The 57,671-nt window shown below is 59.0% G+C and carries 48 protein-coding genes, 1 tRNA gene and 1 pseudogene; 20 read left to right on the forward strand and 30 right to left on the reverse strand.

Features of this window, described 5'->3' with window-relative positions; translation table 11 throughout:
* The 4 genes and pseudogenes from Q1A51_RS00005 to Q1A51_RS00020 form a co-directional block, all read right to left on the reverse strand.
* Window positions 1-76 (reverse strand): annotated as a pseudogene (locus tag Q1A51_RS00005) (sulfopyruvate decarboxylase subunit alpha); the annotation flags it as partial.
* A 19-nt stretch (window positions 77-95) separates the two neighbouring features.
* Complete coding sequence (locus tag Q1A51_RS00010; RefSeq protein WP_299605485.1) at window positions 96-1,070, reverse strand: alcohol dehydrogenase catalytic domain-containing protein; 975 nt, start codon at window positions 1,068-1,070, stop codon at window positions 96-98.
* A gap of 58 nt (window positions 1,071-1,128) precedes the next feature.
* Window positions 1,129-2,436, reverse strand: coding sequence for a histidinol dehydrogenase (gene hisD, locus Q1A51_RS00015; RefSeq protein ID WP_299605487.1), 1,308 nt, complete (start codon window positions 2,434-2,436; stop codon window positions 1,129-1,131).
* A gap of 238 nt (window positions 2,437-2,674) precedes the next feature.
* Window positions 2,675-4,900 carry an NADP-dependent isocitrate dehydrogenase gene (locus Q1A51_RS00020; protein WP_299605489.1) on the reverse strand — a complete coding sequence of 742 codons (2,226 nt, stop codon included), beginning with the start codon at window positions 4,898-4,900 and terminating at the stop codon, window positions 2,675-2,677.
* Window positions 4,901-5,250: 350 nt separating this feature from the next.
* Between Q1A51_RS00020 and Q1A51_RS00025 the strand changes: the two genes are divergently transcribed.
* Both Q1A51_RS00025 and Q1A51_RS00030 read left to right on the forward strand, forming a co-directional pair.
* On the forward strand, window positions 5,251-5,634 hold the full coding sequence (locus Q1A51_RS00025; protein ID WP_299605491.1) for a hypothetical protein: 384 nt from the start codon (window positions 5,251-5,253) through the stop codon (window positions 5,632-5,634).
* A 110-nt stretch (window positions 5,635-5,744) separates the two neighbouring features.
* Window positions 5,745-6,182 (forward strand): ion channel, encoded by a 438-nt coding sequence (locus Q1A51_RS00030; protein ID WP_299196390.1) that lies wholly within the window; start codon window positions 5,745-5,747, stop codon window positions 6,180-6,182.
* Between the two features lie 62 nt (window positions 6,183-6,244).
* On the opposite strand, the gene Q1A51_RS00035 is transcribed toward Q1A51_RS00030, so the two are convergent.
* Genes Q1A51_RS00035 through Q1A51_RS00055 form a run of 5 tightly spaced genes read right to left on the reverse strand, consistent with a single transcriptional unit; the run spans window position 6,245 to window position 12,196 of the window.
* Entirely contained in the window at window positions 6,245-6,799 is a 555-nt protein-coding gene (locus Q1A51_RS00035) for a pyridoxamine 5'-phosphate oxidase family protein (RefSeq protein ID WP_299605494.1), read from the reverse strand.
* A complete protein-coding gene (locus Q1A51_RS00040; protein WP_299605496.1) occupies window positions 6,792-7,832 on the reverse strand; it encodes a lipocalin-like domain-containing protein in 1,041 nt (346 codons plus the stop codon). Before Q1A51_RS00040 ends, Q1A51_RS00035 begins: the two co-directional genes overlap by 8 nt.
* Entirely contained in the window at window positions 7,822-10,200 is a 2,379-nt protein-coding gene (locus Q1A51_RS00045) for an FtsX-like permease family protein (protein WP_299605499.1), read from the reverse strand. The genes Q1A51_RS00040 and Q1A51_RS00045 overlap by 11 nt, the downstream gene beginning before the upstream one ends.
* Entirely contained in the window at window positions 10,197-10,868 is a 672-nt protein-coding gene (locus tag Q1A51_RS00050; RefSeq protein WP_299605502.1) for an ABC transporter ATP-binding protein, read from the reverse strand. Before Q1A51_RS00050 ends, Q1A51_RS00045 begins: the two co-directional genes overlap by 4 nt.
* Window positions 10,865-12,196 carry an AarF/ABC1/UbiB kinase family protein gene (locus Q1A51_RS00055; RefSeq protein WP_299605504.1) on the reverse strand — a complete coding sequence of 444 codons (1,332 nt, stop codon included), beginning with the start codon at window positions 12,194-12,196 and terminating at the stop codon, window positions 10,865-10,867. The genes Q1A51_RS00050 and Q1A51_RS00055 overlap by 4 nt, the downstream gene beginning before the upstream one ends.
* 688 nt (window positions 12,197-12,884) lie before the next feature.
* On the opposite strand from Q1A51_RS00055, the gene Q1A51_RS00060 reads away from it, so the two are divergent.
* Entirely contained in the window at window positions 12,885-13,769 is an 885-nt protein-coding gene (locus tag Q1A51_RS00060) for a bifunctional 5,10-methylenetetrahydrofolate dehydrogenase/5,10-methenyltetrahydrofolate cyclohydrolase (RefSeq protein ID WP_299605506.1), read from the forward strand.
* 1 nt (window position 13,770) lies between these two features.
* Window positions 13,771-14,799 carry a helix-turn-helix domain-containing protein gene (locus tag Q1A51_RS00065; RefSeq protein ID WP_299605508.1) on the forward strand — a complete coding sequence of 343 codons (1,029 nt, stop codon included), beginning with the start codon at window positions 13,771-13,773 and terminating at the stop codon, window positions 14,797-14,799.
* Here Q1A51_RS00065 and Q1A51_RS00070 read toward each other — a convergent pair.
* Window positions 14,784-15,623: a DMT family transporter gene (locus tag Q1A51_RS00070; RefSeq protein WP_299605510.1), complete on the reverse strand. Its 840-nt coding sequence runs from the start codon at window positions 15,621-15,623 to the stop codon at window positions 14,784-14,786. The two genes, Q1A51_RS00065 and Q1A51_RS00070, sit on opposite strands and share 16 nt — an antisense overlap.
* A 137-nt stretch (window positions 15,624-15,760) precedes the next feature.
* On the opposite strand from Q1A51_RS00070, the gene Q1A51_RS00075 reads away from it, so the two are divergent.
* From Q1A51_RS00075 to Q1A51_RS00090, 4 genes are all read left to right on the forward strand, one after another.
* Entirely contained in the window at window positions 15,761-18,130 is a 2,370-nt protein-coding gene (locus Q1A51_RS00075) for an aminomethyltransferase family protein (RefSeq protein WP_299605512.1), read from the forward strand.
* Window positions 18,127-18,504: a hypothetical protein gene (locus Q1A51_RS00080; protein WP_299605514.1), complete on the forward strand. Its 378-nt coding sequence runs from the start codon at window positions 18,127-18,129 to the stop codon at window positions 18,502-18,504. Before Q1A51_RS00075 ends, Q1A51_RS00080 begins: the two co-directional genes overlap by 4 nt.
* Window positions 18,501-18,902 (forward strand): hypothetical protein, encoded by a 402-nt coding sequence (locus Q1A51_RS00085; protein ID WP_299605516.1) that lies wholly within the window; start codon window positions 18,501-18,503, stop codon window positions 18,900-18,902. Before Q1A51_RS00080 ends, Q1A51_RS00085 begins: the two co-directional genes overlap by 4 nt.
* 63 nt (window positions 18,903-18,965) lie before the next feature.
* Window positions 18,966-19,583, forward strand: a complete 618-nt coding sequence (locus Q1A51_RS00090) for a dimethylsulfonioproprionate lyase family protein (RefSeq protein WP_299605518.1) — start codon at window positions 18,966-18,968, stop codon at window positions 19,581-19,583.
* Here the strand turns inward: Q1A51_RS00090 and Q1A51_RS00095 are convergent.
* Window positions 19,580-20,914 carry an NAD(P)/FAD-dependent oxidoreductase gene (locus Q1A51_RS00095; protein ID WP_299605519.1) on the reverse strand — a complete coding sequence of 445 codons (1,335 nt, stop codon included), beginning with the start codon at window positions 20,912-20,914 and terminating at the stop codon, window positions 19,580-19,582. The genes Q1A51_RS00090 and Q1A51_RS00095 overlap by 4 nt on opposite strands.
* A gap of 160 nt (window positions 20,915-21,074) precedes the next feature.
* On the opposite strand from Q1A51_RS00095, the gene Q1A51_RS00100 reads away from it, so the two are divergent.
* Window positions 21,075-21,467 (forward strand): hypothetical protein, encoded by a 393-nt coding sequence (locus Q1A51_RS00100; RefSeq protein WP_299196358.1) that lies wholly within the window; start codon window positions 21,075-21,077, stop codon window positions 21,465-21,467.
* A 161-nt stretch (window positions 21,468-21,628) separates the two neighbouring features.
* Here Q1A51_RS00100 and glnT read toward each other — a convergent pair whose 3' ends face one another.
* The 4 genes from glnT to Q1A51_RS00120 all read right to left on the reverse strand — a co-directional run bounded on the left by glnT (window position 21,629) and on the right by Q1A51_RS00120 (window position 25,996).
* The gene (gene glnT, locus Q1A51_RS00105) at window positions 21,629-22,963 is read right to left on the reverse strand and encodes a type III glutamate--ammonia ligase (protein WP_299605521.1); all 1,335 of its coding nucleotides are present in this window, start codon (window positions 22,961-22,963) and stop codon (window positions 21,629-21,631) included.
* Window positions 22,964-23,034: 71 nt separating this feature from the next.
* On the reverse strand, window positions 23,035-24,378 hold the full coding sequence (locus Q1A51_RS00110; protein ID WP_299605523.1) for an FMN-binding glutamate synthase family protein: 1,344 nt from the start codon (window positions 24,376-24,378) through the stop codon (window positions 23,035-23,037).
* A gap of 10 nt (window positions 24,379-24,388) precedes the next feature.
* Window positions 24,389-25,066 (reverse strand): GXGXG domain-containing protein, encoded by a 678-nt coding sequence (locus Q1A51_RS00115; protein ID WP_299196352.1) that lies wholly within the window; start codon window positions 25,064-25,066, stop codon window positions 24,389-24,391.
* Window positions 25,067-25,996 (reverse strand): glutamine amidotransferase family protein, encoded by a 930-nt coding sequence (locus tag Q1A51_RS00120; RefSeq protein ID WP_299605525.1) that lies wholly within the window; start codon window positions 25,994-25,996, stop codon window positions 25,067-25,069. It abuts the gene before it with no gap.
* A 203-nt stretch (window positions 25,997-26,199) separates the two neighbouring features.
* Here Q1A51_RS00120 and Q1A51_RS00125 point away from each other — a divergent pair, with 203 nt between their 5' ends.
* The 6 genes from Q1A51_RS00125 (at window position 26,200) to Q1A51_RS00150 (ending at window position 31,803) form a co-directional block, all read left to right on the forward strand.
* Window positions 26,200-27,603: an ammonium transporter gene (locus Q1A51_RS00125; RefSeq protein WP_299605527.1), complete on the forward strand. Its 1,404-nt coding sequence runs from the start codon at window positions 26,200-26,202 to the stop codon at window positions 27,601-27,603.
* Between the two features lie 21 nt (window positions 27,604-27,624).
* Complete coding sequence (locus Q1A51_RS00130; RefSeq protein ID WP_299196343.1) at window positions 27,625-27,798, forward strand: hypothetical protein; 174 nt, start codon at window positions 27,625-27,627, stop codon at window positions 27,796-27,798.
* 156 nt (window positions 27,799-27,954) lie between these two features.
* Window positions 27,955-29,106 (forward strand): aminomethyltransferase family protein, encoded by a 1,152-nt coding sequence (locus tag Q1A51_RS00135; protein ID WP_299605529.1) that lies wholly within the window; start codon window positions 27,955-27,957, stop codon window positions 29,104-29,106.
* A 56-nt stretch (window positions 29,107-29,162) separates the two neighbouring features.
* On the forward strand, window positions 29,163-29,759 hold the full coding sequence (gene dmmA / locus Q1A51_RS00140; RefSeq protein WP_299605532.1) for a dimethylamine monooxygenase subunit DmmA: 597 nt from the start codon (window positions 29,163-29,165) through the stop codon (window positions 29,757-29,759).
* On the forward strand, window positions 29,756-30,739 hold the full coding sequence (locus Q1A51_RS00145; protein ID WP_299605535.1) for a PDR/VanB family oxidoreductase: 984 nt from the start codon (window positions 29,756-29,758) through the stop codon (window positions 30,737-30,739). Before dmmA ends, Q1A51_RS00145 begins: the two co-directional genes overlap by 4 nt.
* Window positions 30,736-31,803, forward strand: coding sequence for a DUF3445 domain-containing protein (locus tag Q1A51_RS00150; RefSeq protein WP_299605538.1), 1,068 nt, complete (start codon window positions 30,736-30,738; stop codon window positions 31,801-31,803). The genes Q1A51_RS00145 and Q1A51_RS00150 overlap by 4 nt, the downstream gene beginning before the upstream one ends.
* Before the next feature lie 3 nt (window positions 31,804-31,806).
* Here the strand turns inward: Q1A51_RS00150 and Q1A51_RS00155 are convergent, their stop codons facing one another.
* Window positions 31,807-32,436, reverse strand: coding sequence for a helix-turn-helix domain-containing protein (locus Q1A51_RS00155; RefSeq protein ID WP_299605541.1), 630 nt, complete (start codon window positions 32,434-32,436; stop codon window positions 31,807-31,809).
* 144 nt (window positions 32,437-32,580) lie between these two features.
* On the opposite strand from Q1A51_RS00155, the gene Q1A51_RS00160 reads away from it, so the two are divergent.
* A complete protein-coding gene (locus tag Q1A51_RS00160; protein WP_299605544.1) occupies window positions 32,581-33,561 on the forward strand; it encodes a GlxA family transcriptional regulator in 981 nt (326 codons plus the stop codon).
* Here the strand turns inward: Q1A51_RS00160 and Q1A51_RS00165 are convergent.
* Genes Q1A51_RS00165 through Q1A51_RS00180 form a run of 4 tightly spaced genes read right to left on the reverse strand, consistent with a single transcriptional unit; the run spans window position 33,558 to window position 38,595 of the window.
* Window positions 33,558-34,124: a sarcosine oxidase subunit gamma gene (locus tag Q1A51_RS00165; protein ID WP_299605547.1), complete on the reverse strand. Its 567-nt coding sequence runs from the start codon at window positions 34,122-34,124 to the stop codon at window positions 33,558-33,560. The two genes, Q1A51_RS00160 and Q1A51_RS00165, sit on opposite strands and share 4 nt — an antisense overlap.
* Window positions 34,117-37,062: a sarcosine oxidase subunit alpha family protein gene (locus tag Q1A51_RS00170; RefSeq protein WP_299605549.1), complete on the reverse strand. Its 2,946-nt coding sequence runs from the start codon at window positions 37,060-37,062 to the stop codon at window positions 34,117-34,119. Before Q1A51_RS00170 ends, Q1A51_RS00165 begins: the two co-directional genes overlap by 8 nt.
* Window positions 37,059-37,331 carry a sarcosine oxidase subunit delta gene (locus tag Q1A51_RS00175; RefSeq protein ID WP_299605551.1) on the reverse strand — a complete coding sequence of 91 codons (273 nt, stop codon included), beginning with the start codon at window positions 37,329-37,331 and terminating at the stop codon, window positions 37,059-37,061. Before Q1A51_RS00175 ends, Q1A51_RS00170 begins: the two co-directional genes overlap by 4 nt.
* Window positions 37,332-37,344: 13 nt before the next feature.
* Window positions 37,345-38,595 carry a sarcosine oxidase subunit beta family protein gene (locus tag Q1A51_RS00180; protein WP_299605554.1) on the reverse strand — a complete coding sequence of 417 codons (1,251 nt, stop codon included), beginning with the start codon at window positions 38,593-38,595 and terminating at the stop codon, window positions 37,345-37,347.
* A gap of 284 nt (window positions 38,596-38,879) precedes the next feature.
* On the opposite strand from Q1A51_RS00180, the gene Q1A51_RS00185 reads away from it, so the two are divergent.
* The 3 genes from Q1A51_RS00185 to Q1A51_RS00195 all read left to right on the forward strand — a co-directional run bounded on the left by Q1A51_RS00185 (window position 38,880) and on the right by Q1A51_RS00195 (window position 42,926).
* Window positions 38,880-39,821, forward strand: a complete 942-nt coding sequence (locus Q1A51_RS00185; RefSeq protein ID WP_299605557.1) for an ABC transporter substrate-binding protein — start codon at window positions 38,880-38,882, stop codon at window positions 39,819-39,821.
* A gap of 100 nt (window positions 39,822-39,921) precedes the next feature.
* Window positions 39,922-40,938: a glycine betaine/L-proline ABC transporter ATP-binding protein gene (locus Q1A51_RS00190; protein ID WP_299196318.1), complete on the forward strand. Its 1,017-nt coding sequence runs from the start codon at window positions 39,922-39,924 to the stop codon at window positions 40,936-40,938.
* Window positions 40,938-42,926: an ABC transporter permease subunit gene (locus Q1A51_RS00195; protein ID WP_299605560.1), complete on the forward strand. Its 1,989-nt coding sequence runs from the start codon at window positions 40,938-40,940 to the stop codon at window positions 42,924-42,926. Before Q1A51_RS00190 ends, Q1A51_RS00195 begins: the two co-directional genes overlap by 1 nt.
* Window positions 42,927-43,601: 675 nt before the next feature.
* Here Q1A51_RS00195 and Q1A51_RS00200 read toward each other — a convergent pair.
* The 10 genes from Q1A51_RS00200 to Q1A51_RS00245 all read right to left on the reverse strand — a co-directional run bounded on the left by Q1A51_RS00200 (window position 43,602) and on the right by Q1A51_RS00245 (window position 55,343).
* A tRNA-Ser gene (locus Q1A51_RS00200) sits at window positions 43,602-43,691 on the reverse strand.
* Between the two features lie 58 nt (window positions 43,692-43,749).
* The gene (locus Q1A51_RS00205; RefSeq protein ID WP_299605563.1) at window positions 43,750-44,469 is read right to left on the reverse strand and encodes an alanyl-tRNA editing protein; all 720 of its coding nucleotides are present in this window, start codon (window positions 44,467-44,469) and stop codon (window positions 43,750-43,752) included.
* Window positions 44,466-46,871 (reverse strand): DUF3772 domain-containing protein, encoded by a 2,406-nt coding sequence (locus Q1A51_RS00210; RefSeq protein ID WP_299605566.1) that lies wholly within the window; start codon window positions 46,869-46,871, stop codon window positions 44,466-44,468. The genes Q1A51_RS00205 and Q1A51_RS00210 overlap by 4 nt, the downstream gene beginning before the upstream one ends.
* The gene (locus Q1A51_RS00215; RefSeq protein WP_299605569.1) at window positions 46,871-47,905 is read right to left on the reverse strand and encodes a cysteine synthase A; all 1,035 of its coding nucleotides are present in this window, start codon (window positions 47,903-47,905) and stop codon (window positions 46,871-46,873) included. Before Q1A51_RS00215 ends, Q1A51_RS00210 begins: the two co-directional genes overlap by 1 nt.
* Window positions 47,906-47,973: 68 nt before the next feature.
* Window positions 47,974-49,083: an NUDIX domain-containing protein gene (locus Q1A51_RS00220; protein ID WP_299605572.1), complete on the reverse strand. Its 1,110-nt coding sequence runs from the start codon at window positions 49,081-49,083 to the stop codon at window positions 47,974-47,976.
* Window positions 49,084-49,087: 4 nt separating this feature from the next.
* On the reverse strand, window positions 49,088-49,528 hold the full coding sequence (locus Q1A51_RS00225; RefSeq protein WP_299605574.1) for a TrgA family protein: 441 nt from the start codon (window positions 49,526-49,528) through the stop codon (window positions 49,088-49,090).
* An 18-nt stretch (window positions 49,529-49,546) separates the two neighbouring features.
* Entirely contained in the window at window positions 49,547-50,755 is a 1,209-nt protein-coding gene (locus tag Q1A51_RS00230) for a cyclopropane-fatty-acyl-phospholipid synthase family protein (protein ID WP_299605577.1), read from the reverse strand.
* A 75-nt stretch (window positions 50,756-50,830) separates the two neighbouring features.
* Window positions 50,831-52,246, reverse strand: coding sequence for a deoxyribodipyrimidine photo-lyase (locus tag Q1A51_RS00235; protein WP_299605579.1), 1,416 nt, complete (start codon window positions 52,244-52,246; stop codon window positions 50,831-50,833).
* 77 nt (window positions 52,247-52,323) lie between these two features.
* Window positions 52,324-53,550 (reverse strand): aminotransferase class V-fold PLP-dependent enzyme, encoded by a 1,227-nt coding sequence (locus Q1A51_RS00240; RefSeq protein ID WP_299605581.1) that lies wholly within the window; start codon window positions 53,548-53,550, stop codon window positions 52,324-52,326.
* Window positions 53,551-53,651: 101 nt separating this feature from the next.
* Window positions 53,652-55,343: a BCCT family transporter gene (locus Q1A51_RS00245; protein WP_299196295.1), complete on the reverse strand. Its 1,692-nt coding sequence runs from the start codon at window positions 55,341-55,343 to the stop codon at window positions 53,652-53,654.
* Window positions 55,344-55,817: 474 nt separating this feature from the next.
* On the opposite strand from Q1A51_RS00245, the gene Q1A51_RS00250 reads away from it, so the two are divergent.
* Entirely contained in the window at window positions 55,818-57,656 is a 1,839-nt protein-coding gene (locus tag Q1A51_RS00250) for a BCCT family transporter (protein WP_299605584.1), read from the forward strand.
* Window positions 57,657-57,671 lie beyond the last annotated feature (15 nt).

The raw sequence follows: 57,671 nt of genomic DNA on the forward strand, positions 1-57,671 counted from the left end.
GTTTGCAGGGCACCGTCGTCACAAACGAAATGTCGTTCGCAACCAGATCATCGGTAATCTTCTTGTCTATGGTCATGAATATGCTGTCTCCGGCATCAGGGGTGGAGGATGATCTTGGGCGCAGCAACCGCTCCGCTGCGCAAGTCGGCGAAAGCGCGGGCCCCGTCCGACAAAGGACGTTCTTCGGCCCAGTCCAGCGGACCCAAGCGCCCATCGAAAATTGCACTGCATGTGTCGCGGAAATCCTGCGGCGTATAGGTGTACGTGCCGATGAATGTGATTTCCTGCAGTGTCATGCGCCGAATATCGAGACCGCCGGTGTCTTCGCCAAGCCCGATATGAACGATCACGCCGCCAGGTTCCGTGAGTGATGAGGCTGAAGCCCGTGTGGCGGCGTATCCGACGGCATCTACAGTCAATCCGTAGCTGCCTGTCCCCGCGGGGACACATGAAATGTCACATTTCTTGTCAAGAAAGCTGCGCCTTGCCTCATTCGGCTCGGCGATGGTGACATTGGACAGGCCTTGCGCTTTCAATGCCAAGGCTGCGGCAAGACCAATTGCGCCGCCGCCCAATACAAGCGCAGAGCGGCTGGCCGCTGGATCCAATGCTACCAACCCAAGACGAACGGCATGCCAGCTGACCGCAAGCGGTTCCGCCAAAGCAGTCTTGTCCAGAGACACGTCGTCTGGCACGTCAACCAGATTTGCGGGGCGCATCGCCACAAATTCAGCAAAGGCACCTTCGCGCGGCGGCATCGAGATGATCTTGCGGTCCGCGCAGAGATTGTCACGGCCAGAGGTACAAGCGGCACAGATCCCGCAGCCCACCAGCGGGTTGATCGTGACCCTTGTGCCGTCGCGGTCCCCACCTACGATCACACCAGCCGCCTCATGCCCAAGGATCAGTGGCGCGGGTCGTCGGTCATCATGTCCCAAGTAAGCATGCATGTCTGATCCACAGATGCCCGATGCCACCACGCGCACAAGTTCCTGCTCGGGGTCCGGCACTGCATCCGGCACATCGCGAAATGTCAGAGTTTCGACGCCATCATAAACAAGTGCTTTCATTTGCCGGCTCCTCTCCACCGCCACCGCATCAGCAACAGCCTTGCCAATGCCAACCGGCTCAGCCCTCGGCACTCAGATCAAAGTTCTCACCCGGGAAATACTTGGCCAGACGCACGTCCGCCGCGCGGGCGTGCCCCTCCATCCCCTCAAGGCGCGAGATACGAGCTGTCGCTTCTGCCACCGGTTTCGACCCTTCACGGGTCGCACGCTGCCATGTCACGATCTTCATGTATTTGTGTACGGACAGGCCGCCTGTGTAGTTTGCCGCCCCAGATGTCGGCAACACGTGGTTTGTACCAGATGCCTTGTCGCCATACGAAACGGTTGTCTCTTCCCCAAGGAACAGCGAACCGTAACATGTCAGCCGTTCCAACCACCAATCCAGGTCTTCCGCCTGGACCGTAAGGTGCTCTGGCGCGTAATCATCCGAACAGGCGGCCATCTCTTCACGGTCGGCACACAAGATGACCTCGGCATAGTCGCGCCAGGCCGCGGTCGCGTTCTCGCGATTTACGTCCGGCAGATCATCGATCAACTGGGGCACCATTTCCATCACACGCTCAGCCAAATCACGGTTATCCGTGACCAGCCAAACGGGTGAGTTATAGCCGTGCTCGGCCTGGCTCACGAGGTCGGTCGCAACGATATGCGCGTCGGCCTTTCCATCGGCTAGGATCAGGCTGTCAGTCGGGCCCGCAATCATATCAATGCCCACGCGACCAAAGAGAATACGCTTGGCTTCGGCCACAAACTGATTGCCGGGACCGACAAGAATGTTCGCCTTCGGCAAGCCAAACAGGCCAAATGTCATGGCCGCGACGCCCTGTACGCCGCCCATGGCCATGATCTTGTCCGCGCCGCAGATATGCGCGGCATAGACAATGGCCGGCGCGACACCGACACCCGGACGCGGCGGCGAACACGCGGTGATGTGTTTACAACCAGCAACCTTGGCCGTTGTGACCGTCATGATGGCGCTGGCAATATGACTGTATCGACCGCCCGGCACATAACAACCGGCCGCATCGACGGGGATCGCCTTCTGCCCGGCGATCAGGCCCGGCACAACCTCAAGCTCAACATTCGCTACCGTTGCTTTCTGTGTCTCTGCAAACCGGCGCACATTGTCATGGGCAAACCGAATATCCGCTTTCAGCTTGTCAGGTACTTGGGCGACAGCCGCTTCGATCTCGTCAGCAGTCAAAAGCACGTTGCCTTCATACTTGTCGAACTTGGCCGCATACTCCAATGCCTTGGCATCACCGCCAGTTTCGATATCGGCCAAAATATCGCTCACAATCTGGTTGACGTCAGACGCCCCTGATGTTGCGGTCAGCGTTGCTTTCTTGAGGTATTCACGTGCCATCGGATGCCTTGGTTCACTTTGCAGTCCGGCGCACGCTAGGGGGTTGTTGTCAGGCGACGCAAGGTCAGCTGAGACGGGAGACGTGACATTCACGAACAAGCCGCCCCACTTTTGACTATCCGAAAGATATGATAGCCAATTGTCTCAATTTTGGCGCTTCACGTTGGCATAGCATTCACAACCTGAATACTGCGAAGTGAGCGCGCCGCCGGGAAAAGCGCCCGGCGACGCGAGATTCCTAGCTGTCGATCAGGGCATTCAAGGTCCCGGATGGGCGCATAGTGCCCGCCACCTTGGCTTCGTCGGTGTTGTAGTAGCCACCCAAGTCGACCGCCGCACCGCGACCGGCCATGAGTTCCGCTGAAATCGTGTCCACATTGCGACCAAGCGATGCGGCAAGATCGGCAAAAGATGCGGCCAGATCCGCGTCATCGCTTTGTGCCGCCAACGCTTCGGCCCAGTAGAGCGCAAAAAAGAAGTGGCTGTCACGGTTGTCCGGCTGACCGACCTTGCGGCCCGGGGATTTGCCCTCGCCCAAAAGCTTGATGATCGCAGCATCCGCGGCATCACCCATGACGGACGCCTTCGTATTGCCGTGTGCATCACCAAAGAAGCGCAGGCTTTCTGCAATGGCGCAGAACTCACCCAAGCTGTCCCAGCGCAGGTGGTTTTCCTCGACCAGCTGTTGCACGTGCTTCGGGGCGGACCCACCTGCCCCGGTTTCGAACATGCCGCCACCGTTCATCAGCTTTACGACCGACAGCATTTTGGCTGATGTTCCCACCTCAAGTATCGGGAACAGATCGGTCAGATAGTCACGCAACACATTGCCTGTAATGGCGATGCAATTGTCACCCGCAGTGATGACCTTGAGCGCGTGGCGCGTGGCGGCCGCTGGGTCCATGATCTGGAACGCATCTAACTTGCCCTTTTCGGCCAGGATCGGTGTGATCATCTTGATCAGTTCAGCGTCATGGCCGCGCGTGGAATCCAACCAGAAGACCGAGGCATAACCCGTTGTGGCTTCTCGTGAAATCGCCAGATCAACCCAGTTCACAACCGCTTCTTTTCGGGTCGACGCCATCCGCCATATGTCGCCAGCTTCCACGTCATGGCTGGTCAGCACGTCACCGTTGCCCGCGATCACCTTGACCGTGCCATTTGCAGGCATTTCGAAAGTGGTCGGGTGCGAGCCGTACTCCTCGGCCTTCTTGGCCATCAGGCCGATGTTCTGCACGGTCCCGGCCGTTGTTGGATCAAGCGCGCCATTGGCTTTGAAGAAATCAACCGTCTCGGCATAGACCGGCGCGTAAGAGCTGTCGGGGATAACACAGTTCGTGTCGCCCTCTTTCCCATCCGGGCCCCAGCCCTTGCCGCCAGCGCGCAGCACGGCCGGCATTGAAGCGTCGATGATCACGTCGGATGGGACATGCAGGTTGGTGATGCCCTTGTCAGAGTTCACCATGTACATTGGTGGGCGATCCGCCATGACCGCGTCAATCTCGGCCTTGATTTCAGCGCCGTTGGACATGCCCGCAATCACGTCCAGCATGGTGCCAAGACCGGAGTTAGGGTTCACACCGGCGGCTGCGAAATCGTCAGCGTATTTGTCAAAGACAGGCTTGAGGTAGGCGCGAACCGCGTGACCAAAGATGATCGGGTCCGACACCTTCATCATTGTTGCCTTCATGTGCAACGAGAACAGGGTACCGTCAGCTTTGGTGTCATCAATCGCTTTGCCAAGGAATGCCATCAACGCGTCGCGCGACATGTAAGTCGCATCGACGATTGTACCGGCATCCATGCTCAGGCCGTCCTTGAGCACCGTTACCGTGCCGTCCGCCGCAGTATGTTCGATTTTCAGCGCACCAGCCTGCGCATCGGTCAAGGTCACGGATTTCTCATTCGAGCGGAAATCGCCAGCGCCCATGGTCGATACCTTGGTCTTGCTGTCGGCGCTCCACGCGCCCATCGAATGCGGATTGTCCTTGGCATAGGCTTTGACAGCGGCAGGCGCACGGCGGTCCGAGTTGCCTTCGCGCAGCACCGGGTTCACGGCTGAGCCCTTGATCGCGTCGTAGCGAGCACGGATATCATTCTCTTCATCCGTGGACGGCGCTTCCGGATAGTCGGGGATGTCGAAGCCCTGACCTTGCAGTTCCTTGATCGCCGCTTGCAACTGCGGCACCGAGGCCGAAATATTTGGCAGTTTGATCACGTTTGCGTCCGGCGTGGTCACCAACTGACCGAGGGCCGCCAGATCATCACTTTGCGCCTGCGCGTCCGTCAGACGTTCGGGAAATGTTGCCAGGATACGGCCCGCGACAGAGATATCACGCGTTGACACGTCGATGCCTGCGGCAGACACGAATTTACGCACGATGGGCAGCAGCGATGCGGCCGCCAATTGTGGAGCTTCATCCGTGACGGTGTAAATGATGTCGGGAGCGGCGTCTTGGGACATAATGCAGTCTTTCGCTTGTTTCTCACACGAGGGGCGCATGGCATGACGTTCTGCACACCATTGTATGCCGTGCAGATAACGGGTCAGCGGCAAAGGCTCAATGCCAGTCACGCAAGCGCGACAATTGTATCCGTTTTCCCGCCTTTTCAGCACCGAGGATGCCATGGAAACTACCTCGAGCGCATCAGAAAAGCGCGAGACATTCGGTCTGTTGGATAGAAACTGAAATCATCTGCCGCGGAGTCGTTCCGGCCGCGAAAGACCCGACCGCTCGAGATTGAAAGAATCCGCCACAATTCTTTATATTATGCACAGTTGACGCGCAGCTTTTTGACCGCAATGCTCAATACATGAGCAGAATAAAAACGATGTGCGCAGCGTTCGTCGTTATGGCAACCGGGATCACACAGGCCGCAGCCAACAACGACATCGCCTTTTCCTTCGCCGAATGCGCTGGCCGTTTCTCGGCTGAAATGGAGCATGCATGGCTTCTGAATGATCCTGTGGCGCAAGTGTACGAGCAAGACCGGGCTTCTTTTGTCAGTTTGACCGACGCATCACTGGCCCCCGGACAGGGCCGAGCAATCCTCGGTCACAGGGTAGAAGTCAAACTTGCCCACGCAGCGCTCTTGCAGCAAGCCAGCTTTGGAACACGCGCCGACCGCGCCAAGACCGCGCGCCATGTCGCCAACACTCATCTGGCAACATGTCGAACCCTGCTGCTTGGCAGCTGACCTAGGCATATAGCTGCGGCGTGGAAAGCCACCTGTTTACAGGGTCTTGAGCCTTCGGATATCGCGTTGCACAGTACAGGATCAAACTGTGACCTTCCGAAAGGCCGCCAATGACTGCTGCGTCCCAAATCCTGCTTGGCAGCGCGCTTTTGACGATTTGCGCCCTGATCCATGTCGGAGCCGTTGCGATGCTTGTCCCGTTTCTGGCGCGTGCCGCCGATCGTTTGGAAGAAACCGGATCACGCTTGCGGACACTGATCATAACTGGGCTCAACGTGCTCATTCTGCTGGTCGCGCATACAGTTCAGGTCTGGGCATGGGCATTAGCGTTCTTCGCCATGCGGGCATTTGATGATTTTCCGACCAGTTTCTACTTCGCGACCGCGACATATACGACATTGGGATACGGTGATCTGCTATTGGGTTCGGGTTTGCGCATCTTCGGGACATTCGCTGCCATTACCGGCCTTTTGACTTTTGGCATCAGCACTGCGTTGCTGATGGGGGTTATCGTCAGGCTATTGCCGTCCCTGGACGACGACGAGTAGACAACTCACCGGTCTCGCGACTTTTGGTCGGGACGCTTCGCGCAGGCAGGCGACGGTTCGCCTTATGGTGCCAACCAAGAGCCCCGCCAACCATCTTCCCGGACATATGCGGCGCGGCGGTGTTTCTCGCCCAGATGCACGAGATCAATATGGTCAATCGTGCATCGCAATACGGCAAAACGCTCACGGACCGGCGGCTTGTCATAGGCAAACACATCCTCGATCGGTGTGCCGGGATCGGGTGCCGTCCCATAGGACACCCGCGATGCAACGGGAACCCTGTCCCATTCCCGCTCGACAAAGGCTCCCGTCAGGATTTCAACGGTCGTGGTCAAACGAATTTGCAGGCGCGATCGGGGCAGCCACATGTGAAGAGCTGCCTTTGGACATTGGCGCAACGCCTCTATCTTGGCCGTCACGATATCGGTGTGTATCTCGACCACCGCGTCAGGTTCGTTGGCACGGCGTAACGCGACCGTGCGTGCCTCGGGCACGCCGGACGGCGACACGGTGGCAAAGGTCGGATACCGTGCCGGTGATCTGCCATCAGCAACGCCCCGACGCATGTGCCGCCATGCCGTGCCAAGGAAAGCGGTCAAATCGCCCGGGTCACTCATATCCCGTCATCTCCAGATATCCGACGCCATCGTGGCTGCCAGTGATATGCACGGGCCCTTCCCAATATGGAATGGCCAAGGGCATCCATGCCTCAGTATTCAATGCCTCTACAGAAACATCGACGCCCCTGTCGGGCAGGCGGACACGCCACGTCGTCGGCACGTTACGTTCGGCAACAGCACTTTGCGTGACAGGCTCAGCCGTAAATGCACCATCCGGGTACGCGGTCGTACCACCATCCGGATCGATCCATGTGGATGCGCTGTAAAACGTCCCATCGCGTTGGCGCAGTTGAAAGCCCATCAACTTCTCACCGCTCTCAAAAGACAAGGAAAACCAGTCCCACCCCGATTGCGTTTCTGACAAAGGTTGCGACGACCATTCCCGATCGAGCCATGCGCTGCCTGTAACTTGAACAGGTCCCCCCGGCAGAACCAGGATGCCAGTAATGCTATAGAACGGCTGCGAATAGTAGTAACTGGCCTGTCCATCGGCCGATTTTACCGAATACCCGTCTTGCCCTTGAAAAACCAACGGCCCGTCGGCCTGCAACGCCATGTCGTAGCCAAAGTCAGGACCTTGAGCGCTAAGCGAAAGCGTATCCAGATCTGGGCCTTCCATAGTCCATTCATCAATCCACGCGCGAAATGGATCAGCCTGCACACCAGCCTGCCCGATCCCGCCGCGTGCAAAGCGTTCCGTTGCGAAATGCGCGTCGGGTGTTGTGACGGCAGCGTGGGCAAACCACACCTGTGGCGATCTCCAACCCTCGCTCTCACCTGGTGCAAGAGCCGACCGGAACAATGTCCATTGAAGCCCGTATGGTGTGCCATCCGCAGCCTTCAGGTTGGCCGTCAGATACCACCATTCAATCCTGTAATCCGGATGCGGGCCGTGATCGGCGGGAAAGTCAAACTGCCGACCTGGCTGTGGCACGGCGAAACCATCGGCATCGGATCCCAACCCCGCAAAACCCTGCGCCAGCGCCGCAATTGGCCAGAGCAAACAGAAAATCACTGCTCTAACGTTCATTGGCAAACACCTTGAGCAACGTATTTGGCGGTGTTCGCGCCAGCCGCAATGCGGGCCACGCAGCCGCCGCTAGAGCTGCGAGTATGGCGTAGAGACCCAGACGCGCATAATCACCGGGGAACAGGAACATAGGCAAGCGCCATCCAAACGCTTCGACATTAATGACTGCCAGCAATACCCATGCCAGCCCAAGGCCGACAGGCAACGCGAAGAGACATACCAGCCCAGCACAGACAACGGCGCGCATCAATTCAAGTTGTCCAATCTTGCGCCGTGTCAGTCCAAGCGCCCAGACAGGGGCCAATTGCGGGATCCGTAGATCGGCCAATGTCAGCAAACTCATCAGCATGGCAAAGCCAGCGACCGCCAGGGTCAGTACATTCAACGCTGCCGTCACTGTAAAGGTGCGGTCGAAGACCTGCAGTGAAAAGGCCTTGATCGCCGACTGATCCGTAACTGCGTTGTCGGCAATGCCCAAGTCGTCCATTAGAACACCCCGGAGCTGCTGCGGGTCTTGCGTGCGCAAGCCAAATTGGCGGGGTGTAATGTCCGGATGTAGATGGCGGAACAGGGTTTCAGCTACGACAACCTGCCCTTTCGGATTGCCATAATCGGCCACCACCGCGGCAATGGGCAATGACTGTCCCGGCGCAATGTCGATCTGATCCCCGACCCATAGATCCGCACGCCGCGCAAGCTGCTCGTTGGCGACTGCCGCCTCCCCGGCCTCAACCTGATCCCAGGCGTCTGGTAGGGCATCCAGAAACACCCAATTGTCCCGGTATGTTGGGCCAACACGCACACCAAAAAGGCGGGCTGGAAGCCGCTCGACCTGTGCATCCACTGCAAGTAGTGGAAGGACCGTGACCCCCTGCCCGGCCATCGCCGTCTCGATCGTTGCGGCTTGCGCTGCATCCGTGGCTTCAACATACAATTCCGATGCGAGCCTCTGATCAAGAAAGTCCACAAATGTCTGCCTGAAGCTGGACACCATGGTTGCCACGCCAATATTGGCCGACAGCGCAAGCAAGAGCGCCATCAAGGCAAGACTAAGACCCGGCAATTGCTGCCGCGTGTCCGCCCAAAACCAGCGATTTGCCGGGGTTCTCGCAAGGTTTTCCGCGTACCTGAGCAACGGATGGACAACCACCGGCAAAGCCAACGCTGCGCCAATCAGGAAAAACCCCAAGAGCGCAAATCCGGCCAACAAGCCCGACCCGCCCCAGAGAAGCCCAGCCGCACAAAGCAGCAAGGCAGCTGCAACAGCTGCTTGTACACGCTGCATACGTCCAGAAGTCATGGCCCATGCGCGGGGTCGCGCGCTCGCCAGCAGGGGCATGCGCGCGATTTGCCACAGCCGCCCACCAGCGGCAGCAAAAGCCCCAAGCACCGCAATGGCAAGACCCGAAGCCCACCAAGACGCACGGAATTGAAGCGTTCCAGCGACCTCAGTGCCATACAACCCCCGCAAGGTCACAGCCACGTCTGGCAGCAAGATGGCCGCGATCACATAGCCCAGAACAATACCCAAACCTGCGCCAACAAGTGCCAGCAACAGAAGCTCGATCAGCATCAAACTGACGAGGCGTCGCAAAGGCACACCCAGCGCACGCAAGGTGCGCACCAGCCCCCGGCGCTGCTCAAAGGCAAGGCCGATCGTACTGTACACGATGAAGAGGCCCACGGCGAAGCTGAGCAAACCAAAAGCGGTCAGGTTCAGGTGAAAGCTGTCAGTCAGCTCTCCCATATCAGCGGTTTGGTTCGCTCCTTGCAGGCGCAGCCCCGGTGCGACGTCATCAAGGTCGGGCCTTGCCATCGATTGCACAGGTTGCAGCAGAAGGCGCGACAGATCATCACGACCAAGCAATCGTTGAACGACACCGATGTCACCCACCGCGATGCCAGGCGCGATGGCGGGATCAATGACTAACTCGATTTCAGTCTGCAGTCGTGCCGCAGTGGTTGCATTTGCATAGATTTGCCCGGGATCCAGAAAGGCCGTCAGATCACTGGTCTGGGCCACCTGCCCGACGCCAAAACCCGCAGGCGAAGAAAGAGGGTCAAAACCAAGCAGGCGAACGCCTTCGAACCGTCCGTCAAGCACGGGCGAAACCAGCCATCCTGCTCGGCGCAGTTCCACGAAGTCCTGCTGCCCAATACTGTCACCCGTTTTTGGCACGACCTGATCGAACTGACCCTCACCCAGCGTTGCAGCGGCAGCATCATAGCTGGCGCGTGCCTCTGCATTGATGGCCTGCACGCCAGACCAAAGCGCCGTTGCCAACGCAAGGCCCGCCAAAAAGGCAAACAGCTGCATAGGGTTTCGCCGCCAGTGCGACAGCAATGCAGCCATGCAGGCGCGTGTCATGCGAGATGTCCCTGGCTTAGATGCAAGCGTCGATCCATCCGTGCCGCAATGGCCGGTGAATGGGTGACCAAAAGCAGCGCCGCCCCTGTATCCTCAACAAGATGAAGCAATTGGTCCAAGACTTCGGCCGCCGTGCCCTCGTCCAGGTTTCCTGTGGGTTCGTCAGCCAGCAGCACTTTGGGCCGAGCCGCGATCGCGCGCGCGATCGCCACGCGTTGCTGTTGACCTCCGGACAAGGCTTCGGGGTATTTTCGCATTTGATCTTTCAGGCCCAATCGCTGTGAAAGACGCTGGATCAGATCATTGTCTACCCGTCCGGACAGCCGCGCCTGGAACGTGATGTTGTCACCTACCGTCAATGACGGGATCAGATTGAACTGCTGAAATACGACGGCCACGTCTTTGCATCGAACCTCTGCGCGCGCACTGTCCGACATTGCCCCCAGATCATGGCCCGCGACACGCACAACGCCCTCATCTGCCGTTTCAAGCCCACCGGCAATGTGCAAAAGCGTGCTCTTACCGCTGCCAGATTCTCCGGTCAGGGCCAATGTCTCCCCCGCTTCCAGCGTCAGGTCGACACCGCGCAGAACCGGTACAGGTGCTCCACCATTGGCGAATGACTTCTTAACACCGCTAAACTGTAAAACCGGAGGCAAAGCCGTCATGTGTGATCCATGTGCTTAGCCATCAGATCAGCGACCGGGACGCGCGCACGCAACCGATTGGCCAACAAGAACATGCCCGCAACCTTGCGCTGAATATACAGCAAGTCCATTGGAACCGGCGGCGGTACAAAGCCGTCAATCGCCAGTGCCTCCCCTGCCTGTTGCAAACGCTGGGACAGTCCAGACGCGGCAATGTCCAAGAAAGGAGATGCACGTATCTCGTCGAAAACAATCATGATCATATCAAGGATGCATGCGCGAAACGGCTCATCCACCGTTTCAGGCACCAGTTCCATCGCCGCAACAATCTGTGCCACCTCGCCACGTGCCCCCGCACTCCCGGCCCGCATGAGCGCACGCATCTGTTCTGACAGCCTTGGCGGCACATTGCGAGTTGCACCGAAATCCAAAAGCACAATGCTCCCAGTGTCAGGGTCGTGGCGATAATTGGCAAAGTTCGGATCGGATTGCATGGCGCCAAACACAAACAGCTCGCGCAACATCAAATCACACAGGACATACATGACATGATCGCGCTGTTCCTGCGGCAGGTCGGCGACACTCTCGATCCCGTCTGACGGCACAAAGGTCATGACGAGGACCTTGCCCGTGGAAAGCGGGGCGTGCAGTTCTGGCAGAGTTAGGCTCGGGTCGTCCTTCAGCAACGCAGCAAAGCGTTCAAGATGTGCGGCTTCCGCGTGGTAGTCCGCCTCTTCCTTCAACTGCGAACGCGCCTCGTCCAAGTAAGGGTCGATAGCAAAGCCGTCGGGTAACAAGCCAGACAATCGGATCAATCGGCCGATATTTGCAACATCACTGTCTATGCTTCGCGCGATGCTGGGATACTGAACTTTGATGGCAAGATCGGTTCCATCCGGCAATTGTGCCCTATGAACCTGGCCAATCGATGCAGCAGCAATGGGCCGAACATCAAAACGTGCAAACCGCTTGCGCCAGCCTGCGCCCCATTCCGCGTCCAGCACATCGCGCAACTGCTGCGGCGGCATGAAATCCGCATCTGCGCGCAACCGGGCCATGATATCGGCCAGCTCAGGCGGCAGCACATCGCCGGTATCCATCGACATCAACTGCCCGACCTTCATCGCAGCGCCGCGCATACGTGCCAGCTCGTCCGCGATGCGGCGCATGTTTGTGGGTGTCAGCAGCAAATCGCGCGCAACAGGGCGACGGCCCTGCCCCAGTTGCAGCGCGCCACCGAAGGCCATGCGCCCGGCCACACCTGCAGCAAGCGATCCCATCCGCCCAAAACGCGAGATGCGCCCCGCAGGCACCGCCAGCGGGCGCGACAGGTGTGAGTGATCGGTCATGTGCTTTATAGTCCTTGCCTTCAAACCAACCTAAGTGACCCAGGAATGAAATCAATCGAACCACACACGATCCTTACTCAAGCAGAATATTGCGTTCGGCGACGACAGCGACACCTCGGCCAAAGCAACGCACATAGAAAGCTTGAGAGGAGTGGCGGACAGGAGGTCCGTCGGACTATTCTTTTATCACATTAACAATGTGTATTAATTTTAGAGAAGTGAAAATTTATGTCCTAAAATTTACCGCATGTTGTTGAATTCTCTTTCTCCTTCGAAACCGGATACCAACGGTTCGCTGTCTTACCGCAACAGCGCTTCAGCAGTTTTGAAACAACAAACCCAGCCTAGTGAATAGCGCCAAAAGTAGGATTTGTTCCGGCCCAAAGCCGACCTTGCCTGTGTTCAATCGCGCTGCGCCGCAGCGCCCCGACAACGGGCTTTGAATCAATACGCACTTTAGTCGAACAATGTGACGCGTACTGGGGCGTCAAAGTCCGATACCGCAGGAGGCTCAGATGCAAGGAACTCTAAGGTCACCATTCAAGAAGTGTAACCAGTGGCGGCGGGATGGCCAGCGTCTAGGGTTTTACTCAACAGCCACCCACACCAACAGTAAAAAAAGTTGCACTAAGGGAAATAATCTGGAACGGTCGAACGTGTTAGCACAGCAAATGTCACCGGAGCCCCAGTGAAAGACAGCGCCCAGACCCATCATCACATCGACGGCCGCTCTGTCGCTGCCCGGATCCTGAACGCCTGCCGTACTTTCATCGAAGAGAACGGCCCCATTGGGCGGCTTGTCTCGGTCTCGATCGGTGACGTGCCGGAAATCGCGGTCTACGTGCGCAATCAGGAACGCGGCGCCGCCCGCGCCAACCTGCCCTTTGAAACCCAATTCTGGCACGGCGACATCACTCAGGACGAGGCCAAGGCGAAAATCCAGCGCATGAATGATGACGCCGAGGTGCTGGGGATCATTCTTCAGCGGCCTGTGCCTGATCACATCAACCTGCGCTCGCTGCAATCGGCGATCCACCCGCTTAAGGATGTCGAGGGGATGAACCCCGCGTCCATCGGCAACATCGTCTATTCCGACGTGGCACTTGCCCCCTGCACGGCAGCGGCCAGCGTCGAGTTGATCAAGGAAACGGGCCTTGACCTCAAAGGGCTGGAAGTGGTGATGATCGGCCACTCCGAAATTGTTGGCAAACCTGCTGCCATGATGCTGATGGCCGAAGGGGCCACCGTCACCGTCTGCCACCACCTGACCCGGTCGGTTGCCATGCACTCGCGCCGAGCCGACGTGGTGGTCGTGGCGGTCGGCATTCCGCACTTTCTGGGTCCCGACATGATCAAGCCGGGTGCTGCGGTGATCGACATCGGGATCAACCAGATCGACGGGCCAGACGGCACACCCAAAATCGTGGGCGACGTCGACACGGACGCGGTCGGAGACATCGCAGGCTGGATCACCCCGGTACCGGGGGGCGTTGGGCCGGTCACGGTGGCAATTCTGATGCGCAACGCAACCGTGGCGCACCAGCGTCAGGTCGCAGCAGGATGGATGGATTGAGATGGGCAAACCCGACAACCGCTTCGACGTCGCCGCCGCGATAGACATCCAGGTGCGATCGCGGGTGATCGAAATCCACGTGGCCAAGGGGTTCAGTGGGCTGGAACTGACATCAATCACCCACGTGCTGGCCACTGCCAACACGCTTTTGGAACGCGATCTGTTCTCCTGGCGCTACAGCACCGACACACCCGGCATCATCGCGGGTGATCAGGGCGCCCTTGTGCGGGCCGAACCGGCCATTGGCGACCACCGGCTTGCCGACATGATGGTTGTGGTCGGCGGCAAGGGGGCCGCAGCAGGCAAATGGCTGGCGCGGGCACGCGCGATGCAGCGCAAGGCGCGCACCGTGGTGGTGCTGTCCGACGCCGCCACGGCCTATATTCAGGCGACCAAGGCCCCCAGTGGGCGCGTTACCACCCACTGGCGCGACATCACGAACCTTGTCGAAACGGGCTACCATCCCAAGCTCACCACGCATCTCAGTGAAAACTCCGATGGCATCATCACCGCCGCAGGTGCAGGGGCGACGCTTGAGTTGATGGTGGGCCTGGTGGCGCCCTACCTGACCAGCCCGCAGGTGGCCGAGCTTGGCAATCACCTGCTGCTGCAAACCCTCCGCAAAAGCGACGCGGAGCAACCCAAGGGCATGGCGGACAACGAAGGCATGTTTGACGCCCGCCTGACCAAGGTCATCCGCCTGATGGAAGACACGGTGAACGACCCCCTGTCCATGGATGAAATCACGGCGCGGGTTGGTGTCTCGACCCGGCATCTGGAGCGGGTGTTCCGCACCACGTTTAACGACACGCCCGCGCGTTTCTATAAACGCCTGCGGGTGAAACGTGCGCGCACCATGATCGAAGAGTCCCTGCTGCCCATGATAGACATCGCTATTGCCTGCGGTTTTGCCTCCTGCACAACCATGGCCAAGGCGGTCAAAGGGGAATACGGTGTGACGCCGTCCAAAATGCGGTCACGCAAAAGCATCCAGCTTTTGACCTATGAGGGTCGTCAGACCGCCAGATAGCCAATCCCCATGAATACAACCGCGATCCCGAGCCATTGGATACGGGCCACCGCCTCGCGCAGGAATACGGCAGCCAGAATGATGGTCAGCACGCCAAAGGTTGACGCCGCCACAGATGCAAAGGCGGGATAGGCAAAACTGCCCGCCAGCATCACAGCACCAATGGCCGTAGCGTCCAGCACGCCCATGATCGCCAGCACCGACAACGCCGACTTGGCCGGTATGACCGGTTGCCGCAGGATCAGCGCAGCCACTCCAACAACGCAGACCGCAGCCACGCGCGCGACCGCGATGGCTGTCATCTCCGACCCGCCGTCGACGGACAGTTGTCCAACGGCAAAGGACACTGCGAACCCGATGGCCGCCAACGCAGACCACAGGATGGCTGCAGGCTGCGCACCAGCACCTGTATCATCCTTTGACGTGGCGGCAACGAACCCGCAGCCTGTGACCACAATCAGCACCGCAACCCATTGAAAGGCCGTCACGGTCTGTCCATTCATCACGGCCCAGCCCACAGACAGGATGGGAAAGCTCGCGACAATCGGAGCCACGACCCGCACCGGCCCAATCGCCAGCGCCTTATAGAATGCGGCCCCCGTGAGGCCAAAGATCACACCTGACAGAACAGCATAGACGGCAGCATCCGTTGCAAGCCCGCCTGCGCCAAGCGCGCCTGCCAATATGGTTGTGGCGATACATCCGCTCACCAGCACCGGAAACAGGGACTGGAAAACACCCACCCGCTGCGAGATGTAGCGCACAAGCGTATCGTGCACGCCCCAGCAAAACGCCGCGATCAGGCCGAGCGTCAACGCACCCATTGGCGGCCCATCAAACCCTGATATATTTTTCTCACCTAGCACTGCCCCATTGCTTGCGGCATGGCAGCCGCTTCGTTATTCTCACAGTTAAACATTTATTCCGCTAGTGCAAAAATCAGGCGGTATGGGAGGCGACGATGCTTGACGATCCTTATCCCAAGGTGAAGCCCGGTCCGCCGCGTCCCAGCCAGATCATTCAGCCTGCCCAGTTCTCTCTGCCGCCCGGCACCGAACGCTATGTCGTGCAGGGCGGTGGGGCCATACTGATCCCGGTCGAAGCTGGCGATCAGGTGACCATCATCAACGACGAAGGTGGTCAGGTCTGCGAAGTGGTCTGCGCTGATGATCAAGGGCGTGTCGCCGACAGCCTGCTGGATCGCCCTGCGGACGCGCCTGCCAATGGTCTGCGGGCTTTGCTGACGGGCAGTGACCAATCCCTGCGCGGCTTGCGGATGGGCGTTGATGCGCGCCGCATCGACCTTGCCGCAGCGCGCGCAGTTCGGTTGTTTGACACGGGCACCCGCGCCAAGGCCGAAGAAGACATGCGCGTCACCCGCGACGGCACACTGATCATCGCGGCCCCTGGCAGTGCCATGGATCCCGAAGTGCAGGATACCGTCACGCCCCTGACCGTGATGATCCGGCGCGCCACGATCAAAAGCCATGTGAAGTTCGAATTGCCCGATCCGCTGGCCGACCCGGTGGCCGACATCCGTGTGCACAGCGCCACGGCCGAGGCGTTCTTTGTCAAAGCGGGCGACTACATCCAGATCATCGATGTGGATGGTCGCCAGTGCACCGACTTCGAATGTTTTTCGGCCCGCAAGCTCGACAAGGGGATCGAGCACGCTCTCGACGTGACGACGACCCGCACGCTGATGGGCCACGCCTACCCCATGCCCGGCCTGCACGCGAAATACTATGATCAGGAAATGCTGCCTTTGGTCGAAGTGGTGCAAGACACCTGCGGCCGCCACGATGCCTTCGCGCTGGCATGTTCGGCCAAGTACTATGACGACATCGGATACCCCGGTCACGTCAATTGCTCGGAAAACTTCAACACGGCCCTGTCCGCGTTCAACGTCACCGGCCGCCCCGGCTGGATGGCGATCAACTTCTTCTTCAACACATATCTCGACGAACACGGCGTCATGTACTCAGACGAGCCGTGGTCGCGCCCCGGCGACTACGTCCTGCTGCGTGCGCTGACGGACATCGTCTGCGTGTCCTCCGCTTGCCCCGATGACACCACCGCCGCCAACGGCTGGAACCCCACCGACATCCACGTGCGCACCTATAGCGGGCGCGAAACCTTCCAACGCAGCGTCGCCTACCGGCCCACCCCTGATGCGGACCCTAAAATGACCAAACAAACCGCCTTCCACGACAGCTTTGCCAAGCACACCCGCAACTTTGTCGAATACAATGGCTACTGGCTCGCCAACTGCTTTGCCGAAGCGGGCCCGATCGAGGAGTACTGGGCCTGCCGCCAAAAAGCGGTGATCATGGACCTGTCCCCGCTGCGCAAGTTCGAGATCACGGGGCCGGATGCCGAAGCGCTTTGCCAATATGTCTTCACCCGCAACATGAAAACGCTCGCCGTCGGCGGCGTCGTCTATACCGCGATGTGCTATGAACATGGTGGCATGATCGACGACGGCACCGTGTTCCGGCTGGGCAAGGACAACTTCCGCTGGATCGGCGGCAATGACTATGGCGGTGACTGGCTGCGCGAACAAGCTGACAAACTAGGTCTCAAGGTCCTCGTCCGCTCCTCCAGCGACCAACTCCACAACGTCGCCGTCCAAGGCCCAGAAAGCCGCGATCTTCTGCGCAAAATCGTCTGGACCGCGCCGCATAACCCCGAGTTCGACCAGCTGGGCTGGTTCCGCTTCACCCCCGCGCGCCTCAACAACGAATCCGGCACGCCTTTCGTCATTTCTCGCACCGGCTATACAGGCGAGCTGGGCTACGAAGTCATGTGCCACCCCAAACACGCCCCCGAAATCTTCGATGCGATCTGGAACGCGGGCCAGGACCACGGCCTGCGCCCCATGGGGCTGGAAGCGCTCGACATGGTGCGGATCGAGGCAGGGCTTATATTTGCAGGCTATGATTTCTCGGACCAGACCGACCCGTTTGAAGCAGGCATCGGTTTCACCGTCCCGCTCAAATCCAAACCCGACGACTTCATCGGGCGCGACGCCCTGATCCGGCGCAAGGAACATCCCAGCCGCAAGCTCGTCGGCCTCGACATCGACAGCAACGTGCAGGTCGATCACGGCGACTGCATCCATATCGGCCGTGCGCAAGTGGGCGAGGTCACATCGTCCATGCGTTCGCCGCTCCTCGACAAGAACATCGCACTCGCCCGCATCGACGTGGCCCACGCCCACATCGGCACCCAAGTCGAGGTCGGCAAACTCGACGGCCACCAGAAACGGCTGCCCGCGGAAGTCGTCCCCTTCGCTCATTACGACCCGAAAAAAGAGCGACCCCGCTCATGATCCGCCGCGTCTTCCTCATCGCGCTTCTCACCCTCGCGCTGCCCGCCCACGCACAGTCGGTGAAACTCAAGGCACACGAGATCGACGCGCTCCTGTCCGGCAACACCGCCATCGGCAAATGGGAGGGCACCCCCTACCGCCAGTATTTCGCCCCCGACGGCACCACGATCTACGCTCAGGACGGCGCCCGGTCAGCCCTTGGGCAATGGCGCATCGACGTTGAGAAAGACGAATACCAAAGCATCTGGCCCCGGGACGACGATTGGGAAGGATGGTTCGTCATGGAGTGGGACGGCGCGTTCTATTGGGTCAGCAAGACAACCCCACCCACCCCCTTCGAACTGGTCGAAGGCGAACGGCTGGTGGCCCCATGATCCGCGCCACTGGTCTTTTGTTGCTGTGCGCCAGCGCCACCCATGCGAACACGTATTGCGCGGATCTGACCGCACGCACAACCACCGAAATCGCGCTTCCCGATGGCACGCCGGGCACCTGCAGCACGTCACTGGATCTGTCCGGCGCGCAGGCAATCAACTGCCGCTGGCCCTTCGACTACCGCGCCGATGCCGCGACAGCGGCCTTTACCGCGCTACTGAGCGCAACCACTCAATGCCTCAACACCGATGGCGTCACTGATCAGGGCGTCAACCATCCCGACAGCTACGACCTGCGCATATTCCAAACAGAAGCGGCGCAGATCAGCGTGTCGATCAAGGACAAGGGCGCACTCCAGCAGACCTACGTATTTCTCCGCATCGCACCCAAGGATTGAACACGCGGCCTCACGTCGTTTTTACGCAAGACGATCAGACCGACTGCAGCGCAGACTCACGGCATGGATGCGGAAAATGTCTTTGAACCCTTGTTGCACACAACCCAAGCGGTGTGCCGTCAGCACCCGGACGTGCGCGCCTTTGTTCCGTTTCCGACAGACGTAACGCCGCAGCCGGTGACGCCCAAACCCTGCCCCTGCAGCACCTACATGACGCAGGAAACCGGCTGGGACCACGATCCGACCTACGAGGCGCTGTCCAAGGCGATCATCCGCGCCGGACCACACGCGCATTGGCGCGAAACCTACAAGAACACCGATATCGGCGATCATTTCATGGATCGGTTCGGATGCTACTGCATCATCGGACCTGAGGGTCCATTCACATCGCAAACCGCGCGCGTTTTCATGGTCTACATGCCCCCGCATCTTTACTACCCATGGCACCATCACCCGGCAGAAGAGCTTTACCTCGTCCTCTCCGGCGCGGCGATCTTCTGCAAGGCAGACGCGCCCGACACCACGCTGCGGGCCGGAGACGTCAGTTTTCACGAAAGCAACCAGTCGCACGCAATGGAAACGCGCGATGACCCGGTTCTGTGTCTGGTGCTGTGGCGGAATGAGTTCGACACACCGCCGGTGTTAAGTGCGCAGGCCAAGACGACCTCCGCCAAGGCCTAATTCTGCAAGTATACCTCTAGGCTGTCATCCAACGCATCCACCCACGGCGTGTGGTGGATGGGTGCCATCGACCCTGTCATCACCGACGCATAACAATTGTCACGGAAGGTCATGATGCCCTGCTTCTTATGACCCTTCCACGCCTTGAACGCCTGACACGCGCCTTCGACATCGAATGACGGATAATCCGTCTCGGCAATCAATTCCTTGATGTAGTCGCCCTGATACCAGATCGCGTCATAGTCATCTTCACCTGCATCCTCGCGCGCCACACGATCCACAACGTCAGCCTGCATCTCAGCCTTTGACGGCATCGCGATCTTGCCCATGATCGCGTCGCGCACCCACCAGGCTTGGGCGTCGAACATGTTGAAGGTGAACCACTGGTCCTGCATGCCCAGATAAAACAGGGCCGAGTTATCCACCCATGCCACGCCTTTATACAGGTCTGCCGTTGCCAACCGGTTCGCCGTCTTCAGGCGCAACTCTTCTGCCATGAACGGGAAATGGTGCTGGTATCCTGTGCACAAGATCACCGCGTCCACATCGCGGCTGGTGCCATCCTTGAAATGCGCCGTCTTGCCGCTCACATGTGTCAGCAACGGCACCTCGGCCCAGTTGTCCGGCCAATCATACCCCATGGCCGCCGTGCGATGTGACACTGTGATCGACTTGGCCCCGTACTTCCAACACTGAGAGCCGATGTCTTCAGCCGAGTAGCTGGTGCCGACGATCAGAATATCCTGATCCTTGAACTCCAACGCATCGCGAAAATCATGGGCGTGCAGCACGCGGCCCTTGAAGCTCTCGAAGCCAGGAAACTCCGGCACATTTGGGGTCGAGAAGTGGCCCGACGCACAGATCACGTGATCGAACTCTTCTGTGTATTCCCGGTCGTTGGGCAAGTCCTTGACCGTCACGCTGAATGAACCGTCTTCGAATTCGACCCGGCGCACTGTCGTCTCGAACCGGATCCAATCCCGTACGCCCGCCTTATCCACACGGCCCTGAATGTAGTCGAACAGAACGGCGCGGGGCGGATACGATGCGATCTGCTTGCCAAAATGTTCTTCAAAGGAATAGTCCGCGAATTCGAGGCCTTCTTTGGGACCATTGGACCACAGATAGCGATACATCGACCCGTGCACCGGCTCGCCATATTGGTCCACGCCCGTACGCCACGTATAGTTCCACAATCCCCCCCAGTTGGACTGCTTTTCGAAGCAGACGATCTCGGGAATATCCTCGCCATTCTTCTTGGCCGATTGAAAGGCACGCAATTGTGCGAGGCCCGAAGGACCTGCCCCGATGATGGCGATACGTTTGGGCATTGAGCGACTCTCCTGACGATATTTGCGTTGGGTCAATTCGACCGTTATCGCCCCTGCAAGTCAACTATTTTGAACCACAGTAAAATCATACAGTGCGCCTTTTAGGTGTACATGAGTGTGTTTTGCGCTGATGATCCGAGCAAAAGGGACGGAACAAGATATGGCGAAACCACATTTCAGCTTCTGGATCATTGCGGGGTTGGGCCTCGCGTGGAACCTGATGGGCTGCCTGAACTTCGTCACCCAGATGAACCCTGACGCGGTCGCCCAGATGCCAGAGCTGTATCAGCTCATCATTGCCGCGCGTCCGCTTTGGGCCACGCTCGCCTTTGGCTTTGCCGTGTTTGGTGGGGCGCTTGGGTGCATCTTGCTGCTGTTGCGGCGCCGGATGGCCACCGTGGCCCTTGCGGTGTCGCTGCTGGCCATCGGACTGACAGTGGTCCAGACGATTGCAGTTGTCGGCATGGCCCCCAGCACGTTCCTTGCGCTGCTCGTTGGCGCAGCTCTGTTTTGGTACGCTACGATTGCGCAACGCAGCGGCTGGTTACGCTAGATTTCGCGACCGCTCGTCATCGGCGTCAGCTTGCCAGAATTCTGGTTAATTTTCGACGAATGCAAAGTACGCGGGATCAATCCCTTGATCCCGCGTACAAATGTCAAAGCAGTTTAAATCTGGTAGCTCCGCCGCACAGGCTGTCCCCGCGGGGACAAACATCAGATATCCAGCGTGTTGTCCTTCTCCCACTGCGAGAAATGCGCCGTAAAGTCATTCCATTCCTGCGTCTTCATCTTGATGTAAGAGGCCGAGAATTCCTCGCCCATCGCGGCCTTCAGCCCCTTGTCCTTGTCGTATTCACGAAGGGCATCCAGCATGTTCAGAGGCAGCTTTGGCGCGCCCCGCACCTTGTGGCCTTCGGCATACATGTCGATGTCGTGGCGCTTGCCCGGATCGGCTTGGGTGCGGATACCATCAAGACCAGCGGCAATGATAACCGCCTGCAACAGGTAGGGGTTCGTCGCCCCGTCCGGCAGGCGAAGTTCGAACCGACCCGGACCCGGTACGCGCACCATGTGGGTGCGATTGTTCCCCGTCCACGTCACCGTGTTCGGCGCCCATGTGGCGCCAGACATCGTGCGGGGAGCGTTGATGCGTTTGTAGCTGTTGACCGTCGGGTTGGTGATCGCCGCGAGGGCGCTTGCATGCTTCATGATGCCGCCCAAGAAGTGACGGCCCTTTTCGGACAAGCCCAGCTCTGCTGTTTGAGAACTGTCGTTGGGTTCCATCGCGAACACATTGGTTTTCGCATCCGCCCCGGCTGCGTCCCAGACCGAGATGTGGGCGTGGCAACCATTGCCCGTCAGACCCTCGACCGGTTTGGGCATGAAGGTCGCGCGGAAGCCGTGTTTTTCAGCCACGGATTTCGTCATGAACTTGAAGAAGGAATGCTTGTCCGCGGTGCGCAAGGCATCATCGAATTCCCAGTTCATCTCGAACTGACCGTTCGCGTCCTCATGGTCGTTCTGGTACGGACCCCAGCCGAGATCGAGCATGTAATCGCAAATCTCGCGCACCACATCATAGCGGCGCATGACCGCCTGCTGGTCGTAGCAAGGCTTGGCGGCGGTGTCGTATTCGTCGCTGATTTGCTCACCGTCCGGTGTCATAAGAAAATATTCAGCTTCGATCCCGGTCTTGACGTGCAGACCCTCTGCTGCGGCCTCGTCAATCAGGCGGCGTAGCACGTTGCGGGGCGCTTGGGCGACGTCCTCGTCCTCCATCACGCAGTTGCCTGCGACCCAGGCCACTTCAGGTTTCCACGGCAGTTGGATGACAGAGGACGGGTCCGGCACGGCCAGCATGTCGGGATGCGCCGGCGTCATGTCGAGCCAGGTGGCGAAACCCGCAAAGCCTGCGCCGTCTTCCTGCATGTCGGCAATGGCTTGCGCCGGCACCAACTTGGCCCGTTGACCGCCGAAGAGGTCAGTAAAGGAAATCATGAAATACTTGACGCCATTCTCGGCGGCGAACTTGGCAAGATCAGTGGTCATCTATCTGTTCCTGTTGGTCTTTTTATGTGGTGAGGGCGCGTGCTGTGATGGCCGCGCCCTTCGTTGAGTGGTTAGTAAGAGGTGCCGGGCTTGCCAGGATACCAGTCGGTGCCCGCCAGTGGAATTTTCGCCATGGCCGCCGCTTCCAGCGTCACGGCGCAAAGATCCTCCGGCTCAAGATTGTGGAGATGGTTCTTGCCACAGGCGCGCGCGATGGTCTGCGCCTCAAGCGTCATGACCTTGAGGTAGTTGTTGAGCCGCCGCCCGCCTTCGATGGGGTCAAAGCGTTTCATCAACTCAGGGTCCTGCGTGGTGATGCCTGCGGGGTCTTGCCCTTCGTGCCAGTCGTCATAAGCGCCTGCAGTGGTGCCGAGCGCGTTATACTCAGCTTCCCATTTCGGGTCGTTGTCCCCAAGCGCAATCAGAGCGGCGGTGCCGATGGCAACAGCGTCAGCTCCAAGGGCCATGGCCTTGGCAACATCCGCACCCGTACGGATGCCACCCGAGACAACAAGCTGCACTTCGCGGTGCATATCGAGATCCTGAAGCGCCCGTACAGCTTCGCGGATACAGGCGAGGATTGGTTGCCCGACATGTTCGATGAACACGTCCTGCGTGGCTGCCGTCCCACCCTGCATCCCATCCAGCACAACGACGTCTGCGCCCGCCTTGACCGCCAGCGTGGTGTCGAAATAGGGGCGCGCGCCGCCGACCTTGATGTAGATCGGCTTTTCCCAATTGGTGATTTCACGCAATTCGAGGATCTTGATCTCCAGATCATCTGGCCCCGTCCAGTCTGGGTGACGACAAGCCGAGCGTTGGTCGATCCCCTTGGGCAGGTTGCGCATTTCAGCGACGCGATCACTGATCTTCTGACCCAGAAGCATGCCGCCACCGCCGGGCTTGGCCCCCTGCCCCACGACAATCTCAATCGCGTCGCAGCGGCGCAAATCGTCCGGGTTCATGCCATAGCGCGACGGCAGGTATTGATAGACGAGCTTGTTGGAATGGCCGCGTTCTTCCTCAGTCATACCACCGTCGCCGGTTGTCGTTGACGTCCCAGCCATCGTGGCGCCACGACCCAGTGCTTCTTTCGCACCGCCGGACAAAGCGCCGAAGGACATGCCCGCAATCGTCACCGGGATGTCAAGTTGGATCGGGTTCTTGGCAAACCGTGTGCCGAGCGTGACGTTGGTATCGCAGCGCTCGCGATAGCCTTCGAGCGGGTAGCGCGAAATAGACGCGCCCAGAAACAGCAGGTCATCGAAATGGGGCAACTTGCGTTTGGCCCCGCCGCCCCGAATGTCGTAGATACCGGTTGCTGCGGCCCGCCGAATTTCAGCGTTCACCGGGTTGGAGAAGGTGGCCGACTGGATCGGCATTGTGCGTGGTGCGCCCTTTTGGTCGTCTTTCATATTCCGGCCCTCAGTACGCGTTGTCGATGTTGAAGTTATACAGTTTGCGTGCCGATCCGTAGCGCTTGAATTCGGACGCATTGGCATCGCAGCCGCCACGTTCCAGCAACTCTTCGAGCAGTGCGATATGTTCGGGGCGCATCTCTTTCTCGATGCAGTCGGCACCAAGCGATTTCACCGAACCGCGCACAAATAGACGCGCCTCGTAAAGTGAATCGCCCAGTGCCTCGCCTGCATCCCCGCAGACCACCAGATTGCCCGATTGCGCCATGAAGGCCGACATATGCCCGATATTGCCGTGCACGATGATGTCGATGCCTTTCATCGAGATGCCACAGCGCGACGACGCGTTGCCCTTGATCACCAGCGTGCCGCCATGGCCCGTGGCACCTGCATATTGCGACGCGTCCCCTTCGACCACGACCATGCCGGACATCATGTTTTCAGCCGTACCGGGGCCGACAGAGCCGTGCACATGCACGGTGGCCTGCTTGTTCATGCCCGCGCAGTAGTAGCCTGTGGAACCTTTGATATTTACTTCAATCGGCGCATCGAGGCCCACGGCAATTGCATGGCTGCCCTTTGGGTTCACGATTTCCCAATGTGTCTGGTTGGTATTGTCCGCCTGCGCGTGCAGGGTAGAGTTGAGCGCACGAAGTCCCTGCGCTTCCAAGTCAAATGTTTGCATTTATGCCGCTTTCTCTTGCGCGGTTGGGGCCGCATTGTGCGACCAAAAATAGACGGTTGCGGGCTCCGGCTCCCACACTTTGGCGGTGTCGATACCGGGCAGGTTCACAAGTGCCCGGTATTCCGACCCAAAGGCGACATATTGATCGGTTTCGGCCATGACAGCGGGTTTGCAGGCAATCGGGTCACGAACAACGCCGAAGCCGTCCTTGGTGCCCACGACAAATGTAAAGAACCCGTCGAGGTCATCAAGGCTTGAGGTCAGTGCTTCGCCCAGGGTCGAACCGGTCTGCATTTTCCACGTGAGGTAGGCCGCACCCACCTCGGTGTCGTTTTCGGTTTCGATATGCACGCCAAGACGGCGCAGCTTGCGACGTAGCGAGTTGTGGTTAGACAGCGATCCGTTGTGCACAAGGCACTGGTCGATGCCGGTGTTGAACGGGTGCGCTCCCATGGTCGTCACCGCCGACTCGGTCGCCATGCGGGTGTGCCCAATCCCGTGCGTTCCGGACATTTGCCGGATATCGAAGCGGTCTGCCACATCTTTGGGCAGTCCGACCTCTTTGTAGATTTCGAGGGTCGAGCCGTGGCTCATCACCCGCAGATTGGGTCGAATTTCAGTGAGAATTTCACGGGCCACGGCCACCTGATCAGCCTGCAATGAGAGGACTGCATGGGTGTCCTTGATGTCCATCGACACCTTGCCTTTGACCCGCTTGCGCAACTCATTATCGAGCTTGTCAAAGTCGACATCTGGTGTGTTCGATTGAACCGTCAGCTTTGCGTTACCGGTTGTTTCATCACCATAAATTGCGATCCCGGCGCTGTCGGGACCGCGATCAGTCATGGTGATCAGCATGTCCGTCAGCATGTCGCCAAGTTTCGGTTCCAACGCGGCGTCTTTCAGAAAAAGTCCGACAATCCCGCACATGGCGAAGGCCCTCCCAAAAAGTGATCTGTCGTTCGACTCGAACGCTAGCATCGTTACATCACATGCTCAACCAATGGGAAACTATTTTTCACTGCAGTTAAAAAAAGAGTCGCCAGACGAAACGTGTCGTGTTTCACTTTGGCCAGCGTCGCGCACTGCATACGACGGCGCACAAAGCCAACAGTCCAACACGGGGGTTCATCGTGGAAGAGCAAATCGCAGAATTGACGGCACAGATTGCCGCGCTGCAAAGCAAGGGTGGTGTGACCAACACCATGTTTGCCGAGACATTCTATTATCTGACCATCCCGCTGATGATCATCATTCATGCGGGGTTCCTGGCCTATGAAATGGGGGCGTCGCGCCTGAAGAACGTGCTGAGTTCAGGGGTGAAGAACATCCTGGCCTTCGCGTTCATGATCCCGACTTTCTATTTCTTCGGCTGGTGGGTGTATTGGGGCTTCCCCACGGGTCTGCCCGGTGCGGCAGGCCCTGCAGGCATCTCGGGCGTCGAATACGCCAATGCAATCGCATGGGGTTGGGGCGAGAGCGCGCAGTACATGGGGCCGAACATCGCGGATCAGGCATCTGGCGTGTTCTTTGGCGCCTTTGCGCTCTTTGCGGCAACGACCGCCTCCATCATGTCGGGTGCTGTGATCGAGCGGATCCAGACGGTTGGGTTTGTTATCTTGGCTGTGGTTCTGGGCTCGTTTGCCTGGGTTGTCGCCGCCGCTTGGGGCTGGCACGCGGATGGCTGGCTGGTCACGCAGTGGGGCGTGCATGACTTTGGTGCGGCGGGCCTTGTGCACGCGGTCGCCGGATTCTTTGCCCTGGGCGTTCTGATCAATCTTGGGCCACGCATCGGCAAGTTCAACGCGGATGGCAGCGCCAATCACATCGCTGGGCACAACATGCCGCTGACGGTGACGGGTTTGATGCTGATCATCGTGGGCTTCTGGGGCTTCCTCATGGCCTGTGTGATCGTGCCCGGAGAGGCGTGGAGCTGGTTTGCGGACAAGCCATCCACCATCTACGGCACGCCCATCACGTTGTCGGCGCTGGCCTTCAACATCCTGATGGCGGTTGCGGGCGGTATCATAGGTGCATGGGTGCTGACGCGTGATCCGTTCTGGATGATGTCGGGTGCGCTTGCGGGCATCATTTCGACCGCGTCCGGTCTGGATATCTACTATCCTGCCCTGACCTTCATCGTCGCCTTCTCGGCCGGCGTGATCCTGAAGCCTTGCGCCACATGGCTGGAAAACCGCGGCATCGACGATGCGGTGGGTGCGGTCACCGTGCACGGGACCATCGGCCTTTATGGTGTGGTCCTGCTGGGCGTGTTCGCCTCTGGCTATCCGTCGCTGCAAGGGGCGGCAGGCGAAGTACCGACCATCAGCCTGATCGGTCAGATCGTCGGTGCGGTCGTGTTCTTCCTGCTGGGCTTTGTTCCGGGATATGCCGTGTCATATGTCTTGAAGATGTTGGGCATGCTGCGCATCCCTGAAGGCGCGGAAATCGCAGGTATGGACATGGTCAAGGTCCCGGCCGAGGGCTACCCCGAAGGCATCCCTGCACCTGGCGTCAACCTGGCGCCCGGCGAATAATCGAACAGAAAGGACGAAATCATGGGTTTTCCATATGACGAAGCAAGCTGGTCGGTGGTCGACGGGGCAATGTTCATGGGGTGGGGAGGCGCGATGCCGGGCCTTTATACCCTGATCGCGATGGTGATCTGCGTGGCAGTGCTGCTGTTTGGACAGAAGACCGAAAGCGCCAAGACCAAGCAATTCGAGAAGTAAACACGCCAGACGTACGCAAGGGGCGGCCAGCGGTCGCCCCTTATCTATTCAGAATTTGCCCAGCAGGAAAAAAAGTTGCATCGCATTCTTGCTTTTCAAAATAGGCTGAGGCTCAATACGTCACAACAAGACTCATAACGAACAGGGAAAAACACCATGGCCATTCTATGGAGAACATCCGCCCTTGCGGGACGCCACGCCGAAATCGGCGGCGAACTTGAAGACTGGAATGGTATGGGAACGGCGTGGTTCTACGACAACACGCCTGAGCGCGCCAAAGCCGATTACGAGGCGATCCGTACCAAGGCTGGCCTGATGGATGTGTCGGGCCTGAAGAAGGTGCATGTGGTGGGCGAGGACGCCGCATATGTCATCGACCGCGTTACGACCCGCAATGTCGAAAAGATCGCGCCGGGTCGGGCCGTTTACGCCTGCATGCTGGATGATCGCGGGCTGTTTGTGGACGACTGCGTGATCTACCACATCGCCGTCAACTCGTGGCTAGTCGTGCATGGCACCGGTATCGGTATGGAGCAGCTGACGACCGTTGCTGCCGCCAAGAACTGTTCCGTGATCATGGATGATGACCTGCACGACATGTCGTTGCAGGGTCCGAAGGCGGTCGACATTCTGGCCAAGGACATTCCCGGCATCCGCGATCTGGCCTATTTCGGGATCATGCAGACCCGCCTCTATGGCCGCGACGTGATGATCTCGCGCACCGGCTACACCGGCGAGCGCGGCTATGAAATCTTCTGCCGCGCCAAGGATGCAGTGCATATCTGGGACAACGTGCTGGAAGCGGGTGGCGACGACGTGCGCCCGACGCAATTCTCGACCCTCGATATGCTGCGGATTGAGTCGTATCTGCTGTTCTATCCCGGCGACAATTCCGAGACCTTCCCTTTTGCAGACCGCACACCTGCAGGCGACAGCCTGTGGGAACTGGGACTGGATTTCACAGTCTCCCCCGGCAAGGAAGGGTTCATCGGGTCCGAGAACCATTATGCCATGAAGGGCAAGGAGCGGTTCAAGATTTATGGCGTGCAGCTGGAAGGCGACGCGATGGACCAGATGGAGATGTTTGCGCGGGTCCATCACGACGGCAAGGATGTGGGCGTGATCACCTATGGACTGTCATCCGAGTTGAACGGCTATTCGGTTGCGATCGCGCGACTTGATCCGTCCGTGGCTGTGCCCGGCACCAAGTTGACCGTGGTCCAGCCGGACGGAACGGAACTGGCCGCGACGGCGGAGGAAATGCCGTTCTATGACAAGGACAAGTCGATCCGCACCGCCAAGGGCTGATTTTCAAAGGGCGCGAGGAAAGCCCCCCGCGCCCTTTTCATGTGACGAGGACAGGTATGTCGAAATTCGAATTTCCCCCGTCGATCAAAAGCAGGCCGGTCTATGGCACGCTTAAGGCGCGACCGGGCAAAGGGCATCTGATGATTGCGGACGCGGAAGGGGCCGAGGCGATCCTTGGCATCGCAACACCCGATCTGATGGCCAAGACCCACATCATCTATATCCCGCGCGGTGCCGGATTTACCGACCAGTTGCGCGCACTGAACCCCGCGCAGTTTTATGAGGGGCCCACCTATGCCGCGTCGGTGCAGCGCATCCGCCGTGTCTTGCAGGACGCGCATATGGGGTTGCAGGTCTACCTGACCGGCACCGAAGGGTTGATGGGCCAGGCCCAGAACGAGGCGATGCAGGCGGGTATCCCGCACACCGCCATTCAGACCGAACATCGCGGGTCCGTCGCCCGTCGGATGCAGTGCGTGCACTGCAAAGGCATCACCGAAGATGTGGAAACCGACCCGTTTGTGTGCAGCCATTGCGGGCTGAACCTGTTTGTGCGCGATCACTACTCGCGCCGGTTGGCCGCTTATCAGGGCGTGTGCATCGACGCCGAGGATCCGGGCAATGTGCCCGCGCCGAAGGGGATCTACGAATGAGTGCCGCCCCGCAGAAAGCCAAGCCCGGCGCCGAAAAGATCGACGTTGTCATATCGGCGGTGACCCCGATCAATGACCTTGTCACGCGATTCGAATTCAAGCGCCGCGACGGCGCATTGTTCCCGCCCTTTTCCGGCGGCGCGCATACGGTCGTGACCATGCAGGACGGGGATCGCACCCGCCTGAACCCCTATTCGCTGATGTCAGACCCTGCCGATCTGAATATCTATGCGATTTCCGTGCGTCGTGATGACGAGGGGCGCGGTGGGTCGCTTTTCATGCACCGCAGCGTGTCCGTCGGCGACGAGATGACGATCACCTTCCCGGTGAACCTGTTCTCGCTCGACCTGCGCGCGCGCAAGCACGTGTTTTTCGCAGGCGGCATCGGGATCACCCCGTTCATGTCGATGATTGCCCAGCTTGAGCGCATGGGCGGCGCGTGGGAGCTGCACTATGCCTGCCGGACCGAGGCGCTTGGGACCTATGTGGATCAGCTGACCTACAAGCATCCCAACAAGGTGCATGTCTATTACGATGATCAGAACCAGTCGATTGAACTGGAGAGCCTGTTGGACGGCCAACCACTGGGCACGCATGCATATGTCTGCGGCCCGAAGGGCATGATCGATTGGGTGCACGCGACGGCGTCCGCCGCCGGTTGGCCGGATGCCCATGTGCATTCCGAAGAGTTTCTGGCACCCGCACCCGGCGTGCCCTTTGAGGTGCGCCTGTGTAAGTCCGACAAGACCATCACTGTGGGCGAACACGAAAGCCTGCTGGAAGCCATCGAACGCGCCGGGGTCGAAGCCCCGTTCCTGTGCCGCGGCGGGTCGTGCGGCCAGTGCGAGACGGACGTGGCGCGCGCGGATGGCGAGTTTGTGCACCGCGATCACTGGCTGGACGACGATCAACATGCCAGCGGGGGCAAGATCATGCCCTGCGTCAGCCGCTTTATCGGGACATTGGAGCTTGAACGATGACCATTCAATTCAACGACGAAACGTTCCGCGACGACTATTCGTTCCACAACTCGGACTGGGCGATCAAGCGGTTTCCGTTTCCGTTCCACGAAGACAGCTACATGTATGCCGTCAATATGGAGCAGCACCGGGGCGGGCCCGAAGGGTCCGTCTATGAAAAGCGGTTTGATGTGGACGAGCATTACGTGGCCGAGATGCGCGACCGGGCGATGGTGCTGGCGGACGATCCGCTGCGCTGCCAGTCGCTACCACACATGACGCTTGCGGGTTGGGACCTGCTGGAACTGATCATGGTGTCGAAGTCCGAGGATTACCCGGATCTGTTCGAACTGCATCGTGACGGCGACACGTGGCGGTGGGTCAACAAGCCGATGGGCATTGATGACACGTTCACTTTCCTCGATGACACCACCCTGCCCTATGGGCCCATGGAGTACATCACCCGCCAGACCCAAGGCGACTTCTGCGTTCTGGATCAACGGGATAACAACCTGTGGATGGACGCAGGCATGGTGACGACGCAGGCGGACTGGAGCCTGGATTTCGACATCGGCATGAACTTTTTCGAATGGCACGCACCGGTGCCGCTGGCGCATGAAAAGGGCATCTTTGTCCGGGCCCTGAAATTCCTGCTGAACATCCAGCAAGGCGCGCCCGCCCGCCGGTTGAACTGGACGATGACGGTCAATCCGCTGCTCGATACCAGCCCCGAGAACTACCACAAATGGGGCATCCAGAAGACGACGCTGACACCGGAAAACATCGGCGCAAAACAGCATTTGCGGGTCGAATTGCAGACCTTCTTCCGCCTGCCCCGTTCAAATGCGCTGGTGTTCCCGATCCGATGCTACCTCTGCAGCTTCCAAGACCTGATGACGATGCCCAAATGGGGCCGCCGCCTGCACCGCGTGGTGCGCGATCTGCCCGTTGAATTGGCAACCTACAAAGGGTTCATCGACAACCGGCCGATGATGCTGGACTACCTGTCACAGTTCGATGACGGCTTGCCCACCTCACCGGGTGTCTGGCCGGATTTCGAGACGGAGCCGCCGCTGGCAAAATAGTCCTCAGGCGTTTTGCGGATAGCTGATGACCGACAGATAGCGGGCTGGAAGCGTGACCAGCTTTTCCGGCCCGTGCGGTGCGTCGGCATCAAAGAACAGTGTGTCACCCGGCTTGAGCGGATAGACCTCGTCACCGTGGCGATAATCCACTTCGCCTTCGAGCATGTAGATGGTCTCGATCCCGCCGTGCTGGAAGGTCGGGAACACGTCCGATTCAGCTGTCAGCGTGATCAGATATGGTTCAACAATCACGCCAGAGGCGTTCGACCCGATATGGCCGAGCAAGTTGTACTGGTGGTTCGCGCGCGTGCCTTCGCGGTCGATGGACACCCCTTCGCCGGACTTTGTATGAACCGCTTGGCGGCTTTCCTCGAACCGACGGAAAAAGCTGGTCAGCGGTACCGACAGCGCGTTGGCCAAAAGTTGCAGCGTCGTCAGGGACGGAGAGGTATTGCCATTCTCGATCTTGGACAGCATCCCGATCGACAGACCGGTGATCTGTGCCAGTTCGGCCACGGTAATTTCCTGCTGACGTCGAAACACCCGGACTTCGCGCCCGATGGCAACCTCCAGCACTTTTTCGCGTTCGCCGTCGCGTGTGCTGTGTGGGTCTTGAGTAAGCTTGCTGACCATTTCCGCGTCATTTTTCTCTATGTTCACGCCGTCCGCTTTCTAGGCAGCCCAGTGCCACTAAACAATTCCATTTTGCGCCTATAGTTGAGTATCATAGGCCGATTTTTTCCCGAGAGAACACAAAAGTTGAATGACAGTGAAATAATGCAGATCGGTTTTCTGATCTTTCCGGGTTTTCCGATGGCATGTCTGACATCCATCATCGAACCTCTGCGCGCTGCGAACGAGATTGTGGGCGCCGCTGTTTTTGACTGGCATGTCATTTCCGAAACCGGTGCCCCAACCACATCCAGCGCGCGCGTCGTCTTTGAACCGGAAGCAAAGCTGGCCGATGTATCGGACTTAGACATCCTGTTTGTTCTGGGCGCGCCGAACAGCGTTTTTGAGGCGCCGAAGTCGGGCAATGCGACGTTGCGCAGGCTGGATCGGCATGGCGTGGTTTTAGGAGCGATCAGCGGCGGCGTGTTCCCGTTGGTCCGCGCGGGCGTCATGACCGGTTATCGGTGTTCGGTCCATTGGTGCTATGAGGCGGCGTTTCGCAGCGCGTTTCCCGACATCGAGATGACGGATGATGTCATCAGCATGAATGGACGCCGGTACACGGTGTCGGGTGCGGCATCTGCCTTTGATCTGGCTTTGCGGTTGATCGAGGATCGGTTGGGGGCAGACGTCGCGTATGAGGTGGCCTGCTGGTTTCAGCACGCCACCATGCGGGGCGAAGGGGTGCAACAACGCATTCCGATGCGCCCAAGCGCGGCGCCTGATTTGCCGAACCTTGTCGCAGACGCGGTCGCGTTGTTTGCCGAACATATCGAGCATCCGATTTCTGTCGCTGAGGTCGCGCGGGCCGTGGATGTGACCCCGCGCCAGGTGGAACGCGCTTTCAAACGGGCGACGGGGCAGAGCCCGACGCATTATTATCGTGGCATGCGGATGAAGGCCGCGCGTCAGCTTGTGCTGTATTCCAAACAGAATATGCAAAGCATCGCGCAGGCTGTTGGCTACACCTCTGCCACGCCGCTGATAGCCCACTACCGCGTTGCGTTTGGTGTCAGTCCGCAAGAGGATCGCAAGCAGATCAACTCGTTCCGTGTGCAGGGCAATGTGCCGCTGCCACCGGCCTAAAGTGCAGCGACCATTGCCGTTGTGATCGCGTGATGCAACGACCCGGCAGAGGCGCGCGGGCCGATGATGCGGACGGATTGGCGCGCGTCGGTACGGATCACAAAACAGCCCAAATGGTGGATACCAGTGCGCGTGGCGTGGCCAGTGTCAAAGCCGGTCAGGTCAATGTTGCACAAGAGTTCAAGCACAGCATTGACGCGCGGACCCATCAGGTCAAAGCAGGTCCATGCGTCGGTCTGTTCGGTGACGGATGCCGTGTTGGAAAAATGGGATTTGACGTGGACAGCGATATCTTCGTGCGTGTCGAAGTCGGCGCTGAGCATCCACTGGTCCGGCCCCGCCCAAAGAGCCGCATAGTCCCTGCCAATGGCTGCGCGACCGGGTTCCGGCACCGTAGCACCCAACAGGCTCTTGAGTTTTTTTGCACACGCGCTTTCCTGCCCGAGCCGCGCGGCAACAGAGGCGAGCGCGACGTTTGGGACTTCGGTGAGAGTCACGTCGCCGACAGTGTCCACGCGTGGCGTCGTGCCGCCGAGGGCGGTGATTGGGGTCAGATCATGCACGAACGCGTTCTCCTTCCGGGTCGACAAAATGGGCGGAGACCACTTCGACCTCGACAGTTAGGTCTGTCACGGGCGAGACGAGGCGCAGTGTTTCGCCGGTGCGGTTACCGCCGTCCTTGAGGAACCCCAGCCCGATCATGCAACCTAGCGTTGGCGAGAATGCCGCAGAGGTCACATAGCCCTGGTCATGGGCCGCATCGACGGGTCCTGTTGCGTTCATCAAGTGGCCGCCCGCTGTCACCTTGTCGTCCGCCCTGACCGGACGCAGACCGATCTGCATCAGCGCCTTGGCTTCGTTCAGACCGGGCCGTTCCGACAGTTTCGACCCAATGCTGTCCTTGGCCTTGGACACCATGCGGCCCATGCCGAGGTTCAGCGCAGTGGTTGTGCCGTTAAGCTCATTGCCCGCCGCGTGCCCCTTTTCGATGCGCATGACCCCCAGCGCTTCGGTGCCGTAAGGCGTGACGTCGTACTCCTCGCCCTCGGCCATCAGCTTGCGCATGAGCGCATCGCCGTAGCGGGCTGGGACTGCGATCTCAAAAGCCAGTTCGCCTGAGAACGAAATCCGGAAAAGCCGAGCCCGCAAGCCCCCGCAGACTGTGATGTTGCCACAGGCCATGAAGGGGAATCCTTCGTTCGAAATGTCGTGGTCTGGGTCAACGATCCGTTGCAGCAGGCGGCGCGAATTGGGGCCTGCGACCGCGTATTGCGCCCACGCCTCGGTGGTGGAGATCAGTTGCACGTCCGCATCAGGCATCAGGCATTGGCGCACGAATTCCATATGTTGATACACCTTGGCCGCGTTGGCGGTCGTGGTCGTGACCACGAATTGATCCTCGGCCAACCGTGCCGCCGTGCCGTCGTCCATGGCGACACCGTCCTCGCGCAACATGAGGCCGTAGCGTGTTTTGCCCACCGCCAGTTTGGCAAAGCCGTTGCAATAGACCTTATTCAGGAAGGTGGCGGCGTCGGTGCCCTGCACATCAATCTTGCCCAACGTGGTGCAGTCGCACACCCCGACCGAGGCGCGGGTGGCGGTGACCTCGCGGTCCACCGATTGCCGCCAGTGCGTCTCGCCCGGCAGCGGGAACCACTGCGCGCGCAACCAGTTGCCAACTTCGACAAAGACCGCCCCACGTTCCTCGGCCCAGTAGTGCGAAGGCGTGAGGCGGGTCGGGTGAAACTCCTTGCCGCGCATCCGGCCCGCCAGCGTGCCGATGGCTGTGGGTGTATAGGGTGGCCGGAAGATCGTTGTGCCAACCTCGGGAATCGGCTTGCCGGCCAGCTCGGCCATAATGGCGAGCCCGCCCATGTTGGACGTCTTGCCCTGATCGGTGGCCATGCCCAGCGTTGTGTAGCGCTTGAGGTGCTCGACCGAACGGAAGCCCTCCTGGTGGCTCAGCTTGACGTCCTTGACGGTCACGTCGTTCTGCTGGTCAAGCCATGCGCGAGAGCAGCCTTCGACATACCAGAACGGGGTCTGGATGACGGGGCTATCTTTGGCGTCCGGCACAGCGGGGGCGCGGCCCTTGAGGCCAAGCGCCTTGCGGGCGGCGTCCGCCCCGGATTTCAGAGCGCCGTGTGTTGAAAAAATGCCCTGCGCGGCCCCTGCAACCACCATGCCGGGCGGCAATGTGCCGCCGGGAACGAAAGCGGCAAGGTCGTCGTCCCAAGTGGGGCGTCCACGTTGGTGGCAGGTCAGGTGCACGTTGGGGTTCCAGCCGCCGGACACGCCCAAGGCGCCGCATTCGATTGTACGGGTGCTGCCGTCGGCGCACGCGACCTCGACAAAGGTGAGGCCCAGACGACCCTTGGTGTCGGTCACATGCGCCCCTTGCAGCACTTCATAATCCAGGGCGCGCGGCGCGTCGGGGCGGGTATCGATCACACCCGCAATCTTGACGCCCTTGGCGTGCAGGTCTTGCGCGGTGCGGTGCCCATCATCGTTGTTCGTGAAAATAGCGACACGCTGGGCCGGAGTCGCTGCCCAGCGGTTGGCATAGGCACGCAGGGATGCGGCCAGCATGATGCCCGGGCGGTCGTTGTTGTCAAAGGCGATGGGCCGTTCCGTTGCCCCGGCACAGAGCAGAGTTTGCTTGGCATAGATGCGCCAGAGGATCTGGCGGGGTTTGCCCCTAGGTGCTTTGGCAAGGTGGTCGCTGATCCGCTCAACCGCGCCGTAGATACCGTGATCGAATGCGCCGATCACCGTAGTGCGTGCCATCAAACGGACATTGGGTAGAGATGCCAACTCAGCGACTGTTTGCGCTGCCCAATCGGCGCCTGCCATGTCCGAGATGGCGAGCGTCTCGGCATTCAGACGGCCTCCCATGCGGAAATCCTCATCCGCAAGGATCACATGCGCGCCCGTGCGCCCCGCGGTCAGGGCCGCGTTCAGCCCGGCGGGACCCGCGCCGATGATCAGCAGATCGCAGTGACGAAAGCCTTTGTCATATTCATCGGGGTCCGCCTGCATCGACAATGACCCCAAACCTGCTGCCTTGCGGATGATCGGCTCGTACAGCTTTTCCCAAAACGCGGCGGGCCACATGAAGGTCTTGTAGTAAAAGCCAGCTGTCAGGAAGTTCGAGAACCGGTCGTTGATCGCCATGGCGTCGAAGGCAAGGCTGGGCCAGCGGTTCTGAGATTTGGCCGACAGCCCATCGAACAGTTCTGCCGTGGTGGCGCGGGTGTTGGGTTCCTGCCGTGCGCCACTGCGCAATTCCACAATCGCGTTGGGTTCTTCCGACCCGGCGGTCAGGGGGCCGCGTGGGCGGTGATATTTGAAGGACCGTCCCATGAGGCGGACGTTGTTTGCCAACAGCGCCGAGGCGAGCGTGTCGCCGAGGTGGCCGGAATAGTTTTTGCCGTCGAAGGTGAAGCTGAGCGTCGTGTCGCGGTCCAGTTGCCCCCCCGCGAGCCTGTTTTTCTGAGTCATGTCTGTGCCCTCGGTTTGCGGGCCAGTTCAACGGCTGAAATCTCGTGCGTGGTCGTGTCGCGTGTGACGATCAGGATCGACCGGTCGCCGCCTTCGTGGAACCACAACTCGCGGTGCACGCCTGCCGGGTTGTCGCGGAGGTAGGCGTAGCCGTGCCAATCTTCAGCGCTGGCCGTTTCGGGATCGGGGCGATTCATCAATTCGGCGGCACCAAGATAGACAAACTCAGCGCTGTCGCGGGGGCCAAGCAAGGGATGGTTGATGATCATGTCGCGCAGCCCCTCAATGCAAGTTGGGCTGATTGCCCATCCCTTTTTCGTCGATCATATGACCGGTGCGGAACCGATCGAAGCGATATGCGGTGGCTGTCTCGTGCGGCTCGTCTCGCGCCAGCAGATGCGCAAAGGCATAGCCAGAAGCAGGTGTCGCTTTGAACCCGCCGTAACACCAGCCGCCGTTGAAATAGAGCCCGGCGATGTGGGTTCGGTCGATGATGGGCGAGCCGTCCATGCTCATGTCCATGATACCGCCCCACATCCTCAAGAGGCGCGCACGCCCGATCATCGGCATGATGGCCATGCCGCCTTCGCACACGTCCTCGACCACAGGCAGATTGCCGCGTTGGGCGTAGGAGTTGTAGCCATCAATATCGCCGCCAAAGACCAGCCCGCCCTTGTCAGATTGCGAGACGTAGAAATGCCCGGCCCCAAAGGTGATCACGCCCGGCAGAACGGGCTTCAGCCCTTCGGAGACAAAGGCTTGCAGCACGTGGGATTCAATTGGCAACCGCATCCCGGCCTTGGCCATCAACCGATTTGAGTTGCCCGCGACCGCACAGCCGACGCGGCCTGCGCCGATGAACCCCTTGGATGTTTCAACGCCAAGGCACTTTCCATTTTCGATACGAAAGCCGGTGACTTCGCAGTTCTGGATGATGTCGACACCGCGGCTGTCTGCGGCGCGGGCATAGCCCCATGCGACCGCGTCGTGGCGCACGGTGCCACCGCGCCGCTGGGCCAGACCGCCCTTTATCGGGAAACGTGCGTCGTCGAAGTTGAGAAACGGGTATTCCTGCCTGATCTGGGCCTCTGACAGCAACTCGGCATCGGCGCCGTTCAGGATCATGGCGTTGCCGCGCCGGATGAACGCATCGCGCTGCGCGTCCGAGTGGATCAGGTTCATGATGCCGCGCTGCGATACCATGGCGTTATAGTTCAGATCCTGCTCCAGCCCCTCCCACAACTTGAGGGAAAACTCGTAGAACGGCTCATTTCCGTCGAGCAGGTAGTTCGAGCGGATGATGGTGGTGTTGCGGCCGACATTGCCGCCGCCAATCCAGCCCTTTTCGATCACGGCGACACGCTGCTGGCCGTAGACCGATGCGAGGTAGTGGGCTGTGGCCAGCCCATGGCCGCCGCCGCCGATGATGACGATGTCGTAGTGCGCCTGCGGCTCGGGATCACGCCATGCCGGTTTCCAGCCTTTGTGGCCGGTCAGCGCCTCTTTTATCACCTTGAAACCAGAATAACGCATGGAATCGGACCCCCTGCCTTACTCCTACGTGAGTTTTCGTGGAAAAATGAGTTTGAGATGCGACACGCAACATCTGAAATCGGACATTCTGCACAGATTTACCGCCTTTGCGCGCATCACAAAATCATCTCAGCAAGAAAAAAACTTGCTTGATAGGAAAATAATGCAAGAGTGTTGGCACCAAGAAATGGCGCATGTCCGGATTCGAATTCGGACCCTGCACAATGAAGCCATTCGTGATGATCAAGCCGCGACACAGCGGTACACCACTAGGGAGACTATCAATGAACAAGTTTACAACTGCTTTGACGGCGGGCGTTCTTGCCTTTGCGCCAATGGCGCTTCTGGCCGAAGACAGCAGCGATCCGATCGTGATCCCCATCCACAACTGGTCATCACAGATCGTGATGAGCCACGTGGTCGGCCAGATCTTTGAGTCGATGGGCAATAACGTCGAATTTGTCACCACTGACAGCCAGGCCGTGTATGAATCGGTCCGCTTGGGCGATGTGACGCTGGAGCTGGAAGTGTGGGAAGGTGCATTTGGCGCGTCTTTCCGTGCGGCTTTGGAAAAGGGCGGTCTGCATGACGCCGGAGATCACGATGCTGTCACGCGCGAAGACTGGTGGTATCCGATGTGGACCAAGGATGCCTGCCCGGGCCTGCCCAGCTGGGAAGCGCTGAACGACTGCGCGGCACTGTTTGCAACGGCCGAGACTGGCGACAAGGGCCGGTATCTGGATGGGCCGGTTGACTGGCTCAAGCACGGGCAGGAACGCGTTGAAGCGCTTGGCATGGACTTTGTCGTTGTGAACGCAGGCTCCGCTGCCGCCCTCTGGGCCGAAATCGGCGCCGCTGAAGCGGACAAGCGCCCCGTCGTGGTGTTCAACTGGACGCCCAACTTTGCCGAAGCCGTCTGGCCCGGTGAGTTTGTCGAGTTCCCCACATGGGTCGATGGTTGCGACAAGGACCCCGCCGTGGGACCGAACAAGGACGCACTTTACGATTGCGGAAACCCTGCTGACGGTTACCTGAAAAAGGCCGCGTGGGATGGCATGAAAGACAAGTGGCCAGCGGCCTATGACGTGCTGACCAAGATCTCTTTCACCAACCCGCAGATCGCTGAAATGGCGCGTCTCGTAGACGTTGAAGAGATGGAGCCGGAAGAGGCAGCCGCCGAATGGCTGGAAGCCAACCCGGACGTCTGGCAGGGCTGGGCCTCGTAAGGTCGTCAGACTTTGTTGAGACCTTGCGCCCGTCCGGGGTTAAACTCCGGGCGGGCGTTTTGAACACCGGCGCCCAGTCCGGTGAGGAGAGAGCATAAAAATGACCGCCGACACCGTGATTTCCTGCAAAAGCGCGTGGAAGATCTTTGGGCCTGATCCCAAGAGATATCTGAAGTCCATGCCCGCCGGGCACAGCTTCGACGACATCCAGGCCGATGGCTATATTGCCGGGGTCAAGGATGTGTCGATCGACGTCAACCGGGGCGAGATGCTGGTCATTATGGGCTTGTCGGGATCTGGCAAGTCGACACTGGTGCGCTGTTTCTCGCGTCTGCATGACATCACCGGCGGGACGATCACCGTCGAAGGGCAGGACTTGATGTCCCTGTCCGAAAAAGAACTGATTGAACTGCGTCGCAGCAAGATGGGCATGGTGTTCCAATCCTTTGGCCTGCTGCCGCACCGTACCGTGCTAGAGAATGTGGCCTTTCCGCTCGAGATGCGCGGACAGGATAAACACACGCGCCGCGAACGTGCCCTCGAAGTGATCAAGCTGGTGGGCCTTGAAGGGCGTGAAGAGTATTTCCCGCGCGAGCTTTCGGGCGGACAACAGCAGCGTGTGGGCATTGCCCGCAGTCTCGCCATCGAACCGGATATCTGGTTTCTGGACGAGCCATTCTCTGCGCTTGATCCGCTGATCAGACGCGAGATGCAGGACGAATTCCTGCGCTTGCAGGGATTGCTGGGCAAAACCATCGTGTTCATCACCCACGATTTTGACGAGGCGCTGCGCCTTGCCGACCGGATCGCCATCATGAAGGACGGCGCGATCGAGCAATGCGACACGCCCGACCAGATCGTGCTGAGCCCCGCCACAGAATATGTGCGCAAGTTCACCGAGGAAATCGACAAGGCGCGGGTCGTCCACGCTGGTGTCCTGGCCCAAGAGGGCATGACAGGCGAAGGTGACCCGGTGGACGCGACGGCATCTGTTCAGGACCTTGCCCGATTGCTGGTGCAAGATACCCGCGCCATCATTCCTGTCGCCAAAAGCGGTCAAGTGATTGGTGGGATGGACCGCGCGGCGGCACTGGAAATCTTGTTGGAGGCCAGCTGATGGCCGATATCACAAGCGGGCTGAAATCAGACACCTCCGGCGTCGCGCAATGGACGCGGGGCAAATGGGTCTCTGTATTTTTGATCGCAGCCGTTCTTTTGACCATCCTGCGCTATGGCGGGCTTTTGCCGGAAGCGCTTCATCGCATCCCTGACGCGGTGATCCCGCCCTTTGCCAGTTGGCTGGACGTGTTTTTCAATTTTGTGAAGGACGATTTAGGCCTTTTGGCCCTCACCCGCACATTGACAGAAGGGTTGGAATGGCTGCTGGACGCGACTGCCAACCTGATGTTCGGCAAGCGTCGATGGCCCAATCTTGGCCCGATCCCGTGGACCGCCGTTGCGGGCGTGGCTGCCGTGATTGGCTACTATCTGGGCGGCTGGCGCATGGCTACGCTGGGTGCGGGCACGTTTATCTGGACCGCTCTGATCGGGCAGTGGAAAATCGCAATGGAAACCATGTCGGTGCTGATGGTCGCGGCGCCGTTGGCGTTCTTTATCGGCCTCGGCCTCGGTATCCTTGCGTGGAAATACGCAACCGTGAACCGGGCCATCAAGCCGATCCTGTCGGTGCTGCAAACGCTGCCCTTCTTCACTTACCTGCTGCCCGCTGTCATATTCTTCAAGGTCGGCCCAACCGCCGGGGCCGTGGCGACGACAATCTACGCCATCCCACCCATGATCCTGATGACAACGCTGGGCCTGCAAAAGGTGCCGTCCGAAGTGGTCGAAGCGGGTAACATGAGTGGCTGCACCAAGTGGCAGCTTCTGCGCCATGTCTATCTTCCATCCGCCCGGACCGAGATCCTAGTGGGCGTGAACCAGGTCATCATGCTGTGCCTGGCGATGGTGGTGCTGACCGCCTTTATCGGGATGCCCGGCCTTGGTGCCAAGCTGCTGGCGATGATGGGCAGTTTCAAGCTGGGACGCTCGTTCGAGATTGGCGTGACGATCGTATTGCTGGCGGTGATGCTGGACCGGATGTCAAAGGCATGGGTCGTCAAGCAACCCGAGCACTTTGAACGCGACACGCCATGGTGGCGTCGGCATATCTACCTGCTGACGGGCATTGCTGTTTTTGTGTTCTTCTGCATCGCGGCACAATTCGTGCAAGTGTTTGCCGAAATCGGGCGCAAGCAGAACTTTAGCCAAGGCAAAGAGATCGATACGGCGATAAAGGCGTTTCTTGCGTTCGATCCAGTGCAGAACACAACACAGTCAATAAGGTATGTTCTCAATGTCTGGATCCTGAACCCATTTCGCGACTTCCTTTTGTCGATCCCGACGCCCGCCTTTATCATGCTGGTGGTGGCCTTTGCGCTGTCTCTTGGGGGCAAACGCCCCGCCATCTATGCCGCGATCTTCTTTGGCCTTGTCGCGCTTTCTGGGTGGTGGGACCGGTCGGTGATCACGCTCTATTCCGTCATTTCGGCCGTCATGCTGGCATTGTTGATCGGCGTGCCGTTGGGCATCGCCGCTGCCCGCTCGGAAAAATGGTCACGCCGGGTGCTTCTGGCCTGTGATACGGCGCAGACATTCCCAAGCTTCATCTACCTGATCCCGGCCATCATGCTGTTCGGCATCACGGCGACATCGGTTGTAATGTCGATCCTGATCTTTGCGATGGTTCCACTGACCCGCTACACGATTGAAGGGCTGCGGACTGTACCCCCCGAGATGACGGAAGCCGCCGACATGGCAGGCGCCACACGCATGCAAAAACTGCTGAAAGTGCAGTTGCCTTTAGCGTTGCCGACGATGGCCGTGGGGTTCAACCAGGCCATTATGTTTGCGTTTTTCATGGTCATTATCGCGGCCTTTATCGGCACCCAGGATTTGGGGCAGGAATTGCAACGCACTCTGGCAGGTACGGATCTGGGTAAGAACTTTGTTCTGGGGATTTGCGTGTCGCTCATGGCGCTGACATTCGATCTGACGATCATGAAATGGGCGACAGATCGAAAGAAAGCGCTGGGCTTGCCTGACTGAGACAGATCCGTCAGATCAAAGCGAGGGGAACAACGGTTCTTCTGCGCCTAAGTAAAGGCCGTCCTAGAGACGAGCGAGAGACGCGGCTAACGCGTCTACAAACTTTGCCCCCATCGGAAAGAACGTCGTGCTCAGCGGTTAAGCAAACTTATTATGTACTTCGCGTGGATACCGGATGACGCGCTTGGCGTCCAAATCAAGGTGTTTGAGACGTAGGGGAGTTGCTGCCCCAATCCGTACGCCTGTTGGTATCAGCAATGCGATCAACGCCCTGTCGCTTTTGTTGACTGGTGCCATCAGGCATGGCGTCGAAAGCTTTATGGATAACGTCAACCACAGGGATCGGGCGCGGGGTTGAGATCCTCGCAATCCGCGCGCCCTTCAAGGGCTGTTTGAGATAGACCCGCTCATTGTGCCCTAGATCGCGTTTAGACCCACGCAACCCAATGAGCCAGTGGAAGAACTCACACACAACACGCAGCGTATCTTGGCGCCTCGAATGGCCGCTACCGGGTTCTCTCCTGACCTGAGACCTTTCGATTTCCCTACCACTCAATACGTACAAACGGCATCAATCGGAAGAAACCCAGAAAACGCAAGCTTTGCCAAAGTCCCTAGAAACAAAGATCAAAGCCAATTTGAGCGACGTGGGGGAAACCCTGGAAAAAGGTTGGGTGGCGGACAGGAAGGGATTCGAACCCTCGAGACGGTCTCCCGCCTACGCACTTTCCAGGCGCGCGCCTTCGACCACTCGGCCACCTGTCCACCGCCGTCTCTATCCAATTCGGGTATGGGGATGCAAGCAGGTTAAGTACTAAATTTTTCAGCCGTCCAGATGCAGGTAAACACGGCGGTTCATCCGCCCCTTCTTTTCGATCTTGCCGATGCGCAGCGCGCCGATCTCGCCCGTCCGCGCAACGTGCGTGCCGCCGCAGGGCTGCAGGTCGACCGTTGCGTCGCCTTCACCGATGCGAACCAGGCGGATCTCGCTTGCCCCGCGCGGTGGTTGCACCGACAACGTCTTGACCATGCTCGGATTGGCATCCAGTTCCGCTTCATTGATCCACTCGGCACGCACCCGCATGTCGCTGGTCACGTGACTGTTCAATACGTCTTGAAGGCCTTCACGGTCGTCCGGCGCGTCGGCCATGTCAAAATCCAGCCGCCCGCGCCCGGCCCCGACCGACCCTCCAGTCACACCAAAAGGCAGCGCTACAGACAGCAAGTGAAGCGCTGTGTGCACACGCATATGGGCGTAACGGCGCTCCCAATCGAGGCTTTGCATGACGGTCGCACCAAGGCCGGGCAACGCACGTGGCTCGGCCGGGACAAGAATGATGCTGTCACCGTCCCCCTTGATCGCGGTCGCGATATTCAACGCCCCGCCGTCCCAGTTGAGCGCTCCGCTATCGCCCGGCTGTCCACCGCCTGTCGGATAAAAGATGCTCTGATCCAAGATAATCCCGCCCTCGGGCGTGTGACCTGTCACGACACCGCTGGCATCGCGCGCATAGGCGTCGTCGCGGAACAAAGGCGTTGTCATCTGCCATCTCCATCTTCGCCCGGCATATCCGGGTCCATATCGCTTTCTTCCAGATGCGCTTTGGTCGGCGGCGCAGATGGGGGCGTTTTTACTTTGGGACCGGCCTGCAACACCTCGGGATTGCGTAGCCAAACATCCCGCTGGGCAAAGGGTATCTCGATCCCCTCTTCTTCGAACCGGGCAGCGATCTGGTGGTTAATCTCGTTCTTGACGGCCAACATCCAGTTCACATCGCGCAGAATGATACGGATTTCGAAATCAAGGCTGTCGGCGCCAAACCCCATGAACAAGACAGCCGGGGGTGGATTGGCCAGGGCCATGGGATGCGCATCGGCAATCTCTTTCAGTACGGCCTCGACCCGGCGGGTGTCAGTACCGTAGGCCACACCGACCGGAATGATCACACGCCCCACCGTGTTGCCGCGCGTGTAGTTCGTGACAGTACCGGAAATAAGGTCCGCGTTCGGAACAATGACGTCCGTCCGATCAAAGGTTTCGATCCGCGTGGACCGGACAGAGATCGAGCGGACATAACCCATCTGTCCACCCACTTCGATCCAATCGCCCTCTGATATTGGGCGTTCGATCAAAAGGATGATGCCCGACACAAAGTTCGACACGATGGTTTGCAGGCCAAAACCGATACCAACGGACAAGGCCCCGGCGACGATGGCCAGACTGGACAAATCAATACCGGCTGCAGTGATCGCAAACAGGGCAGCCAGAAAAATGCCGACATAGCCAAGACCAGATACAATCGCGACCTGACCGCCTGGGTCGATCCGCGTTTTGGGCAGGACTGACACCTTGAGTGCATTTTGTACGGCGCGCGTGATCAGGTACCCGACCGTGAAGACGATGAGGAGTGTAAAGAAACTGCCCGGCGAAATGGTCATGTCGCCGATGGTCAGTCCCGATCGAATGGTCGCCCACACCTCTGTCAGATCGGTGACACGTGCGCCCCAGATCAGGGATAGCGGGATGATCGCCAACAGAACGACCACAAAGCCAAGCAAAGTCGGCACAAGACTGTCTCGGGCGCCATCACCCGGTCGCAACGTGGCATAGGTATCGCGGATAACACCTTGCAACAGAACCACCATACCGATCAGCGCAAGCGTGAGGATCATGGGATAGGTCAGGAACTTGGCAGCCGCCCCGAACCCAAGTGCTGCCAGAATTGGGGCAACAAGCCCCACCAGGATAACCAACCGACCAACACTGGCGATAATACGGTCACCATATGGGACTTCCTGGTCCGCATCTTCCGCCGCATCGCGCACGCGGCGGCGCAGCAGCCAGCCCAGGCGCGTCAGCATCAGACAGGCCAGAACGATCAGCGGGAAGTTCAGAACCGCATCCGAACCCGCATCGTAACGATCGAAGTCAGAAAACTCTGCCAGAAGGATATAAAGTGCCAAGACAATGCCAAGAGTAACGGCATATATGCGCCCTTCGGCCCGACGACGCGCTGGCACCGTAAATGATACGCGCAGCGCTTCGTCCTTGGGAAACAGTCGGCTGGCGAGCCAGCGGGCAAAGAAAAGGACCAGCCCAACAACTTCCAGACTATCCAGCAGCAGGTCACCGCGCGGGCCAAAAAGCTGCGTGGCGCGTACCGCGCGCACAAATGCCACCAGCCCCAGCATTGGGAAAAGGATTTGCCCAAGGGACACGATGAAGCCGGCCACCCGGGCACCCGACCGCGTATCGGATCTTTGAATACGTACGGCCAGCAACTCTGACCAATACCGCGACCGCGCCAGAAGCACGACGCCAACAACCAGCAAGACGGCGATCAGCGGCAGGTTATCCCTGGCATTCGAGCGGCGGGACGGATTGTGCCATGCTTGCCGCACACCAGCGACTACAGCAATCATCGTATCCTGCGCATGGCGCATCGCACCGGGCCAGTTGGCTGGATTGACCGGCCATGGTCCCATGTTTAGCAGCGCATCGGTTTGGCGCTGGCGCAGGATATCATCAATCTCGGTAATAACCCCGTTGGCGCGACTGAACGCTTCCTCGGCGGTCCGTCGCGGCGTGCTGAGCCGTTCAAGCTGTGCGTTCAGTTCAGCGCGGCGATCCGCAATCTCTGTTGCCTCGTCCTGACCGTCCTCTGGGGCCGGACCAAGGGCTGCAATCTGATCGCGCAGGGTTTGCAAGCGGCTGTCATTGGCACTCAGTTGGTTTTGAAACTGCTGCCGCCATCCGGCGACCTCTGCCCTCAGTATTTCAAATGCCTGGTCCGAGGCGCGGGCGGCTTCGACAGCCTGTTCCGCCCGGGTCGCCGTGTTTTGCCACCGGTCGTAGTCTGGTCCGTCAGCTTGCGCGACTGCCAGCGTTGCCAGCAGCGCCAGACAAACAGACAGAACCGCAGCGCGTAGCCACGTCAGGCCCATCATACATCCTCAAAAACGCCGGGAATACTTGAAGGACCTTGCTCAAGCCATTGTGGCACCGGCAATTCTTTCTCCCGCAAAAAATCCGGATTGAACAGTTTGGACTGATAGCGTGTTCCAAAGTCACACAGGATCGTCACGATGGTGTGGCCCGGCCCCATATCCTTGGCCATACGAATGGCACCAGCGACATTCACACCAGAGGACGCACCAAGGCACAGCCCCTCATGTTCTAGTAGATCAAAGACAATGGGCAGCGCTTCGGCGTCCGAAACGTTGTAGTTGAAATCAGGCGTCAGCCCCTCAAGATTCTTGGTGATGCGCACCTGCCCGATCCCTTCAGCAATCGAACTGCCCTCCATCGCGATCTCGCCGGTGGTGTAGTAGCTGAACAGGCCCGCGCCATCGGGGTCTGCCAAACCTATTTTGACGCCCTTCGGCTGCAAGACCTCGGCCACCCCTGCCAGCGTACCGCCGGAGCCGACTGCGCAAATGAAGCCATCCACCTTGCCATCTGTCTGTTCCCAGATCTCCGGCCCGGTGGTGTCGACATGGGCCTTACGGTTGGCAACATTGTCGAACTGGTTGGCCCAGATGGCACCATTCGGTTCCGTCTTTGCCAGCTCCTCGGCCAAACGACCGGAGTAGCGTACAAAGTTGTTCGGATTGCGGTATGGCGCCGCGGGCACCTGCACCAGCTCTGCACCTGCCAACCGCAGCATATCCTTTTTTTCCTGGCTCTGCGTTTCGGGGATGACGATGACGGTTTTGAACCCCATCGACGCACCAACCAGCGCAAGGCCAATGCCAGTATTGCCTGCCGTGCCTTCGACAATCGTGCCGCCCGGGCGCAGTTCGCCGCTGGCCACTGCTTCCTGGATGATGGACAGGGCCGCCCGGTCCTTGACCGATTGGCCAGGGTTCATGAACTCGGCCTTGCCCAGAATCGTGCAGCCGGTCTCTTCGCTGGCGCGGCGCAGCTTGATCAGTGGCGTGTTTCCAATGGCCGAGGCCAGATCAGGCGCGTAACGCATGGGCGAGTTCCTTTTGTCATTCACGAAAGGTGTAGCTGTGGTATCCGACGACCTCAAGCCGCGTTGGGTCACACAGCGGCGCGCAAACGCGCACGGTGGCGGGCCAACCAGTAGGTGAGCAACGCTAGGGGCGCATTGGCAACCCGGCGATCATCGGCCATCTCAAGCAGATCTACAAAAGACAACAGGTGGCTGCGGATGTTTTCGCCTTCGTCTTCCTGACCACCAATACCGGCACTGTCATCGGGCAAATCGCAGATCCCGACAAACAGATGAAAGAAGTCAGTCGCTGCACCGGGCGAGGCATAACACTCGCCAGCAGGTTCAAGCAGGCGAAACTCAAGCCCCGCTTCCTCGGCCCCTTCCCTCCGCGCGGCTTCTTCCGCGGTTTCGCCAGGATCAATCAATCCGGCAACAGGTTCCATCTGCCATTGTACCGGGTCGTTCCGGCCGATTGGACCCAGACGGATCTGTTCCACCAGCAAAACCCGATCCCGTACCGGATCATAAGGCAATACGATCGCAGCATCGGACGAGATAAATACGGCGCGCTCGATCTGGTCAGACATGTCACCGCCAAAAGTCTCATGGCGCAGCGCCACCTCATCCATGGCAAAGAAATTCGTGTGGGCCCGCGTGTGCGACATGATATCCACGCGCCCATCCAGAACCCCCTGCCCGTGTCGGCCCGATTGCGCCAGTACCTTGCTCCAGGCCCGCGCGCGTATACGCGGAAACCGGCGGGCCACCTCTTTGGCATCCAGTTTGCCAAAGCCATCCATAACCTCATCGGCGGCCCAGACGGTCATTGCGCCCCAGCGCTCTTGCCACGCGGAAAAGTCCCAGACATCGTCAATGGATGAAACCGTTTGACCCGGAACATAGACATCCGCGGCCTCGCCAGAGGTCAGCGTAACGGCGCGCAACTCGTAATCAAAACCACCCTCATAGTAGTTCAACCGTGCGAAATCCTCGGTCGAAAGGCCGCGCACAATGATACCTGCTGTTTCAGCGTTGGCACGTTGACGCAGAACCGGGTAGTGCCCTTCCCGCTCGGACAATGCGATGTAGTCACGCAAGGATGCAGGGGCCAAATCGATGCTGTCGGCGCTGCGCCCCAGAACGCGCTCAAGCAGCGGCACGTGCTGCAACGTGCCATAGCAAAACAGACTGTTCATTGCCTCACCGCCAGGTGCGCCACGCATATTCGGTCAAGATACCGGTGATCACACCCCCGATCAGCAATGTCGCCCAGATGGAAACCGTGCTCATCAAAATCGCCCACTCTGAACCAATCTGAAAAATAGCCAGCAAGGCCTCAAACGCGCCATCATACCGGTTCTTCATGGCGATACGCACCATCTCGTTGCAGGACTGAACAAACAAGGCCCAGAACACCATGACAATCGGACCAGTAAGCCCGACATTGACAGCCGATGTGAGCCCACGCCCCGCGCGCGAGCCGATCACCTTCCAGCCGGTGACAGCCCCCACTACGATATTCACGTAGGTAAACCAGCCAAAGTTCGTGTCTTCCTCGAACAACGGCATGATCATGCCCGACACGATAAAGGCCAATAGCCCAAGGCCCAAAGCGGCCACTAACTTGGCTGCGTCAGGCATATTTTTGGTCTTTCATGGCTATCCAGGTCGTTTGATCGTGATCTGCGTTACGTCGCAGTTGGCACTTTCAAAGGTCGCCGCGCAAGAGGTGAGGTAAAAATTCCACATTCTGCGAAACCGGTCATCAAATCCCATATCGGCAATCTGGTCCCACCTCTGGTTGAACGCCTCATGCCAGCGTCTGAGTGAGATGTTGTAGCTTTGGCCAAACTCAATGGATGTCTCGACGCCCAGACCTGCCTTGATGATCTGCTGACGCAGAACAGATGGGCTGGGAAGCATACCACCCGGGAAAATGTACTTCTGGATAAAGTCGACGCCACGTTTGTAAACCTTCCAACGGCGGTCCTGCACGGTGATGATCTGCAACGTGGCATTCTTACCGGGTTTCAAGCGCTGTTTGACCGTCTCAAAGTAGATGGGCCAGTACTTCTCTCCAACCGCCTCGAACATCTCGATCGAGGCGATGCCGTCATAAGTGCCACGCTCATCCCGATAGTCCTGCAGCTTGAAATCTACAACATCGGAAAGTCCTGCTTTTTCAATGCGATCTTGTGCATACTTAAACTGTTCTTCACTGATGGTCAGACCTGTGACCTTCAATCCGCGTTCCTTGGCCGCATATTCGGCGAACCCGCCCCAACCGCACCCGATCTCAAGGATATGATCCCCAGGCTGCGCCCCCATCTGGTCTACCATGCTGGCATATTTCGCGATCTGCGCAGCCTCATGGCTTTCCTGCCCCGTCTCAAACAGGGCTGATGAATATGTCATCGTGTCATCCAGCCAAAGGCCATAGAACTCGTTGCCAAGGTCATAGTGATAGCTGATGTTCTTGAGCGCTTGTTCGCGATGATTGCGCTGCAGCCAAAAGCGAAACTTCTCGAACCGGCGCACCAGACCCATGCCGGGGAACCCGTCATAGATGTCGTCGTTGTCCGCATGGACCCAATCCATAAAGGATTGCAGATCTGGCGTGCTCCACCACTCGTCAAGGTAAGCATCGCAAAAACCCAAGTCACCCTCACGGATCAGCCGGGCAAACAGGTCATCGTTGTGGATATGCACCTCTGCCACCGGACCGGGGTTTGGTCCCTCGGCCCGAAAGTGGCGACCGTCCGGCAGGATGAAATCCACCCGGCCATTGTTCATCCCCTGAGCCATGCTGAAAACACGGGCGAAATAGCGTGGCAAGCCCGTTTGGCCGTCAGTCGTAGTAAGGATCATACACGCTCCCCGTTCGTGTTTTTGTCAAGTTAGCTTGACACATTGAGCCGCGCAACCATGCGCACGCGGTTGTCATCAGAAATTACGGTTTTCATAAGCACTTAGCGCCCGTTTCCGCCCCTCATCCGCTGGTACAATCGGGCCGGGATAGATGTCATTCGGCGACAGATTCCAAGACCGCGGGATCGCGTCGAAATATGACAGCGCCTCCGGCGCCGGATTGCGCCGGCCTTCGGCAATCCACCGGCTGACATAGTCGCGGTTCTTGTCGAACTTATCCAGTTGGGTCACCGGGTTGAACACGCGGAAATACGGCGTCGCATCGGGGCCTGATCCCGCTGACCACTGCCACCCCATCGCATTGCTTGCCGGATCCCAGTCAATCAGGCAGTCATCAAACCATTGCTGACCGATCCGCCAATGCGTCATCAGATGCTTGCATAGATAGGATGCCACGATCATGCGGCCCCGGTTGTGCATGCGGCCTGTTACGTACATCTCGCGCATCGCGGCATCGACAAACTGAATACCGGTTCGCCCCTGTTTCCAAGCGAGGACCTCTGCGGTTTCGCCTTCGTTCCAAGGAAACCCGTCCCAGTGTTCTTTCCAGTTGCGATCCAGAATATGGGGGGTGTGATGCATCAGGTGGTACGCGAACTCACGCCATACCAGTTCCTTCAAGAATACTTCTGCCCCTGCCTTGCCTTCATGAAGCGCCCGCATGCCTGCATGCCAACACTGGTGCGGGCTAATTTCACCCAAAGCCAGGTTTTCCGACAGGTTCGATGTGCGGTCTTCGGCCGGGATATCCCGGCCCTCGACGTAACCGGCGACTTTGGTTTCGATAAAATCGCCAAGCCGTGACTGTGCCGCGGTTTCGCCAAGCCGCACATGAGGGCGGACAACGCCTGCCCCGCGGTTCATAGCTGCGCCAAGAGCCCAGTCACCCAACACCTCGCTCTCAAGCCAGCTTTCAGGCGCTGGAATGCGCCCCGGCAGAGACAACGGCGCATCAACTTCCCGGTCCTTCACTGATCGCCAGAACGGTGTGTAGACCTTGTAGAAGCCGCCAGTCTTTGTCTCCGCCGTCCATGGCTCGAACATCAGATGGCCACCGAAACTGCGCGCTTCAATGCTCTGATCTTTCAAGGCAGCTTTGATTGCTGTATCGCGCTCCACAGCTTGCGGATCGTAAAGGCGCGACCAATGAACCGCCCCTGCTCCAGTCTCGGCGATCAGCTTTTGCAAAACGTCCAAAGCATCGCCCGAGCGGAAGATCAATCTGCTGCCTTTGTCGGCCAAAGACTGGGCAAGATGTTCAACGCCCAAGCCCCAACGCCATTTTGGCGCAGCGCCCAGATCATCCACACTGGCGTCACGTATCACGACCGGAATGACGGGCCGATTGCTGTCACAGGCGGCTTTCAAAGCCGGATGATCGCTCAACCGCAGATCGCGGCGAAACCATATGATGATCGGTGTGCTGCTCAACGCCCCGTTCCCTTTTCTTACCGAGGCTTACGTAGCACGCGCGCCGATGGATCAAGTTGTCGCAGGTTGCCTTTACGTCAAAGAACCGCGTCAAGGGCCGTTAGAAGCTGATCAATCTCTGCATCATTCGTGTAGTGTGTGAAACTCAGCCGCAAAACACCCTGATCCGGATCGACCCCCATAGCCTGAAGCGCCCGGACTGCATAGAAATCCCCACCTCCGGCCATGATGCCATGATCGGCAAGGCGGGCGGCTACTGCGACCGGGTCACGTCCCAAATCCAACGCAACGGTTGGTGCACGGATCGCTGCGTCCGTGGGACCTATAACACGCAGATCATTGCGGTCTTTCACGGCATCCATGACCCGGGTCAACGCGTCGATTTCTCGTGTGCGCATGAGGTCATGAACGACTTGTCCCCGCGGGGACACTTGTGTCCCACCACCGCTTGTATGGTGATCGTAAAGCGCGTGCACATAATCTGCCATGCCCGCACATGCGGCCACTTGAGCATGATCGGGCCCAGCGGGAGTAAACCGTTTATAGAGGCTGTCAGCGTTGAAGTAGTGTCCCTGGTTCGGCAGCAGCTCTCCCAGGGCGCGCCGGATGACCATCAGACCCTGATGCGGACCGTAGGTTTTGTAAGCCGAGAACAGATAGATGTCGGGGCCAAGATGGCCAACATCGGGGAAGCCGTGCGGCGCGTAACTGACGCCGTCGACACAGACAAACGCCCCGGCGGCATGGGCAAGCGCGGTGATCTCGGTCACCGGGTTGATCTCTCCCACCACGTTTGAGCAATGGGGAAAGCAGACCAAACGGACCTTTTCGTCCAGCAGGTCTTCCAGCACTGCGGTATCCAGATGGCCGCTGCCGGGATCCATTTGCCATTCACGGATTTCGATCCCCCGATCCGCCAGACGCCGCCACGGGCCCGTGTTGGCCTCGTGATCTTGATTGGTCACCACGATCGCTTCACCCGGCTGCATCATCTGGGCGAAGGCTTGCGCCAGGACATAGGTGTTCTGCGTGGTTGATGGTCCAAAACTCAACTCGTCCGTATCCACACCAAGGACGGCAGCCATCCGCACGCGTGCCTCGTCCATCTCTTCCCCGCCTAGCCGTGATGCCTCGTAGTCGGCATAGGGCTGCACCTTGCGCTGCGTGTAAAACCGGAACAGGCGATCAATGACCTGTTTGCAAGTGTAGCTCCCCCCGGCGTTTTCGAAGAAAGCCTGTCCCTGCAACGACGGTTCGGCAAAGGCAGGGAATTGCGCGCGCACAAACTCAAGATCAAGAGGCATCGGCTGGTCCTTTATCTTAACAAGAAAAAGGCCCCAACCAATTGATCAGGGCCTTTCAATGCTATCCCAGCTGTCATCAAGGACAACTGGGAAGTCAGGTCTTACTCAGCCGGCAAGCCATTGCCCGTCGCACCCGGAATTTCCGAATGGACGGCAGGCACGCCTGCGGCCTCGCGGCGACCATCATTATAGATCGCCTTGATCAGCGCGATGCACATCAACGCCATCACGATCGAGAACGGCAACGCCCCAATCACCATGGCCGTCTGAATGGCCCCGGTCCCGCCGGAGATCAGCAAGCCCGCCACAACAAGGCCAAGGGCTGAACCCCAGAACAGGATGTGGGGACGCGCTTTTGGACCTTCGTCACCGGCCGCGTTGATGGTGTTCACGATCAGCACGGCAGAGTCTGCGGACGTCACCAGGAACGTCATCAGCAACACAACGATCAGAACCGCCATGCCCCACGCCAGTGCCTGTGCAATTGGTGCCAACATGAACTCGGTCATGGCAAAGATCTTGTCGCCATTGGCCGCGTCCAGAATGACGCCATTGGCATCGCCGTTCAGTTCCAGGTCAATGGCTGTGCCACCGGCCCATGAGAACCAGACAAAGCACATCAGCGACGGAACGATCATAGCACCCAGCACGAACTCGCGGATGGTCCGACCGCGCGAGATGCGCGCCAGGAACAGACCCACGAATGGTGCAAACGCGATCCACCAGGCCCAGTAGAACACGGGCCACCAGCCCTGCCACTGTGCCAGCAGGAACGCTTCGGATCCGTCCACACCGTCAGACGCGTATACATTGAAGCTGAGCCATGGCAGCGCGATCAGATAGTCCCAGATCCCAACGAAGAAGGCCGCTGCACCAAAGAAGGTAGCGCCGAACAGGATGAAGAAGCCCAGAAGGACAATCGACAGAACCATGTTGATGTTGGAGAGCCACTTGATGCCCTTGCCCACACCGGACAGTGCCGACAGGGTCGAGGCGCCCATGATGACCAGAAGCGCCACGATGATGCCGAGTGTCGTGGCAGAGCCATCGTCGAGCACCAGGCCACCAATCCCGATCCGGGTCAGACCGGCCACGAATTGTTCAACGCCAAAACCAAGCGTTTGCGCCACACCAAGAATGGTTGCCACAACCGCCACGATATCGATGAGGTTGCCCAGAAAGCCCGACAGCGAAGAGCCAAACAGCGGCGTCAGCGACGAGCGGATCGTCAGCGGCAGACCGCGGCGGTAGCTGAAGAACGCAAGCGCAAGACCCGCGATAGCGTAGCACGCCCAGGCGCCCAGACCCCAGTGAAGGAACGACCACACATAGGCCTCGCGCACGTTATCCTCACCCAGCGCCGTGGTGGCGCCTTGGATGACGGAGGGGTTGTTCTTGAAGTGGGCCACCGGCTCGGCCACGGCCCAGGTGAGCATGCCGACACCGATCCCGGCACCGAACATCATCGAAAACCAGGAGAAGTTGCTGAACTCGGGCTTTTCGCCCGGTTGGCCGAGGTTCAAACGCCCTGCAGTCGGCCAGAGGGCGAGCCCAAGGCAGACAAGCACGAAAAACGTCACGACCCAGATGTACCAGGCGGCGAAGTTTTCCAGAATTACGCTGTTCCAGTCGCCCAGAATCGTGCCGGCCTCGGTTGGCCAGACAATGCACCAGACGACGAGCATACTGATGATGATCTTACTGATCACCGCAACGTTGACGCTGAACCCTCGATAAAAACCGCTATCAGCGGTTTTGATCGGCAGCTCCGTCAATGGAGGTTGAATAGACATAGATACCTTCCTGTTGTCGTTTTTATGACAAGAGCAAAGCACGGGTAGAGACATAAACGAAGTGTTAATTCGAACAGTACAGGTCGCATTGGACACCAGAACGCCGTTTTTGTTTCTGATATGAAAAAACGGCGTTCAATTTTCAAAAACTGCGCCGTTTCTTGCGTCAAAAATGGCCGTATTGCCCGCAAAATATGTCTCATTTTTTGAGATTCGCGGCTTTCATTGCTTTCTGCATGGTCGGACCCGACGGTACCGTTCATCCCCGATAACGGCCCAAAATCGTCAAATCACACCCATTTACTGTCGCTGTTTCACCAGTATTCGCCCTGAACCCTGTCACCCTTAATGCACGCACCGCGCGAAGCCGCGGACAAAGGGTGTCGTTTTCAGACCTTACGAAACGATGAAACCCACGCTGGTGCCGAGGTCACACAAGATGGCAGGCCAACTCAGAAACAGGGAGCCAATCTTATGGCGATAAAAGAACCATTCACGGATCTTGATATCAACAAACAGGAGTCAGGGTTCTATGAAGGCTACAGCCTTCCCATCGCCCTCAAGTCCAAAGCGATCATGGTCGCGCTTGTCTTGTGGGCCATCATTTTCCCGGTCAGTGCCAATGGCACTCTGGACGACTGGAACTGGGCGTTGCTGCAGGGCTTTAATGCGTTCTACATCATCTCTGTGGGTGCATTTGCGTTTTTCCTGTTTGCCCTCGCCATACTCCCCACAGGCAGGCGAAAACTGGGGGGCGTCGATACGGTCCCGGAATTCTCCAACTTCTCCTGGTTCTCAATGATGTTTGGCGCCGGACTTGGTGTCGGGCTTATGGTCTTTGCGACAGCTGAACCGCTGGGGCTTTGGGGATCCAACCCCGTTGTTGTTGCGGGGAACGTCGAGGGCAATTCGCCCGAAGCCTTAACATCCGCCTATCGCTACACCTTCCTGCACTACGGATTCCATGCCTGGGCTATCTACGTCGTGACGGGTTTGAGCCTTGCCTACTACGCCTACACCCGCGACATGCCCCTGACGATCCGGTCTGCGCTGACCCCGCTTCTGGGGAAAGTCGCCAACGGAATTGTGGGACACATCGTCGATGTGCTGGGCGTTGTCGCAACCATCCTTGGTGTATCTGTCACCATCGGTTATGGGGTGAGCCAGTTTGTCGATGGAGTGTACGCCGTGACGGGCCTGGATTGGTTGATGGGTGCCAGCGAAGGGGATGCACCACCTGCCCCGTCCACCGTCGGCCTGTTGTCGGCGCTTGCCATCATCATGTTCCTATCGATCCTGTCTGCCGTGTCGGGTGTCGGGCGTGGGATCAAGTACCTGTCGAACCTGAACCTCGTTCTATCGATCATTCTGCTGATGACCTTCGTGATCTTTGGCAGCTTCGTGTTTGCCATGACGACTTATGGAACAGCATTGGTCGACTACATCATCCAGTTCATCCCGCTCAGCTTCGAAGCGTATAGCCCGTTGGCGCAAGATGCCTTTGCCGCCACTCTGCCGGCCGACGCCGCACCGCTTGCAGCCGATCTGTACGGTGGGGCGACAAATGCATGGGGCAGTCTGGATGGCTTTACAGAAGGACTGGAGGGCGCGGCTGCCTCTCTGCCACCCGAGACACAAGCCGCAGCGTACGATGCAGGCAGCCAGGGACGGCTCTTTGGCTGGCAATCGGGCTGGACCACGTTTTACTGGGCCTGGTGGATCGCGTTCTCGCCCTTTGTGGGCCTGTTTCTCGCCCGCATCTCAAAGGGTCGCACGATCCGTGAGTTTATTCTCGGCTGTGTATTTGCACCCGCATTGGTTTGTTTTGCTTGGATGACCATCCTTGGCGGCACCGCCATTGATCTGGAGCTGCAAGGCGTGGCCGAAGGCGCCATCATCGGCGCGTCAAACACCAACAAGCTGTTTGTCACACTCAGCTACATGATCGAGGGCGGCTTCCTGTCTGCCATCACCATCATGTGCGTGGTGCTTATCATGACGTTCCTTGTCACTTCCGCGGATTCCGGGATTCTTGTGATGAACACGATCATGTCCGGCGGCGCGCAGGAAACAGGTATCAAGCACCGGATCATCTGGGGTCTGATCATGACAGGGGTGATCGGCGGTTTGATCATCGCGGGGGCTTCAGGACGCGGGGGCGATCCCCTGGCATCGCTTCAGGACGCAATGATCATAGGCGCCCTGCCCTTTACCATCATCATGGTCCTGATGGTGTTGTCGCTGATCAAGGCATTGTTCAATGACAGCCGCCGCGCCAAAGAGGACGGTGCCATCGGTCAACCAGCCGAGTAAACGCAGGTATGAACG

This window comes from uncultured Tateyamaria sp. (assembly GCF_947496075.1).
GTDB lineage: Bacteria > Pseudomonadota > Alphaproteobacteria > Rhodobacterales > Rhodobacteraceae > Tateyamaria.

What these genes read in the sequence shown, in the direction of transcription:
- Q1A51_RS00010 (WP_299605485.1), bottom strand. Translation starts at nt 1,070, where the DNA reads ATGAAAGCACTTGTTTATGATGGCGTCGAAACTCTGACATTTCGCGAT.
- hisD (WP_299605487.1), bottom strand. Translation starts at nt 2,436, where the DNA reads ATGGCACGTGAATACCTCAAGAAAGCAACGCTGACCGCAACATCAGGG.
- Q1A51_RS00020 (WP_299605489.1), bottom strand. Translation starts at nt 4,900, where the DNA reads ATGTCCCAAGACGCCGCTCCCGACATCATTTACACCGTCACGGATGAA.
- Q1A51_RS00025 (WP_299605491.1), top strand. Translation starts at nt 5,251, where the DNA reads ATGAGCAGAATAAAAACGATGTGCGCAGCGTTCGTCGTTATGGCAACC.
- Q1A51_RS00030 (WP_299196390.1), top strand. Translation starts at nt 5,745, where the DNA reads ATGACTGCTGCGTCCCAAATCCTGCTTGGCAGCGCGCTTTTGACGATT.
- Q1A51_RS00035 (WP_299605494.1), bottom strand. Translation starts at nt 6,799, where the DNA reads ATGAGTGACCCGGGCGATTTGACCGCTTTCCTTGGCACGGCATGGCGG.
- Q1A51_RS00040 (WP_299605496.1), bottom strand. Translation starts at nt 7,832, where the DNA reads ATGAACGTTAGAGCAGTGATTTTCTGTTTGCTCTGGCCAATTGCGGCG.
- Q1A51_RS00045 (WP_299605499.1), bottom strand. Translation starts at nt 10,200, where the DNA reads ATGACACGCGCCTGCATGGCTGCATTGCTGTCGCACTGGCGGCGAAAC.
- Q1A51_RS00050 (WP_299605502.1), bottom strand. Translation starts at nt 10,868, where the DNA reads ATGACGGCTTTGCCTCCGGTTTTACAGTTTAGCGGTGTTAAGAAGTCA.
- Q1A51_RS00055 (WP_299605504.1), bottom strand. Translation starts at nt 12,196, where the DNA reads ATGACCGATCACTCACACCTGTCGCGCCCGCTGGCGGTGCCTGCGGGG.
- Q1A51_RS00065 (WP_299605508.1), top strand. Translation starts at nt 13,771, where the DNA reads ATGGGCAAACCCGACAACCGCTTCGACGTCGCCGCCGCGATAGACATC.
- Q1A51_RS00070 (WP_299605510.1), bottom strand. Translation starts at nt 15,623, where the DNA reads ATGGGTGCGTTGACGCTCGGCCTGATCGCGGCGTTTTGCTGGGGCGTG.
- Q1A51_RS00075 (WP_299605512.1), top strand. Translation starts at nt 15,761, where the DNA reads ATGCTTGACGATCCTTATCCCAAGGTGAAGCCCGGTCCGCCGCGTCCC.
- Q1A51_RS00080 (WP_299605514.1), top strand. Translation starts at nt 18,127, where the DNA reads ATGATCCGCCGCGTCTTCCTCATCGCGCTTCTCACCCTCGCGCTGCCC.
- Q1A51_RS00085 (WP_299605516.1), top strand. Translation starts at nt 18,501, where the DNA reads ATGATCCGCGCCACTGGTCTTTTGTTGCTGTGCGCCAGCGCCACCCAT.
- Q1A51_RS00090 (WP_299605518.1), top strand. Translation starts at nt 18,966, where the DNA reads ATGGATGCGGAAAATGTCTTTGAACCCTTGTTGCACACAACCCAAGCG.
- Q1A51_RS00095 (WP_299605519.1), bottom strand. Translation starts at nt 20,914, where the DNA reads ATGCCCAAACGTATCGCCATCATCGGGGCAGGTCCTTCGGGCCTCGCA.
- Q1A51_RS00100 (WP_299196358.1), top strand. Translation starts at nt 21,075, where the DNA reads ATGGCGAAACCACATTTCAGCTTCTGGATCATTGCGGGGTTGGGCCTC.
- glnT (WP_299605521.1), bottom strand. Translation starts at nt 22,963, where the DNA reads ATGACCACTGATCTTGCCAAGTTCGCCGCCGAGAATGGCGTCAAGTAT.
- Q1A51_RS00110 (WP_299605523.1), bottom strand. Translation starts at nt 24,378, where the DNA reads ATGAAAGACGACCAAAAGGGCGCACCACGCACAATGCCGATCCAGTCG.
- Q1A51_RS00115 (WP_299196352.1), bottom strand. Translation starts at nt 25,066, where the DNA reads ATGCAAACATTTGACTTGGAAGCGCAGGGACTTCGTGCGCTCAACTCT.
- Q1A51_RS00120 (WP_299605525.1), bottom strand. Translation starts at nt 25,996, where the DNA reads ATGTGCGGGATTGTCGGACTTTTTCTGAAAGACGCCGCGTTGGAACCG.
- Q1A51_RS00130 (WP_299196343.1), top strand. Translation starts at nt 27,625, where the DNA reads ATGGGTTTTCCATATGACGAAGCAAGCTGGTCGGTGGTCGACGGGGCA.
- Q1A51_RS00135 (WP_299605529.1), top strand. Translation starts at nt 27,955, where the DNA reads ATGGCCATTCTATGGAGAACATCCGCCCTTGCGGGACGCCACGCCGAA.
- dmmA (WP_299605532.1), top strand. Translation starts at nt 29,163, where the DNA reads ATGTCGAAATTCGAATTTCCCCCGTCGATCAAAAGCAGGCCGGTCTAT.
- Q1A51_RS00145 (WP_299605535.1), top strand. Translation starts at nt 29,756, where the DNA reads ATGAGTGCCGCCCCGCAGAAAGCCAAGCCCGGCGCCGAAAAGATCGAC.
- Q1A51_RS00150 (WP_299605538.1), top strand. Translation starts at nt 30,736, where the DNA reads ATGACCATTCAATTCAACGACGAAACGTTCCGCGACGACTATTCGTTC.
- Q1A51_RS00155 (WP_299605541.1), bottom strand. Translation starts at nt 32,436, where the DNA reads ATGGTCAGCAAGCTTACTCAAGACCCACACAGCACACGCGACGGCGAA.
- Q1A51_RS00160 (WP_299605544.1), top strand. Translation starts at nt 32,581, where the DNA reads ATGCAGATCGGTTTTCTGATCTTTCCGGGTTTTCCGATGGCATGTCTG.
- Q1A51_RS00170 (WP_299605549.1), bottom strand. Translation starts at nt 37,062, where the DNA reads ATGACTCAGAAAAACAGGCTCGCGGGGGGGCAACTGGACCGCGACACG.
- Q1A51_RS00175 (WP_299605551.1), bottom strand. Translation starts at nt 37,331, where the DNA reads ATGATCATCAACCATCCCTTGCTTGGCCCCCGCGACAGCGCTGAGTTT.
- Q1A51_RS00180 (WP_299605554.1), bottom strand. Translation starts at nt 38,595, where the DNA reads ATGCGTTATTCTGGTTTCAAGGTGATAAAAGAGGCGCTGACCGGCCAC.
- Q1A51_RS00185 (WP_299605557.1), top strand. Translation starts at nt 38,880, where the DNA reads ATGAACAAGTTTACAACTGCTTTGACGGCGGGCGTTCTTGCCTTTGCG.
- Q1A51_RS00190 (WP_299196318.1), top strand. Translation starts at nt 39,922, where the DNA reads ATGACCGCCGACACCGTGATTTCCTGCAAAAGCGCGTGGAAGATCTTT.
- Q1A51_RS00195 (WP_299605560.1), top strand. Translation starts at nt 40,938, where the DNA reads ATGGCCGATATCACAAGCGGGCTGAAATCAGACACCTCCGGCGTCGCG.
- Q1A51_RS00205 (WP_299605563.1), bottom strand. Translation starts at nt 44,469, where the DNA reads ATGACAACGCCTTTGTTCCGCGACGACGCCTATGCGCGCGATGCCAGC.
- Q1A51_RS00210 (WP_299605566.1), bottom strand. Translation starts at nt 46,871, where the DNA reads ATGGGCCTGACGTGGCTACGCGCTGCGGTTCTGTCTGTTTGTCTGGCG.
- Q1A51_RS00215 (WP_299605569.1), bottom strand. Translation starts at nt 47,905, where the DNA reads ATGCGTTACGCGCCTGATCTGGCCTCGGCCATTGGAAACACGCCACTG.
- Q1A51_RS00220 (WP_299605572.1), bottom strand. Translation starts at nt 49,083, where the DNA reads ATGAACAGTCTGTTTTGCTATGGCACGTTGCAGCACGTGCCGCTGCTT.
- Q1A51_RS00225 (WP_299605574.1), bottom strand. Translation starts at nt 49,528, where the DNA reads ATGCCTGACGCAGCCAAGTTAGTGGCCGCTTTGGGCCTTGGGCTATTG.
- Q1A51_RS00230 (WP_299605577.1), bottom strand. Translation starts at nt 50,755, where the DNA reads ATGATCCTTACTACGACTGACGGCCAAACGGGCTTGCCACGCTATTTC.
- Q1A51_RS00240 (WP_299605581.1), bottom strand. Translation starts at nt 53,550, where the DNA reads ATGCCTCTTGATCTTGAGTTTGTGCGCGCGCAATTCCCTGCCTTTGCC.
- Q1A51_RS00245 (WP_299196295.1), bottom strand. Translation starts at nt 55,343, where the DNA reads ATGTCTATTCAACCTCCATTGACGGAGCTGCCGATCAAAACCGCTGAT.
- Q1A51_RS00250 (WP_299605584.1), top strand. Translation starts at nt 55,818, where the DNA reads ATGGCGATAAAAGAACCATTCACGGATCTTGATATCAACAAACAGGAG.